The organism is Streptomyces sp. M41 (assembly GCF_043673425.1).
Lineage (GTDB): Bacteria > Actinomycetota > Actinomycetes > Streptomycetales > Streptomycetaceae > Streptomyces.
Map to the genome: position 1 here is coordinate 171,564 of NZ_JBIMKE010000004.1, position 54,279 is coordinate 225,842.

The 54,279-nt window shown below is 71.7% G+C and carries 55 protein-coding genes, 6 tRNA genes and 1 pseudogene (2 of these 62 running past the window's edge); 22 read left to right on the forward strand and 40 right to left on the reverse strand.

Annotated elements, in window-relative coordinates:
* Positions 1-458: the 5' portion of an SRPBCC family protein gene (locus ACHBTE_RS07290; RefSeq protein WP_394722643.1), read on the reverse strand. 1 nt of this gene lie to the left of the window's left edge; only the first 458 of its 459 coding nucleotides appear in the window; its start codon is at positions 456-458; its stop codon straddles the left edge of the window (only 2 of its three bases are visible, at positions 1-2).
* Between the two features lie 101 nt (positions 459-559).
* Here ACHBTE_RS07290 and ACHBTE_RS07295 point away from each other — a divergent pair, with 101 nt between their 5' ends.
* On the forward strand, positions 560-2,998 hold the full coding sequence (locus ACHBTE_RS07295) for an SCO7613 C-terminal domain-containing membrane protein (protein ID WP_394722644.1): 2,439 nt from the start codon (positions 560-562) through the stop codon (positions 2,996-2,998).
* 29 nt (positions 2,999-3,027) lie between these two features.
* On the opposite strand, the pseudogene ACHBTE_RS07300 reads toward ACHBTE_RS07295, so the two are convergent.
* The 3 genes and pseudogenes from ACHBTE_RS07300 to ACHBTE_RS07310 all read right to left on the reverse strand — a co-directional run.
* A pseudogene (locus ACHBTE_RS07300) lies at positions 3,028-3,363 on the reverse strand (extracellular solute-binding protein); the annotation flags it as partial.
* 82 nt (positions 3,364-3,445) lie between these two features.
* Positions 3,446-3,517 (reverse strand) — tRNA-Val (locus tag ACHBTE_RS07305).
* An 88-nt stretch (positions 3,518-3,605) separates the two neighbouring features.
* Positions 3,606-4,064, reverse strand: coding sequence for a TIGR02611 family protein (locus tag ACHBTE_RS07310; protein ID WP_394722645.1), 459 nt, complete (start codon positions 4,062-4,064; stop codon positions 3,606-3,608).
* Between the two features lie 191 nt (positions 4,065-4,255).
* On the opposite strand from ACHBTE_RS07310, the gene ACHBTE_RS07315 reads away from it, so the two are divergent.
* Complete coding sequence (locus ACHBTE_RS07315; protein ID WP_004002642.1) at positions 4,256-4,669, forward strand: SsgA family sporulation/cell division regulator; 414 nt, start codon at positions 4,256-4,258, stop codon at positions 4,667-4,669.
* A gap of 400 nt (positions 4,670-5,069) precedes the next feature.
* Complete coding sequence (locus tag ACHBTE_RS07320) at positions 5,070-5,630, forward strand: CGNR zinc finger domain-containing protein (RefSeq protein ID WP_394722646.1); 561 nt, start codon at positions 5,070-5,072, stop codon at positions 5,628-5,630.
* Positions 5,631-5,713: 83 nt separating this feature from the next.
* Here ACHBTE_RS07320 and ACHBTE_RS07325 read toward each other — a convergent pair whose 3' ends face one another.
* Entirely contained in the window at positions 5,714-5,866 is a 153-nt protein-coding gene (locus tag ACHBTE_RS07325; protein ID WP_004002639.1) for a hypothetical protein, read from the reverse strand.
* A 163-nt stretch (positions 5,867-6,029) separates the two neighbouring features.
* Complete coding sequence (locus ACHBTE_RS07330; RefSeq protein ID WP_394722647.1) at positions 6,030-6,470, reverse strand: hypothetical protein; 441 nt, start codon at positions 6,468-6,470, stop codon at positions 6,030-6,032.
* A 223-nt stretch (positions 6,471-6,693) separates the two neighbouring features.
* Between ACHBTE_RS07330 and ACHBTE_RS07335 the strand changes: the two genes are divergently transcribed.
* Positions 6,694-7,218 carry a DsbA family protein gene (locus tag ACHBTE_RS07335; protein WP_394722648.1) on the forward strand — a complete coding sequence of 175 codons (525 nt, stop codon included), beginning with the start codon at positions 6,694-6,696 and terminating at the stop codon, positions 7,216-7,218.
* A 90-nt stretch (positions 7,219-7,308) separates the two neighbouring features.
* Here ACHBTE_RS07335 and ACHBTE_RS07340 read toward each other — a convergent pair whose 3' ends face one another.
* The 3 genes from ACHBTE_RS07340 to ACHBTE_RS07350 form a co-directional block, all read right to left on the reverse strand.
* Entirely contained in the window at positions 7,309-8,133 is an 825-nt protein-coding gene (locus ACHBTE_RS07340) for a GNAT family N-acetyltransferase (protein WP_394722649.1), read from the reverse strand.
* Positions 8,134-8,206: 73 nt separating this feature from the next.
* Positions 8,207-9,028, reverse strand: a complete 822-nt coding sequence (locus ACHBTE_RS07345; RefSeq protein WP_394722651.1) for an aminotransferase class IV — start codon at positions 9,026-9,028, stop codon at positions 8,207-8,209.
* Positions 9,025-10,071 (reverse strand): chorismate-binding protein, encoded by a 1,047-nt coding sequence (locus tag ACHBTE_RS07350; protein WP_394722652.1) that lies wholly within the window; start codon positions 10,069-10,071, stop codon positions 9,025-9,027. The genes ACHBTE_RS07345 and ACHBTE_RS07350 overlap by 4 nt, the downstream gene beginning before the upstream one ends.
* Before the next feature lie 177 nt (positions 10,072-10,248).
* On the opposite strand from ACHBTE_RS07350, the gene ACHBTE_RS07355 reads away from it, so the two are divergent.
* The 5 genes from ACHBTE_RS07355 to ACHBTE_RS07375 all read left to right on the forward strand — a co-directional run bounded on the left by ACHBTE_RS07355 (position 10,249) and on the right by ACHBTE_RS07375 (position 10,731).
* Positions 10,249-10,321 (forward strand) — tRNA-Gly (locus tag ACHBTE_RS07355).
* Positions 10,322-10,360: 39 nt separating this feature from the next.
* Positions 10,361-10,434, forward strand: a tRNA-Cys gene (locus tag ACHBTE_RS07360).
* A gap of 1 nt (position 10,435) precedes the next feature.
* Positions 10,436-10,507: transfer RNA gene (locus tag ACHBTE_RS07365), tRNA-Val, on the forward strand.
* 34 nt (positions 10,508-10,541) lie between these two features.
* Positions 10,542-10,613: transfer RNA gene (locus ACHBTE_RS07370), tRNA-Val, on the forward strand.
* A 46-nt stretch (positions 10,614-10,659) separates the two neighbouring features.
* Positions 10,660-10,731 (forward strand) — tRNA-Val (locus tag ACHBTE_RS07375).
* Between the two features lie 68 nt (positions 10,732-10,799).
* On the opposite strand, the gene ACHBTE_RS07380 is transcribed toward ACHBTE_RS07375, so the two are convergent.
* From ACHBTE_RS07380 to ACHBTE_RS07395, 4 genes are all read right to left on the reverse strand, one after another.
* Positions 10,800-11,096 carry a zf-TFIIB domain-containing protein gene (locus ACHBTE_RS07380; protein ID WP_394722653.1) on the reverse strand — a complete coding sequence of 99 codons (297 nt, stop codon included), beginning with the start codon at positions 11,094-11,096 and terminating at the stop codon, positions 10,800-10,802.
* An 80-nt stretch (positions 11,097-11,176) separates the two neighbouring features.
* Positions 11,177-12,139 carry a phosphotransferase family protein gene (locus tag ACHBTE_RS07385; RefSeq protein WP_394722654.1) on the reverse strand — a complete coding sequence of 321 codons (963 nt, stop codon included), beginning with the start codon at positions 12,137-12,139 and terminating at the stop codon, positions 11,177-11,179.
* Between the two features lie 242 nt (positions 12,140-12,381).
* Positions 12,382-12,579 carry a hypothetical protein gene (locus ACHBTE_RS07390; protein ID WP_394722656.1) on the reverse strand — a complete coding sequence of 66 codons (198 nt, stop codon included), beginning with the start codon at positions 12,577-12,579 and terminating at the stop codon, positions 12,382-12,384.
* A gap of 250 nt (positions 12,580-12,829) precedes the next feature.
* Complete coding sequence (locus ACHBTE_RS07395) at positions 12,830-13,078, reverse strand: hypothetical protein (RefSeq protein WP_394722657.1); 249 nt, start codon at positions 13,076-13,078, stop codon at positions 12,830-12,832.
* 196 nt (positions 13,079-13,274) lie between these two features.
* On the opposite strand from ACHBTE_RS07395, the gene ACHBTE_RS07400 reads away from it, so the two are divergent.
* Positions 13,275-14,699: a protein kinase gene (locus ACHBTE_RS07400; protein ID WP_394722876.1), complete on the forward strand. Its 1,425-nt coding sequence runs from the start codon at positions 13,275-13,277 to the stop codon at positions 14,697-14,699.
* A gap of 93 nt (positions 14,700-14,792) precedes the next feature.
* Here ACHBTE_RS07400 and ACHBTE_RS07405 read toward each other — a convergent pair whose 3' ends face one another.
* The 10 genes from ACHBTE_RS07405 to ACHBTE_RS07450 all read right to left on the reverse strand — a co-directional run bounded on the left by ACHBTE_RS07405 (position 14,793) and on the right by ACHBTE_RS07450 (position 27,914).
* Entirely contained in the window at positions 14,793-15,188 is a 396-nt protein-coding gene (locus ACHBTE_RS07405) for an NUDIX domain-containing protein (RefSeq protein ID WP_394722658.1), read from the reverse strand.
* 6 nt (positions 15,189-15,194) lie between these two features.
* Positions 15,195-16,013 (reverse strand): TrmH family RNA methyltransferase, encoded by an 819-nt coding sequence (locus ACHBTE_RS07410; RefSeq protein ID WP_394722659.1) that lies wholly within the window; start codon positions 16,011-16,013, stop codon positions 15,195-15,197.
* A 64-nt stretch (positions 16,014-16,077) separates the two neighbouring features.
* Complete coding sequence (gene cobA / locus ACHBTE_RS07415) at positions 16,078-17,319, reverse strand: uroporphyrinogen-III C-methyltransferase (protein WP_394722660.1); 1,242 nt, start codon at positions 17,317-17,319, stop codon at positions 16,078-16,080.
* Positions 17,320-17,545: 226 nt separating this feature from the next.
* Positions 17,546-21,703 (reverse strand): nicotinate-nucleotide--dimethylbenzimidazole phosphoribosyltransferase, encoded by a 4,158-nt coding sequence (gene cobT, locus ACHBTE_RS07420; protein WP_394722661.1) that lies wholly within the window; start codon positions 21,701-21,703, stop codon positions 17,546-17,548.
* Between the two features lie 370 nt (positions 21,704-22,073).
* Positions 22,074-23,285 carry a precorrin-6y C5,15-methyltransferase (decarboxylating) subunit CbiE gene (gene cbiE, locus ACHBTE_RS07425; RefSeq protein WP_394722662.1) on the reverse strand — a complete coding sequence of 404 codons (1,212 nt, stop codon included), beginning with the start codon at positions 23,283-23,285 and terminating at the stop codon, positions 22,074-22,076.
* A gap of 115 nt (positions 23,286-23,400) precedes the next feature.
* The gene (locus ACHBTE_RS07430) at positions 23,401-24,039 is read right to left on the reverse strand and encodes a GNAT family N-acetyltransferase (protein ID WP_394722663.1); all 639 of its coding nucleotides are present in this window, start codon (positions 24,037-24,039) and stop codon (positions 23,401-23,403) included.
* Positions 24,040-24,202: 163 nt separating this feature from the next.
* Positions 24,203-25,030: a MetQ/NlpA family ABC transporter substrate-binding protein gene (locus ACHBTE_RS07435; RefSeq protein WP_394722664.1), complete on the reverse strand. Its 828-nt coding sequence runs from the start codon at positions 25,028-25,030 to the stop codon at positions 24,203-24,205.
* A 74-nt stretch (positions 25,031-25,104) separates the two neighbouring features.
* A complete protein-coding gene (locus ACHBTE_RS07440; RefSeq protein ID WP_394722665.1) occupies positions 25,105-25,830 on the reverse strand; it encodes a methionine ABC transporter permease in 726 nt (241 codons plus the stop codon).
* Entirely contained in the window at positions 25,827-26,879 is a 1,053-nt protein-coding gene (locus ACHBTE_RS07445) for a methionine ABC transporter ATP-binding protein (protein ID WP_394722666.1), read from the reverse strand. The genes ACHBTE_RS07440 and ACHBTE_RS07445 overlap by 4 nt, the downstream gene beginning before the upstream one ends.
* A gap of 387 nt (positions 26,880-27,266) precedes the next feature.
* Entirely contained in the window at positions 27,267-27,914 is a 648-nt protein-coding gene (locus tag ACHBTE_RS07450) for an HAD family hydrolase (protein WP_394722668.1), read from the reverse strand.
* A gap of 69 nt (positions 27,915-27,983) precedes the next feature.
* Between ACHBTE_RS07450 and ACHBTE_RS07455 the strand changes: the two genes are divergently transcribed.
* Positions 27,984-28,343 carry a hypothetical protein gene (locus ACHBTE_RS07455; protein WP_394722669.1) on the forward strand — a complete coding sequence of 120 codons (360 nt, stop codon included), beginning with the start codon at positions 27,984-27,986 and terminating at the stop codon, positions 28,341-28,343.
* Positions 28,324-28,767 (forward strand): hypothetical protein, encoded by a 444-nt coding sequence (locus ACHBTE_RS07460; protein WP_394722670.1) that lies wholly within the window; start codon positions 28,324-28,326, stop codon positions 28,765-28,767. The genes ACHBTE_RS07455 and ACHBTE_RS07460 overlap by 20 nt, the downstream gene beginning before the upstream one ends.
* Positions 28,768-28,866: 99 nt before the next feature.
* On the opposite strand, the gene ACHBTE_RS07465 is transcribed toward ACHBTE_RS07460, so the two are convergent.
* From ACHBTE_RS07465 to ACHBTE_RS07475, 3 genes are all read right to left on the reverse strand, one after another.
* Complete coding sequence (locus tag ACHBTE_RS07465; protein WP_394722671.1) at positions 28,867-29,364, reverse strand: GNAT family N-acetyltransferase; 498 nt, start codon at positions 29,362-29,364, stop codon at positions 28,867-28,869.
* A gap of 45 nt (positions 29,365-29,409) precedes the next feature.
* Positions 29,410-29,916, reverse strand: a complete 507-nt coding sequence (locus ACHBTE_RS07470; protein ID WP_394722672.1) for an RNA polymerase sigma factor — start codon at positions 29,914-29,916, stop codon at positions 29,410-29,412.
* A 74-nt stretch (positions 29,917-29,990) separates the two neighbouring features.
* Positions 29,991-31,157 (reverse strand): glycerophosphodiester phosphodiesterase, encoded by a 1,167-nt coding sequence (locus ACHBTE_RS07475; protein WP_394722673.1) that lies wholly within the window; start codon positions 31,155-31,157, stop codon positions 29,991-29,993.
* 368 nt (positions 31,158-31,525) lie between these two features.
* Here ACHBTE_RS07475 and ACHBTE_RS07480 point away from each other — a divergent pair, with 368 nt between their 5' ends.
* Positions 31,526-32,200, forward strand: coding sequence for a 1-acyl-sn-glycerol-3-phosphate acyltransferase (locus tag ACHBTE_RS07480; protein ID WP_274237642.1), 675 nt, complete (start codon positions 31,526-31,528; stop codon positions 32,198-32,200).
* A gap of 485 nt (positions 32,201-32,685) precedes the next feature.
* Here the strand turns inward: ACHBTE_RS07480 and ACHBTE_RS07485 are convergent, their stop codons facing one another.
* The 4 genes from ACHBTE_RS07485 to argH form a co-directional block, all read right to left on the reverse strand.
* Complete coding sequence (locus ACHBTE_RS07485; protein WP_394722674.1) at positions 32,686-34,209, reverse strand: MFS transporter; 1,524 nt, start codon at positions 34,207-34,209, stop codon at positions 32,686-32,688.
* Entirely contained in the window at positions 34,206-34,757 is a 552-nt protein-coding gene (locus tag ACHBTE_RS07490; RefSeq protein WP_394722676.1) for a TetR/AcrR family transcriptional regulator, read from the reverse strand. The genes ACHBTE_RS07485 and ACHBTE_RS07490 overlap by 4 nt, the downstream gene beginning before the upstream one ends.
* A 143-nt stretch (positions 34,758-34,900) precedes the next feature.
* Positions 34,901-35,872: an aldo/keto reductase gene (locus ACHBTE_RS07495; protein WP_394722677.1), complete on the reverse strand. Its 972-nt coding sequence runs from the start codon at positions 35,870-35,872 to the stop codon at positions 34,901-34,903.
* A gap of 82 nt (positions 35,873-35,954) precedes the next feature.
* The gene (gene argH / locus ACHBTE_RS07500) at positions 35,955-37,385 is read right to left on the reverse strand and encodes an argininosuccinate lyase (protein ID WP_394722679.1); all 1,431 of its coding nucleotides are present in this window, start codon (positions 37,383-37,385) and stop codon (positions 35,955-35,957) included.
* 446 nt (positions 37,386-37,831) lie between these two features.
* Here argH and ACHBTE_RS07505 point away from each other — a divergent pair, with 446 nt between their 5' ends.
* The 4 genes from ACHBTE_RS07505 to ACHBTE_RS07520 all read left to right on the forward strand — a co-directional run bounded on the left by ACHBTE_RS07505 (position 37,832) and on the right by ACHBTE_RS07520 (position 41,583).
* Positions 37,832-38,419, forward strand: a complete 588-nt coding sequence (locus tag ACHBTE_RS07505; RefSeq protein ID WP_394722680.1) for a pyridoxamine 5'-phosphate oxidase family protein — start codon at positions 37,832-37,834, stop codon at positions 38,417-38,419.
* Positions 38,420-38,550: 131 nt separating this feature from the next.
* Positions 38,551-39,933 carry a ferric reductase-like transmembrane domain-containing protein gene (locus tag ACHBTE_RS07510; RefSeq protein ID WP_394722681.1) on the forward strand — a complete coding sequence of 461 codons (1,383 nt, stop codon included), beginning with the start codon at positions 38,551-38,553 and terminating at the stop codon, positions 39,931-39,933.
* 50 nt (positions 39,934-39,983) lie between these two features.
* Complete coding sequence (locus ACHBTE_RS07515; protein ID WP_394722683.1) at positions 39,984-40,787, forward strand: FMN-binding protein; 804 nt, start codon at positions 39,984-39,986, stop codon at positions 40,785-40,787.
* Positions 40,780-41,583, forward strand: coding sequence for an FAD:protein FMN transferase (locus ACHBTE_RS07520; RefSeq protein ID WP_394722684.1), 804 nt, complete (start codon positions 40,780-40,782; stop codon positions 41,581-41,583). Before ACHBTE_RS07515 ends, ACHBTE_RS07520 begins: the two co-directional genes overlap by 8 nt.
* A gap of 105 nt (positions 41,584-41,688) precedes the next feature.
* Here ACHBTE_RS07520 and ACHBTE_RS07525 read toward each other — a convergent pair whose 3' ends face one another.
* From ACHBTE_RS07525 to argC, 5 genes are read right to left on the reverse strand one after another with little or no spacing between them, the layout of a single operon-like run.
* Positions 41,689-42,234, reverse strand: a complete 546-nt coding sequence (locus ACHBTE_RS07525; RefSeq protein WP_394722686.1) for an arginine repressor — start codon at positions 42,232-42,234, stop codon at positions 41,689-41,691.
* A gap of 19 nt (positions 42,235-42,253) precedes the next feature.
* Positions 42,254-43,459 (reverse strand): acetylornithine transaminase, encoded by a 1,206-nt coding sequence (locus ACHBTE_RS07530; protein WP_394722687.1) that lies wholly within the window; start codon positions 43,457-43,459, stop codon positions 42,254-42,256.
* On the reverse strand, positions 43,456-44,367 hold the full coding sequence (gene argB, locus ACHBTE_RS07535; RefSeq protein ID WP_394722688.1) for an acetylglutamate kinase: 912 nt from the start codon (positions 44,365-44,367) through the stop codon (positions 43,456-43,458). Before argB ends, ACHBTE_RS07530 begins: the two co-directional genes overlap by 4 nt.
* Complete coding sequence (argJ, locus tag ACHBTE_RS07540; RefSeq protein ID WP_394722689.1) at positions 44,364-45,515, reverse strand: bifunctional glutamate N-acetyltransferase/amino-acid acetyltransferase ArgJ; 1,152 nt, start codon at positions 45,513-45,515, stop codon at positions 44,364-44,366. Before argJ ends, argB begins: the two co-directional genes overlap by 4 nt.
* Positions 45,512-46,540 carry an N-acetyl-gamma-glutamyl-phosphate reductase gene (gene argC, locus ACHBTE_RS07545; RefSeq protein WP_394722690.1) on the reverse strand — a complete coding sequence of 343 codons (1,029 nt, stop codon included), beginning with the start codon at positions 46,538-46,540 and terminating at the stop codon, positions 45,512-45,514. The genes argJ and argC overlap by 4 nt, the downstream gene beginning before the upstream one ends.
* Positions 46,541-46,881: 341 nt before the next feature.
* Between argC and ACHBTE_RS07550 the strand changes: the two genes are divergently transcribed.
* Positions 46,882-47,325 (forward strand): DUF6314 family protein, encoded by a 444-nt coding sequence (locus ACHBTE_RS07550; RefSeq protein ID WP_394722692.1) that lies wholly within the window; start codon positions 46,882-46,884, stop codon positions 47,323-47,325.
* Here the strand turns inward: ACHBTE_RS07550 and ACHBTE_RS07555 are convergent.
* The 3 genes from ACHBTE_RS07555 to ACHBTE_RS07565 all read right to left on the reverse strand — a co-directional run bounded on the left by ACHBTE_RS07555 (position 47,307) and on the right by ACHBTE_RS07565 (position 49,975).
* Positions 47,307-47,900, reverse strand: coding sequence for a histidine phosphatase family protein (locus ACHBTE_RS07555; protein WP_394722693.1), 594 nt, complete (start codon positions 47,898-47,900; stop codon positions 47,307-47,309). The genes ACHBTE_RS07550 and ACHBTE_RS07555 overlap by 19 nt on opposite strands.
* A 128-nt stretch (positions 47,901-48,028) precedes the next feature.
* Positions 48,029-48,469 (reverse strand): GNAT family N-acetyltransferase, encoded by a 441-nt coding sequence (locus ACHBTE_RS07560; protein WP_394722695.1) that lies wholly within the window; start codon positions 48,467-48,469, stop codon positions 48,029-48,031.
* Between the two features lie 63 nt (positions 48,470-48,532).
* Positions 48,533-49,975, reverse strand: a complete 1,443-nt coding sequence (locus tag ACHBTE_RS07565) for a PLP-dependent aminotransferase family protein (RefSeq protein WP_394722696.1) — start codon at positions 49,973-49,975, stop codon at positions 48,533-48,535.
* On the opposite strand from ACHBTE_RS07565, the gene ACHBTE_RS07570 reads away from it, so the two are divergent.
* Both ACHBTE_RS07570 and ACHBTE_RS07575 read left to right on the forward strand, forming a co-directional pair.
* A complete protein-coding gene (locus ACHBTE_RS07570; protein WP_394722697.1) occupies positions 49,974-50,963 on the forward strand; it encodes a DMT family transporter in 990 nt (329 codons plus the stop codon). The genes ACHBTE_RS07565 and ACHBTE_RS07570 overlap by 2 nt on opposite strands.
* Before the next feature lie 93 nt (positions 50,964-51,056).
* Positions 51,057-51,254, forward strand: coding sequence for a DUF1918 domain-containing protein (locus ACHBTE_RS07575; RefSeq protein WP_394722699.1), 198 nt, complete (start codon positions 51,057-51,059; stop codon positions 51,252-51,254).
* Between the two features lie 27 nt (positions 51,255-51,281).
* On the opposite strand, the gene ACHBTE_RS07580 is transcribed toward ACHBTE_RS07575, so the two are convergent.
* A complete protein-coding gene (locus ACHBTE_RS07580) occupies positions 51,282-52,544 on the reverse strand; it encodes a glycoside hydrolase family 10 protein (protein WP_394722700.1) in 1,263 nt (420 codons plus the stop codon).
* A 193-nt stretch (positions 52,545-52,737) separates the two neighbouring features.
* Between ACHBTE_RS07580 and ACHBTE_RS07585 the strand changes: the two genes are divergently transcribed.
* Both ACHBTE_RS07585 and ACHBTE_RS07590 read left to right on the forward strand, forming a co-directional pair.
* Positions 52,738-53,610: a 3-hydroxybutyryl-CoA dehydrogenase gene (locus tag ACHBTE_RS07585; RefSeq protein WP_394722701.1), complete on the forward strand. Its 873-nt coding sequence runs from the start codon at positions 52,738-52,740 to the stop codon at positions 53,608-53,610.
* Positions 53,611-53,803: 193 nt separating this feature from the next.
* On the forward strand, positions 53,804-54,061 hold the full coding sequence (locus ACHBTE_RS07590; RefSeq protein ID WP_394722702.1) for a hypothetical protein: 258 nt from the start codon (positions 53,804-53,806) through the stop codon (positions 54,059-54,061).
* 42 nt (positions 54,062-54,103) lie between these two features.
* Here ACHBTE_RS07590 and ACHBTE_RS07595 read toward each other — a convergent pair whose 3' ends face one another.
* Positions 54,104-54,279, reverse strand: partial view of an NUDIX hydrolase gene (locus ACHBTE_RS07595; protein ID WP_394722703.1) — the 3' end only. The gene runs 379 nt beyond the window's last position; only the last 176 of its 555 coding nucleotides appear in the window; the start codon falls outside the window, past its right edge; its stop codon occupies positions 54,104-54,106.

The window sequence follows — 54,279 nt, forward strand, 5'->3', positions numbered from 1 at the left end:
CAAACCGCTTGGCACCCGCCCGCGAGGTGGGCCACAAGTCCCCGCCGCCCGGCGCGCATCATCAGCCGGTGATTGGCGCGGAAGACGGGCCGCCCGACCACCGCGAACCGCCTCAGCAGCGGCTTGTTGACGTCGACGACCTGGTCGTAGCGGGCGAGCGAGCCGGAGCCCCGCGGGGTGACCGTCCAGCACGCCCAGCCGTCGATGTCACCGGACATGGCGATCTCCAGCACACCGGCGGCACGGTCCCGCCGCACTTCACGCGCCGTGAAGGTCATGTCGTACGGCAGGACGGAGCGGATCGTGATCACACCGCTGGAGTCGTCGATCCGGTGCACCGCGCGCACCTGGGGCCACCAGCGCGGGTAGTCCTCGGCCCGGGCCAGCACGTCGTAGACGGTGGTGGGCGGTGCGGGGAGGGCCCACAGGCTGCGGAAGCGGTAGTGGCTCCAGTCCATGGGCCGAGTCTGCCCCGGGCCAGGAGGTTTCCCTCGCATCTGAGTACGTTCTGAGTACGCGCACTCATGCCGGACGACGTGATGCGAACCACACTCCTGCCATGACGCACTTTCCGCCACCGGTCGAGGAGTTGCGGCTCCTCGATGCCGAGCTGCACCAACTGGACGCCCGTCGGGCCCAGTTGCTGCGCCGCCGCGCCTGGCTGGTCACGGCCCTCCAGGCCGCGGCCGTACCGGCTCCGGCGCCTGCTCCCGCCGGGACGCCGCGCCCCGAAGCCTCCGCGCCCCGGGTCCAGAACGTCCTGCTGGTGCTCGGAGGGGTCCTGCTCACCATCGCCGCGGTGGCGTTCACGCTGGTCAGCTGGGGGCACATGGGGATCGCCGGGCGGGCCGTGGTGCTCGGCGGGGTCACCGTGGCGGTGCTGGCGGCGCCGGTGCCGCTGCTCGGGCGCGGGCTGCGGTCCACCGCCGAGTCGGTGGCGGGCCTCGGCCTCGCGCTGACCGTGCTCGACGCATACGCGCTGTACGAGGTCGCGTTGGCCGACATGGACGCCACGGGGTACGCCGCGGCGGCATCGGCGGTGCTGGCCGCTCTGTGGACGGCGTACGGTCTGCTGCCGCGTACCCGCGAGCTGCGTCTGCCCCTGCCCACCGCACTGGTCTCCGCCCAGCTTCCCTTGATGCTCTGGGCGGTCGCGTCCGACCTGGGCCTCTTCACGGTCACGGCTGCCGTGCTCGTGACGGCCGCGGTCGACGCGGGGGTGGCACTCGGGGTGTCCGCCGGGCACGTACGGATCACCGCGGTGATCGGTGCGTACGTCCTGGGCGCCTGGGGTGTGTGGGTCGCCGGCTGGTTGTCCTGGACGGCCTCCGGCCCGAGCGCCGCCGCCCGTGCGGCGGCGCTCCTCCTCTTCGCGGCGGGCATCGCGCTGACGGCCGCCTGGCAGGAGGCGGCCGGGAAGCAGGCCCACGGCCTGGCGATCACCACCGGTCTCCTCACCGTCGCCGCGCTCGGCGGCGCGGCCCGCTCCGTCCTGCCGGACGGCTGGACGGTTCCGGTCCATCTGGCGTTCGGTGTCGCTCTGTCGGCGGCCGTTCGGGCGGACCGGCTGCCGGAGTCGGTGCGCCGCGGATTCGCCCGGGCCTCCACCGCCGTACAGGGACTTGCCGTGCTGTGGACGCTGCCGCTGGTGGCGGTGACGCTGCTGGGTCCGGTCGCGTGGGCCGAGCAGGTGTGGTCCGGGGCTCCGGCGGACGCGCGTCGGGCGGTGACGGTGGGCCTGCCGTGGCCGTCGGACGCCGGGGCGGTGCCCGTTGTCCTGGCGGTCGTCGCCGTCGTGCTGCTTCTCGCGGTGCGGGACGAGGCCCGACGGCCCCGCGCCCTGACCGGTGCGCTCGTGCTGGCCTGGTCGGCGGCGCTGGTGCTTCCGGCGGTGCTCGAATTCCCGTACGCGGCGGGGCTGGTGGCCCTCGGCCTCATCGCGGCCTGCACACTCGCGGCGGCGGTCTGGACACGCCCGTCCGAGCGCCCGGCGACGGACCCAGCCACGCAGCCGGCCGCGGCCCCGGTCCTCGACCTGCTCTCCCCGGGCCCGGCGGCGACGGCCCTGGCCGTCGTCACCTCCCTCTCTCTCGCCTTCCTCTCGCTGCCCAGCGAGCCCGCGACCCTCGCCGTGCTGACCGCTCTCACGGCACTGTTCGCGGTCGCCTCCTGGAATCCGCGCCTCACTCCGGTCACAGCGCCGACCGCGCTCGCGTACGCCACCGGTCTGGCCTGCGCGACCGGTGCCGCGGCCGGCTGGCAACCGCAGTACACCGCCCTGCTGGTCCTCGTAATGCCGGTGGTGGCGGCCGTCCTCGCCGCGCGGCTGGGGACCTCCCCGGCGACAGTCCCGGTGGAGATCGCGGGCGCCGTCGCCGCCCTGCTCGCCGTCGCACTGGCGGCGGTCACCGGCAACCTTCGGATGCTCGCCCTGATCCTGGCGCTGTGCGGTGTGATCACCGCCGGCACGGCGATCCGTCCCGACCGCCGCCCGGTGGCCCTCGTCTCCGCCGGCCTCTTCGTCCTCGCCGCCTGGGTGCGCCTGGCGGCCTGGGACGTCGGCACGCCGGAGGCGTACACCCTGCCGGTCACCGTGCCGGCCCTCCTCCTCGGCGCCCTGCACAGGCGCCGTGACCCGCGGGTCCCGTCCTGGACGGCATACGGCCCCGGGCTCGCCGCCACCCTCCTGCCGAGCCTCGTCACGGCCTGGGCCGACCCGCACTGGACGCGCCCCCTGCTGCTCGGGCTCGCGGCCCTGGCGGTCACCCTGCTGGGCGCCCGGCACCACCTTCAGGCGCCCCTGCTGCTCGGCGGCACGGTGCTCGCCTTGGATGCGCTGCACGAACTCGCCCCGTTCCTGGTCCAGGTGACCGACGCACTCCCCCGCTGGGTACCCCCGGCCCTCGCCGGACTGCTGCTGCTCGCACTCGGGGCGACGTACGAGCGACGCCTCCGGGACGTCCGTCGGGTACGGGACGTCCTGACGAAGATGGGGTGAGTGCCCCGGCTCGAACTGCTCGGCCTTGTCTGCTCGCCGTCGACCTGACCGTTCGCCAGAACGCCGCCGCGGAAGTCGTACGGGCTCGGATTCCCGGCGTCCGCCTGCGACTTGAGATCCGTCGGAACACCGCGCTTGTCGTACTTGCACGGGAAGCCGACGGCATTCCGGAAAAGGTCCGGCGGATTCCGCCCCATGCCTGGGTCAGGAACTTCTCCCAGAACGCCGCCCGGTCCGTGAATTCAGGCTTGATCTTGATCTTCGGGTGGCAACTTCTCGAAGAGCGCGATCGTCTTCTTGCCGACAATGGCGCGCTGCTCGCCACCACACCACATGTAACGGAGTGTGACCGTCTCGTCTCCGGAACCAGGAGGAGGGCACGGTTCGCGCTGGATGCAAACGCCGACGGCCCGTCTGCACTGTCGCAGACGGGCCGTCGGATCCGGGTGGGCGATACTGGGTTCGAACCAGTGACCTCTTCGGTGTGAACGAAGCGCTCTCCCACTGAGCTAATCGCCCGGACGCAGGAAGAACATTACCCCATGTCAGGGGGTGCGCGTGACCAGCGCGAACGCGCACCGGACGACGATCGCACCCCCCTGGCGGATCACTGGTCCTTGATCTTCCACGGCATGACTATGCCGAACTTCCAGAGGTAGATCCCGACGAGCACACCCACGATCACCAGGCCGATCGACGTCAGGATGATGTTGCGACGGCGCACCTTGGGATCGAGGGCCCGCTGGGCCGCCTCGGTGACCTTGCGCTTGGTCCAGCGCAGGACGAGCTGGGCCCAGACGAACTCGGTCGCCCAGACCGCCATGCCGCCGAAGATCACGACCCAGCCGGGGCCGGGCAGCGGCAGCATGATGATCCCGGCGACGACGATCGCCAGGCCGATGATGAAGACGCCCACCTGCCAGCTCAGGTGCAGCACACGGCGTGCCTTGATGAACTCCGGTGCTCTGGAGCCGAGGCCCTGCTCGCTGTCGCCTTTCACACCATCCACTTCGGTCTCGTTCGACGCCACGGCAACCCCGCCCGGCTCGTTACTCCCCGTATTCATACGGCCAAACCCTACCGGACCGAAACCTGTCACCGGAATGGGCGTACCCGGCGAACAGGTTCTCGGCCGGAAGAGTTACGTAAACACACGCAAAACACTCAGAGGGGTTTACAACGGCACCGTAGGTGGCATGTCGATTTCGCCGACGTGCGAATCCCCGAGCGCACACTGAGCGAAAGGCCCTGGCGCTTATGAACACCACGGTCAGCTGCGAGCTGCACCTGCGCCTCGTTGTGTCGAGCGAGTCCTCCCTGCCTGTCCCCGCAGGCCTGCGGTACGACACGGCCGACCCCTACGCCGTGCACGCCACCTTCCACACCGGAGCCGAGGAGACCGTCGAGTGGGTGTTCGCCCGCGACCTCCTCGCGGAGGGCCTCCACCGGCCCACCGGAACCGGCGACGTCCGCGTCTGGCCGTCGCGCAGCCATGGCCAGGGCGTCGTATGCATCGCCCTGAGCTCTCCGGAGGGCGAGGCTCTGCTCGAGGCCCCGGCACGGGCTCTGGAGTCCTTCCTGAAGCGAACGGACGCCGCTGTGCCTCCCGGCACAGAACATCGCCATTTCGATCTCGATCAGGAGCTCTCGCACATCCTGGCGGAGAGCTAGGGCGAGACCACACAAGCCGCCCGGTGCCGTCGACTCGGGGAGACGGCTCGGGCCTGGACAGCCGTAACGGCACGCATCAGCGCCGCCTCCGCACTGCGGGGCGGCGCTGATGTGCGTCGAAGCGGCCATAGGGGCGCCGGAGAGGCCCGCGAGCGGGATCGTGGCCGGCGCCGCGCCTCACGCGCCCCACGCGCCTCTCACGCCCCTCTACGCCCCAGGGCCATAGGCGCCCGCGTCCGGCCGGGCCGGGCATTCGGGCCCGGCGGGAACCGTCTCCGCTCCCCCGGCGTTGTAATCGACGTCACCAGTGGGGCCTGGGCCGGTACAGCCCGAGCAGATGCGGTTACCATCGGCCACCATCGGCGGGCGCCCGCCCGACCCCCAGGCCAGGGAGCGAAACGTGCTGATCACCCATGACGCCCGGTGTGCGCTCGATGCCGTGGTGGATCTGGTGAACACCGCCCCGGAGGACGACGACGCGCCGGACCGGCTGGCGGATGTCCCAGCGCTGGCTGATTTCGTACGAAAGCACGAAATCAGCGATGTCGGGGTTCTCTCCGAGTTCGATCTGTCGGCGGTGCGCAAGGTGCGCGGACGGTTCGCAGCGATCTTCGAGGCCGCGGACGCCCGCAAGGCGGCCGGGCTGATCAACGAGCTGGTCGCCGCCGCGGGGACCACGCCGCGCCTCACGGATCACGACGGCTACGACTGGCATGTGCACTACTTCGCCCCCGGCGCCTCCGTCGCCGATCACCTGGCGGCGGACTGCGGCATGGCGCTCGCCTTCTTCGTCGTGGCCGGGGAGCAGGAGCGGCTGCGGCGCTGTGAGGCTCCGGACTGCCGTCACGCCTTCGTGGACCTCTCCCGCAACCGCTCACGGAGGTACTGCGACAGCCGTACCTGCGGAAACCGTCTGCATGTGGCCGCCTACCGGGCACGCCGCAAGGAAGCGGCCGGCTGAGCGGCAGCGGCCATCGTCCGGGAGAGACGCGTGGTCTGTCGACGCGGTCCCCGGCGGGTGGCGCCGGGGACCGCGGGTACGGCTCAGAGCAGCAGCAGGTCGTGCAGCGCAGCCATGAGCAGCAGACACCCGATCACCGCAAGGAAGATCATCAGCGGTGGCTGGGAAAGGGCGAAGAGGCACCCGCGAGGCTCGTCCTGAGGGGGCGCGGCCTCGCTTTGAGTCGTGTCCAGCATCTCGCGGCGATGATGACGCAGGTGCACCTCGTCGCGCGATCAACACGCTCGGAATGAGCGGGTGTTCGCTGTATTCCGCGATGTCCGGTTCGAGTCGTGATCACTTACGGACAGGCAGCGACCCAGTGTGAACCTTCTGCCCGCCGAGGAGTGCGGCCGAGGTTCATATGCCGTGCTTCTTGAGGATGGCCTCGATGTCGCTGAAGTCGTCGCCGGCATCGGCTCGGGGAGCGGTCGCCGGGCGGGTGGGCTGGGAGCCCGGGCCCAGCGAAGGCGCGGAAGCCGCCGGGGCCACCGCCTCGCGCTGTGCGGCGGCGCGGGCCTCCTTGCGCTCCTTGCGGGTGCCGCCGCGGCGGCGCTCCACCGCGCGGGTGCTCGCGAACAGCACCCAGGACAGGCCGAGGACTCCGAAACCCGCCCACGCCGTCGGGCTGAACGCGGTGTCCGCCAGCCAGTCGATGACGCCGGTCATCACCAGACCGAGCGGCACCAGTGAGTAGGCGGCGATCCGCGCGGCCGACAGGAACTTCTTGCGGTACGCCGTGACCGCCGCGATGCCCAGGCCGGCCGCGGCGACGGCGGAACAGACGGTCTCGGCAATCATCCGGTCCTCCCGGCAGACAGGGTCGAGGCTCGAGGTCATGGCCTTCGTTGCTTCCATCCTGCACCGTGACGCCCCCGCCCGGCCATGCCTGACGCGGACATCAGGGACATCTCCGGGTCGCCTCCTCCACAGGTGCCGGTCGGCTCCCGACGACGACGGCCGGCCGGGACCGAAGCACCAGGTCGGATTGGGGCCTCGGCCCCGGTGCTGGGAGACTGGCGCCATGAGCGACTCTCCCTCCGGCCCTCCCGCCGCCCCCGTTCTCGAAGTGTGGTGCGAGCTCCAGTGCTCCGACTGCCGCAGCGCCCTGGACGATCTCCGAGCCCTGCGCGCCCGCTACGGCGACCGGCTGGAGCTGCGGCTGCGGCACTTCCCGCTGGAGAAGCACAAGCACGCCTTCGCCGCCGCGCAGGCCGCCGAGGAGGCCCTGGAACAGGGGCAGGGATGGCCGTACGTGGAGGCCGTGCTGGGCCGGGTCGAGGAGCTGGACCGCAAGGGAGAACCCTTCCTGGTCGAGGTGGCACGGGAACTGGGCCTGGACGCCGAGGAGTTCGACACCGCGCTGATCGACGGCCGGCACATCCTGATCGTCGACGCCGACCAGGCCGAGGGCAAGGCGATCGGCGTGACCGGTACCCCGACCTATGTGATCGACGGTGAGCGCCTCGACGGCGGCAAGAGCCAGGAGGGCCTGCGCGAGCGCATCGAGGAGATCGCGGACCGTCTGCTCGCCGAGCAGACCGGCTGACCGGACACCTCCGGCCGCACGCCGGTCACATCCCGTCCCCGCCCCGAACCGACTCACCCCACCCCACCCGATTCGGCCCGGCCCGACCGGCTACAGCAACGGCTTGTACAGCTCGTACTGCTTCGTCTCATAGCCGAGAGACTCGTAGAGCCGCTCGGCCGGGGTGTTGTCCGCGAAGACGTTGAGGCCGATGACCCGGTGCCCCGCGGTGATCGCCTGGGCCTCGGCGAGCAGCATCAGGGTGCGGCCGTGTCCCTCGCCGCGGCGGGTCGCGGCCGTCTCCACGTCGAAGACGTAGGCGCGGCCTTCGAGCGAGGCCAGCCACAGCGTGCCCACCGGAGCTCCCTCGTGTTCGAGGACGCTGAGGAACGCGCCGGGGGTGCGCAGGCCGTCCGGCAGGGCGGCGGCGTGGTCCCGTTCGGACTTCGCGCGGGCCTCGGCCTCCGGCATCCCGCGCTCGACCCAGCCGCGGACGTAAGTCTCGCCGCCCTGGTCGAGCCAGGGCCCGTACTCGGCCTCCGTCATGGGGCGCGCCCGGCTGCCGGGCGGGAGTTCGGGCGGGGTGTCGCCGAGCGCCTTCTCCATGCCGCGGTTGCGCACGACGTAACCGAGGGCGGTGGCCAGTCGGAGTGCCGGTGCGGCGTCACCGGGGACCGTCACCTCGATGCGCTTGCAGCCCCAGCCGCGCGCCACCTCCTCGGCGGCGAGGGCGGCCACCGTGCCACGGCCGCGGCGGCGGTCCGGTTCCTCGATCCGCAGCCACGACATCCGTGCCACCGCGTCGCCGTGGACGGGGTGGGTGGCGAGGTGGAGGCCACCCACGGGGCGGCCGTTCACGCACACCTGATAGCGGCGCGAACGCGTGCCGTCCGCATTGCGCTGAAGCGGCTCGGTCGGCCGCAGGGTCGTGGTCATCAGAGGTGTTCTACCCGCCACGACGCCCGCGGCTCAGCCGAATGCCGAGGCTCGCGGAGGTCGCGGGCGCCCGTCAGGGGTCCAGGTCGTCCCCGGACCGCTCGTCGAAGACGCGCATGGCCTTGGCGGTCACCGGGCCCGGGGCGCCCGGCAGTTCGCGCTCGTCGACGCGGTGCACGGCCTGGACGTCGCGCAGGGTGGAGGTGAGGAACACCTCGTCGGCCCGTTCGAGGACGTCCAGCGGCAGGTCGGTCTCCTTGGCGCCGGTCCACTCGACCGTCAACTGCCGGGTGATGCCCGCGAGGCAGCCGGATGCGAGCGGCGGGGTGTGGATCTCGCCGTCGAGGACGACGAAGACGTTCGAGCCGGTGCCTTCGCAGAGTTGGCCGACGGTGTTCGCGAACAGGGCTTCCGTCGCGTCGTGTTGGCGGGCGCGGGCGAGGGCGACGACGTTCTCGGCGTACGAGGTCGTCTTCAGGCCGGTGAGCGCGCCGCGTTCGTTGCGGGTCCAGGGGACGGTGATCACGGCCGTGGAGTCGGCGCGGCGGGCCGTATCGCCGAGGGCGACGACAAGGGTCGGGCCGTGTTCGCCACGGTCCGAGCCGAGGGGGCCGTGACCGCCGGTGTAGGTGATGCGCAGCCGGCCGAGCGGCATCGGGTTGGCCTCGATGACGGCGGCGCAGGCGCGGCGGACCTCGTCGTGGTCGGGGTCGGGCAGGCCGAGCCCGCTCGCCGAGCGCGTCAGCCGGTCGAGGTGCCGGGTCAGGGCGAACGGACGGCCGTCCATCACCTTCACGGTCTCGAAGATGCCGTCGCCCACGGTCAGCCCGTGATCGAAGACGGAGACGCGGGCGGACTCGATGTCCTGGAGCCCGCCGTCGAGCCAGATCCTCACGATTGCAGTCCCTCTCCACTCACCTCGTACGCTCCCGACGCTACCGCGAGCAGCCGGGCGGCCTTCAGCTCGGTCTCCCGCCACTCCCCCTCGGGGTCGGACCCCCAGGTGATCCCGGCGCCGGTACCGAACCGCAGTACCCCCTCGGCCCGGTCGATCCAGAAGGTGCGGATCCCGACGGCCAGCTCGCCGACGCCCCGGTCGGCGTCGACCCAGCCGATGCCGCCGCAGTACGGCCCGCGGGGCGATGTCTCCAGCGCGTCGATGATCCGCAGGGCGCTGGACTTGGGAGCGCCGGTGACCGAGCCGGGCGGGAAGGCGGCGTCGAGCAGTTCGGGCCAGCCGGCACCGGCGCGCAGTTCGCCGCGGACGGTGGACACCAGGTGGACCAGCCCCGGATGCTTCTCGACGGCGCACAGGTCGGGGACGGTGACGCTGCCCGTGGCGCACACGCGGCCGATGTCGTTGCGCACGAGGTCCACGATCATCACGTTCTCGGCGTAGTCCTTGTCGAGCAGGTCCGCCTCGGTGCGCCCGGTGCCCTTGATCGGCCCGGACTCGACGATCCGTCCGGCACGCCGCAGGAACAGTTCCGGGGAGGCGGTGGCGATCTCCACACCGTGCCCCGGCAGCCGGATCGTTCCTGCGTACGGCGCCGGATTGCCGCGCGCGAGCAACGCGGTCAGGGAGTCGACGTCGGCGTCCGGGGCGATCGGCGCGCTCAGCACGCGGCAGAGATTGGCCTGATAGACCTCGCCGGCCGCTATGTGTTCACGGATGCGACGGACGCCCGCGGTGTACGACGCGTGATCGAGCGAGGACGTCCAGTCACCGGCCACCGGGCCACGCCAGCGCCCGGGCACCGGGGCGGGGACGGCTTCCTCTCGCACGTCACGGAAGCGGGCGCAGGTCAGACGGCCCTCGAAGTCGGCGCAGACGGCCCAGAAGCCGCTGGAGTCCAGGGCGGTGGGATCGTCGGTCACGTCGAGGAGACCGGTGGCGACACGGTCACCGAAGCGGGCGAGAGGAGGGAGGTCGAGCACGCATCGAGTCTATGGCGGGCGTCCCTCGGGTGACCTGGCCATGTCCGTTCCGGGGCCGTCGGCAGGTCCCTGAGCAGGTGCAGGGCAGCACGCTGCACAAACGCGTTTTTGTACTGGCCCCGGAATCCGCTAGAGTTCAACTCGTCGCCGGGCCGCGAGAGCGGAACGAAACGACAAGCGGACGTAGCTCAGTTGGTAGAGCGCAACCTTGCCAAGGTTGAGGTCGCGAGTTCGAGCCTCGTCGTCCGCTCGTAGGAACAAGGGGATCTTCCCGAACCCCTGCACTCCTGGTGGAGTGGCCGAGAGGCGAGGCAACGGCCTGCAAAGCCGTCTACACGGGTTCAAATCCCGTCTCCACCTCCAAGGACGATTAGCTCAGCGGGAGAGCGCTTCCCTGACACGGAAGAGGTCACTGGTTCAATCCCAGTATCGTCCACTGGATCTTCGACAGATCATCGAAGGTCTGACCCGCGCGATTAGCTCAGCGGGAGAGCGCTTCCCTGACACGGAAGAGGTCACTGGTTCAATCCCAGTATCGCGCACGCAGCATCCCGTGATCGTCGCTCCGACGGTCGATCACGGTCCCGAGGACGATTAGCTCAGCGGGAGAGCGCTTCCCTGACACGGAAGAGGTCACTGGTTCAATCCCAGTATCGTCCACACGCCGAAGCCCCCGGTCCTCGACCGGGGGCTTTTTGCTGCGCTCTGTGCGCTGCGCTCCGGGTGCCTCAGCTGGAGAACAGCATGTGGCCGAAGCTCTTGTGGCGCCGGTGGCCGTAGTGAGCGCCGTGGTGGCCGCCGTGCGGGGCGCCCCAGGCCGGGGCCTGCGGGGCGGCCGGGTACGCCTGGGGTGCCGGGGCGGCCGGGGGCGGCGGGGCCGGCTGGGACCACTGGGACTCCAAGCGGGTCAGGGACTCCAGCTCGCCGTAGTCGAGGAAGATCCCGCGGCAGCCGCTGCACTGCTCTATCTGTACGCCGTTGCGGTTGTAGGTGTGCATCGGCGCATGGCACTTCGGACACTGCATGGTCGGCTCAACTCCTCGCCGGTCGGTCCTGCTTCGCGTATCGCCAGGACAGACTCTGTCCGGCTGCGGTCGGTTGCACACTACTTTGCGTGGCCTTGCATCAACTCAGGGGGGACGGACGCCATTCGGTCACAGGCGTCGACGAGACACTGCTCGACCTCGTCGAGGAGCCGGCCCTCGGCCAGGGCCTTGGTGATCGCACGGGCCGCGGTCTGCACGGTGAGGGCGCGGGCGGGGACGTCCAGCGCCGGCCAGGGGTCGCCGTCGGCGGGGACGGCCGGGCCGCCGGCGGCGCGGTAGGCGGTGAGGAACCGGTCCCATTCGTCGGGCGGGAGCAGCCCGCAGGCGTACCAGGCGGCGGGCCGTCCGAGGTCCCAGGCGGGCACGCCGACGCCGAGGTCGTCGACGTCGATGAGGAGCCAGGGGCCGTGCGGGGCCGGATGCCGGACGAGTTGGCCGAGGTGGAGGTCGCCGTGGCAGAGGGTGCTGCCGTCGGGCTGGGGTGCCTGCGCGCGGGCCCAGGCGGGAAGGGTGTCCCAGGCGCGGAGTACGGCGGTGGTCCCGGCGGGCAGGTCGGTGTTCGTCGCGGCCTTCTGCGCTGCCGTGCGCAGCCGGGCCAGGGCGAGCGCCGCCTTGACCGGGCCGCGCATGGGCGGGAGGGCTGTCGGCGCGGGGGTCCGGTGCAGACGGGCCAGCAGAGTCGCCGCGGCCTCCCAGGGGGCCGCGTCCGGGTCGGCCGGGTCGACCGGGGCGCCGTACGGCCAGAAGGTCACCAGTCGGCCGTGCAGATCGACCGGCGTGGGGGTGAACGGAGAAAGGAGGAGGCCGGGAAGGCGGGTCGCGGCGGTGAGGCGGGGGGTCAGGTCGGCGGGCGTGCTGTTTGGGGCGTGGGCCTTGGCGACGGTGTCGGCGTGCCGGACGACGGTGGCGTCGGGGCGGTCGGCGAGCGTGCGGGTCGCTCCGCAGGGGCAGCCGGAGGTGCGGGAGTGGGCCACGGCCTCCGCTCGGGCGGTGAGGGCGGGCAGGAGGGGGCTGGGGGTCACGGGAGTCCCTTGGCTGCGGATGCTTTGGCGTGAGGGTACGCGCGTCGTGGCCCCCCGGTCCTGGGTGTGGGTGGGGGACTTGGCCGTGCCTGGACCGGTACCGGGACAGCGAGGCAAAAGCAATGCCGGCGCAGCTCCCCAGCTGCGCCGGCATCTGTGCCGTCCGCCGCACCCCCGTCCCCACGGGGTTTCATGGGTGGATGTCCCCGCCCGGACCGCTCTTCCGGGCCTGGGGTCGCCGCTCAGCGCCCCAGCATCACGCCCACGGACGACGCCTGTGTGGCCACTGTCTCCCAGCCGTCGAAGACGAGGAGGAGCAGGGCCGCCAGGGGAAGGGCCATGAGCGTCGCCACCAAGGGGTGGCGGCGGCCCTGGCGGCGGGGGCGCTGCGTGGTGCGCGCCGGTGTGCGGATCAGTGTCCGCGAAGCCGTCTGGGCCATGGTCCCTCTCCCGACCTGTGTCAGTTGTCCTTGGCAAGCGGCGGGTGTCTGACCTCGGGGGACGAGTGCTGCACCCGCCGCTTGACCTCAAATCTAGGCGCCCGGCAGGTCCGGCACGTCATGCCCTCGTACCTATTGCCGGGCCTCCCGGAGGATGAGCCATGACGTACGGAGTACTCCCCTGGGTGGAGACGAGCTCTCCGGTCTCGGGGTCTTCCCGGAGGGGGCGCCCGACCTGATCCGCTTTGCGCTACTTTGCCTCGAGGTTTCTCTCCGAGCCGTCCTCACGCGGCACGGGCTGCTCGACCAGGGCCAGCACCCGGTTCGCCATGAAGCGGGCGGTACGCACGACCGTTCCGCTTCGGGTGACTTCGCTCACTTCCACGACACCCCGACGCACCGCCGTCTCCACCCGGCGGCCCGCCCTGCTCGCCACCACCTCGTAGGTACGCGTCGTGTCCCCGGCGTCCACGACTATCTCCACGCGATCACCCTTCACGGGCTCAATCCCCCTTCTGCGACGGACGGTTGAGGGTGGTGCACGGCCTAAGTCGGCCTGCTCACCGGCCCCCTGACCACTCTTCAAGTCTCCCACCCACCACTGACAATCCATCGGGTCGAGAGGGCGCGGCCTCTGCGCGCCAGGGCCCGTGGAAACGTAAGCTGTGGCTCGTCAGACGGACCGGGCAGCGGGGATGAACATGGCGATGATGCGCCTCAGGCGCGAGGACCCGCGCGTCGTCGGCTCCTTCAGGCTTCACAGACGGCTCGGGGCGGGCGGCATGGGCGTCGTCTATCTGGGCTCCGACAAGAAGGGGCAGCGGGTCGCGCTGAAGGTGATCCGGCCGGACCTGGCGGAGGATCAGGAGTTCCGGTCGCGGTTCGCGCGCGAGGTCTCGGCGGCACGGCGGATTCGCGGCGGCTGTACGGCACGGCTCGTCGCCGCCGACCTCGAGGCGGAGCGCCCCTGGTTCGCCACTCAGTACGTCCCCGGCCCCTCCCTGCACGACAAGGTGGCCGACGAGGGCCCGCTCGGCGCGGCGGAGGTCGCCATCATCGGCGCGGCCCTCTCCGAGGGGCTCGTCGCCGTGCACGAGGCCGGGGTCGTCCACCGCGACCTGAAGCCCTCGAACATCCTGCTGTCCCCCAAGGGCCCGCGGATCATCGACTTCGGCATCGCCTGGGCGACGGGCGCCTCGACGCTCACGCACGTGGGCACGGCGGTCGGCTCTCCCGGCTTCCTCGCCCCGGAGCAGGTGCGCGGCGCCGCGGTCACCCCGGCCACCGACGTGTTCTCGCTCGGCGCCACGCTCGCGTACGCATCGATGGCCGACTCGCCCTTCGGGCACGGCAGTTCAGAGGTGATGCTGTACCGCGTGGTGCACGAGGAGCCACAGCTGTACGGCGTTCCCGACGCCCTGTCCCCGCTCGTGCGGGCGTGTCTGGCGAAGGATCCGGAGGACCGGCCCAGCACGCTCCAGCTCTCGCTGCGTCTGAAGGAGATCGCGGCCCGGGAGGCACAGGGCCTGTCGGACGTACGCCCGCCCGCGCCGCGCAGTGCGGAGGCCGACCGTCCGACCGGCCGGCTCGCCGACACCTACGCGGAGCAGCCGCGCGTGCAGCGCCGCACGCAGGGCACTCCCCCGCCGCGCGGCACCGGCGTGCCCCGGGGCACCGGCTCCCCGCGCGTCCCCGGGCCCGCCCGGGACGGAGCCCCGTCGCGCGGCGGCACCCATCCGCACGGCGGGACGGCGTCGTCCCGTCCCGGCCCCGGCACCCGGCCGATTCCCTCCTCACGGGGCGCCTCCCGTTCGGGCGGCGGCAACCGGCCCGCCCCACGCAGCGGCACCGGGCGCCCGGCACCGCGGAACACCGGGACCGGGCGGCGGCCCGCCAACCCGCAGTTGCTGCGGCAGCGGCTGTTCGTGTTCGTCGTCGTGACGCTGCTGGTGGCACTCGGCATCGCGGCGGCGCAGGGCTGCCAGGGCCCGCAGCGTGGACTCGACGACGACGGCAACGGCGTGCGTGAGCGGCAGGAGCGGGTGGAGCGGGACTATGCGCCGCTGGACGGGGACTTGATGTCCGAGCGGTACGAATCGACGCTGGAGATCTCGGACTAGGTCACCGGGTCGGCGGGTCATCCAGCAGCCGGTCGGGCCGTCGGGCAGCCGGTCGGGTCGCCGAGCAGCCGGGCCCTCGTCGTGGTGCCGGGCTCACAGGTCGGGCAGGACTCGCTCGAAGAACTCGCGGTCGCCTTCGAAGACCGGGTCCAGGGCCAGGAACTCCTCCGGTGTGACCCAGCGGGTGTCGGCGACCTCCCCGGGATCGGGGGTCACCTCGCCGGTGTCCGCCCGAGCCGTCCACCAGTGCAGGCGGAAACGGCCGTCGTCGGTCTCGGACTCCCAGATTTTCGCCAGGGGTACGACGGTGAGTCCGACCTCTTCGCGGACCTCGCGGACCACTGCCTCCCGCTGGGTCTCCCCCGGTTCGACCTTGCCGCTGAGCGGCTGCCAGTAGCCGGGGCGCGCGACGGCGGGGCCGCGTCGGATCGCGAGGAGTCGGTCGGCGCGCAGCAGGACCGCGACGACCGCCTCGCGCTGCGCGGACACGGTCGCCTAGACCTGCGGGCGGCCCGAGGCCACCGCGTAGAAGGCGACCGCGGCGGCGGCGCCCACGTTGAGGGAGTCGACGCCGTGGGACATCGGGATGCGGACCCACTCGTCGGCGGCGACCAGGGCCTGGGTGGACAGGCCGTCGCCCTCGGCGCCCAGCATCAGGGCGACCCGGTCCATGCGATGCGGCGCGGCCTCGTCTAGGGTCTTGGCCTTCTCGTCGGGGGTGAGGGCGAGGAGCGTGAAGCCGGCCTCGCGGACCGACTCCAGGCTCTTGGGCCAGGTGTCCAGGCGGGCGTACGGCACGGAGAAGACCGCGCCCATGGAGACCTTGACGCTGCGTCGGTAGAGCGGGTCGGCGCAGTCGGGCGACAGCAGTACCGCGTCCATGCCGAGGGCGGCGGCCGAGCGGAAGATGGCGCCGATGTTGGTGTGGTCGTTGACCGACTCCATGACCACCACGCGCCGGGCGGACCGCAGGAGTTCGGTGGCGGTGGGGAGCGGCTTGCGCTGCATGGAGGCGAGCGCGCCGCGGTGCACGTGGTAGCCGGTGACCTGCTCGGCGAGCTCGGGGCTGACCGCGTAGACCGGGGCCGGGAGTTCGTCGATGACGTCGCGCATGACGTCGACCCACTTGGCCGAGAGCAGCATGGACCGCATCTCGTAGCCGGCTTCCTTGGCCCGTCTGATGACCTTCTCGCCCTCGGCGATGAAGAGGCCCTCGGCCGGCTCGCGCTTGCGGCGCAGGTCGACGTCGGTCAGGCCCGTGTAGTCGCGCAGGCGCGGGTCGTCGGGGTCGTCGACGGTGATGAGATCGGCCACAGGGTGATACTGCCTTGTCCAGAGTGCGGTGCCAACGGCTTGGCACGGGTTGTGTTACCGGGGGTTACTCGCGGGGCGCGACGGCCGTGGGTCCGACCTTCACGACCTCGCCGATGACGATGACCGCGGGCGGCTTCACGTCCTCGGTGCGTACCGTCTCGCCGACCGTCGCCAGGGTCGCGTCGACGCGGCGCTGGGTGGCCGTCGTGCCCTCCTGGATCAGGGCGACGGGCGCGTCCGGGGACTTGCCGTGGGCGATGAGGGTCTCGGCGACCTTCCCGATCGTGCCGACGCCCATGAGGATCACCAGAGTGCCGGTCAGCCGGGCCAGGGACGGCCAGTCGACCAGGGAGCGCTCGTCGTCGGGGGCGATGTGGCCGCTGACGACCGTGAACTCGTGGGCGACGCCCCGGTGGGTGACCGGGATGCCGGCGGCACCGGGGACCGAGATCGAACTGGAGATGCCGGGCACGACCGTGCAGCTGATCCCGGCCTCGGCCAGCGCCTGGACCTCCTCCATGCCGCGCCCGTAGACGAAGGGGTCGCCGCCCTTCAGCCGTACGACCGACTTGCCCTGCTTGGCGTATTCGATCAGGGCGTTGTTGATGGCCTCCTGGGCCATGAACCTGCCGTACGGCAGCTTCGCCGCGTCGATGACCTCGACGTGCGGGGAGAGTTCCGCGAGGAGGTCGCGGGGGCCCAGGTGGTCGGTGATGACGACGTCGGCCTCGGCGAGCAGACGGCGGCCTCGCACGGTGATGAGGTCCGGGTCGCCGGGGCCGCCGCCGACGAGGGCGACTCCGGGCGTGCGGGTGCGGTGGTGCGGGGCGACGAGGGTGCCGTCGCGCAGGCCCTCGACGACCGCGTCGCGGATGGCGGCGGTGTGGCGGGGGTCGCGTCCGCTGGCCTCCGTGGTGAGGACGGCGACCGTGACACCTTCGCTGTGGCCGGTCGCCGGAGTCCAGGCCGTCGCCTCGTCGGCGTCGTCGGAGCGTACGCACCAGACGCGGTTGCGCTCGGCTTCGGCGGAGGCCCGGGTGTTCGCCTCCAGATCGCCGGTGGCGATCAGGGCGTACCAGATGTCGGCCAGGTCGCCCTCCTCGTAGCGGCGCGGCAGCCAGGTGATCTCGCCGGCGTCCGCCATCGCCTGGACCGAGGGGGTCACCTCGGGGGACACGAGGAGGACGTCGGCGCCCGCTGCGATGAGGGCCGGGAGGCGGCGCTGGGCGACCTGACCGCCGCCGAGGACGACGACCTTGCGGCCGGTGAGGCGGAGGCCTACCGGGTAGGCGGGGTTTTCGGCCATGAGGGTGCGGCTCCTCTGGTGCGCGGTGCGAGGCCCTGACGTGCGGATTTTACGGTGCGTGCGGGAGAGGCGGGACGGGTGTCCGGTGGCTGGGCGCCGTCGCCGGGTGCGGCTGGGGGGTCCGTGCCGTCCGTTCCGCCCCACGGAACGACAGGTCACGGACCCACGGGACATGTGAAAGTCCTCGTGACCGGGCTTCCGGCCGGGTGGGCGGCGCCGGCTCCCGCTACTTCTCGGTCACTCCCGCCGAGTCGAACGTCGCCACCTCGTGCATCGCCCTGGCCGTGCTCTGGACCAGCGGCAGCGCCAGGAGCGCGCCCGTGCCCTCGCCGAGGCGGAGGTCGAGGTCGACCAGGGGACGCAGGCCCAGCTTGTTCAGAGCGGCCACATGGCCCGGCTCGGCACTGCGGTGGCCGGCGATGCAGGCCGCGAGGACCTCGGGCGCGATCGCGCGGGCGACCAGGGCCGCGGCACCGGCGCTGACACCGTCCAGGATCACCGGGGTGCGCAGGGAGGCGCCGCCCAGCAGGAGGCCGACCAGCGCGGCGTGCTCGAAGCCGCCGATCGCCGCCAGGACGCCGATGGGGTCGGCGGGGTCGGGCTGGTGGAGCTCGATCGCGCGGCGGACGACGTCGGTCTTGCGGGCGAGGGTCTCGTCGTTGATGCCGGTGCCCCGGCCCGTCACATCGGCCGGGTCGGTGTCCGTGAAGACGGAGATCAGGGCCGCCGACGCGGTCGTGTTGGCGATGCCCATCTCGCCCGTCAGCAGCGCCTTGTTGCCGGCCGCCACCAGGTCACGGGCCGTCTCGATGCCGACCTCGATGGCCTGCTTGGCCTCCTCGCGGGTCATCGCGGGGCCGGTCGTCATGTCGGACGTGCCCGCGCGGACCTTGCGGGGCAGCAGGCCGGGGGTGGCCGGGAGGTCGGCCGAGACACCCACGTCGACGACGCAGACCTCGGCGCCCACCTGGCCGGCGAAGGCGTTGCAGACCGCGCCGCCGCCGAGGAAGTTGGCCACCATCTGGGCGGTGACCTCCTGCGGCCAGGGTGTGACGCCCTGGGCGTGCACCCCGTGGTCACCGGCGAAGATCGCGACGGCCGCGGGTTCCGGGATCGGCGGCGGGCACTGCCGGGACAGGCCGGACAGCTGCGCGGAGATGATCTCCAGCATGCCGAGCGCGCCGGCCGGCTTGGTCATGCGCTTCTGCCGCTCCCATGCCTCGCCGAGCGCCTTGGCGTCCAGCGGGCGGATCTGGGCGACGGTCTCGGCGAGCAGGTCGTGCGGCTCCTCACCGGGCAGGGCGCGACGGCCGTACGTCTCCTCGTGGACGACCCACGACAGCGGGCGGCGCTTGGACCACCCGGCCTGGAGCAGCTCGGGCTCGTCCGGGAACTCGTCGACGTATCCGACGCACAGGTAGGCGATGACCTCCAGGTGCTCGGGCAGGCCGAGGGCGCGGACCATCTCGCGCTCGTCGAAGAAGCTGACCCAGCCGACGCCGAGGCCCTCCGCGCGGGCGGCGAGCCAGAGGTTCTCGACCGCGAGCGCGGCGGAGTACGGCGCCATCTGCGGCTGGGTGTGCCGGCCCAGGGTGTGGCGACCGCCGCGCGTCGGGTCGGCGGTGACGACGATGTTCACCGGGGTGTCGAGGATGGCCTCGATCTTCAGTTCCTTGAACTGCTTGGCCCGGCCCTTGGGGAGGGACTTGGCGTACGCCTCGCGCTGGCGCTGGGCCAGTTCGTGCATCGTGCGGCGGGTGTCGGCGGAGCGGATGACGACGAAGTCCCAGGGCTGCGAGTGCCCCACGGAGGGCGCGGTGTGGGCGGCCTCCAGGACGCGCAGCAGCACCTCGTGCGGGATGGGGTCGCTGCGGAATCCGTTGCGGATGTCGCGGCGTTCGCGCATGACCTTCAGGACGGCCTCGCGCTCGGCGTCGTCGTACGCGGGCGCTGCCGGCCCGGTGGACTGGCGTGTTTCTTCCACCACGGCCCTGTCCTCTTCTGCGGTGTCTTCCTGATCGGCGGCCCGGGTCTCCAGGTCCTCCGCGTGCTGGACGAGTTCGGGGTCGCCCTCACGGGGTCCGGGGACCGTGAGGACGGCCGCCGGTGCCTCCTGCGTGGGCAGGACGGTCGGGTGCGGCGGGGTCGGCGCGAGATGCGGGGTGGTCGGCACGGTTCCCTCGACCGCGACGAACTGTCCCAGCGGCTGATCCGGCGCGGGGTCGAGGTGCGGCCCGGCCGGGTCCGGCACGGGCCGGAGCTGGGGCCCGGCGGGTTCGGCCACGTAGGTCTCGGGACCGTCGGCCGGCATCGACTGCGGGTCGACCGTGTCGGGGGCTGCGGCGGCGGCATCGGCCGACGGCTGCGGGAGCTCGGCCGGGTCGGCTGTGACGTCCTCGGTCTGCTGAGTCTCCGGCAGCGGGCCGACGGGGGCGACGAGGTGGGCTTCCGGCTCCGCGGCGGTCTCGCTCACCGGGAGTGCCTCGGCTCCGGCGTCCGCCGCGTCGGTCGCGGCCTCCGGCATCGGCTGGGGGGCCTGCGCGAGGTACGGATCCGCCCCGGCCTCGGGGCCTTGTGTGTCCTGAACGGGCTGACCGGCCTGGGCGGCGGGCTCGTCCTCGTGCTGGTGGACGGGCGGCTCGGCGACCGAGGGTTCCTGGACCGGTTCGGGTACGCCGGTGGAGGCGGCCTCGGCGGGGGTGGCGGGGAGGGCGTCCGTCGGCTGGGCGTCCGTCGCCAGGGGATCCATGGGCTGGGGAGCCATGGGCTGGGGAGCCATGGGCTGGGGAGCCATGGGCTCGGGGGCCGGCTCGATCTGCTCGGCGTCCGCGAGGTGGTCGGCGGGGAGCGCGTCCGGTGCCGCTGCCTGAGCGGGGGTGGGCTCCGGGCCGACCTGGGCGGGAGCCGTCGCTGTGGGCTCGGGGGCCTGAGCGGCGGACGGGACGGCTTCGGGGGCCTGAGCGGCATCGGGGAACTGCTCGGCCTCGGGCGTGTGCGCCGGTTCGGTGCCCTGGGGGGTGGCGTGGGCGTCGGCGACCTCGAGGGCGGCGGGGGCCTCGGCGGGCTGTGCCTGGCCCTCGGCTGTGGGGGCGTCGAGGGCCTGGGCCGCTTCGGGCTCGGGGGCATGCTCGGCTCCGGGAGCGACGGCGCCCGAGAGCTGCTCGGCGTCAGGGGCGACCATCTCGGGAAGCGGCCCGGACTCCTGAGCGGCACCCTCGGGGAGCCCCACGGCCTCCGGCGCGATGCCCTCGGGCGGCTGCACGGCTTCCGCGACGACACCCTCGGTCACGTGACCGGCCTCGGCAGCGGGAGTCCCTGCGACCTGTGCTGCTTCAGCGGCGCCCTCCACCACGGGGTGACCCGCAGCCGGGACGTCGACGAGCTGCGCTCCCCCGACTCCCGTGGCCTGTACGGCACTTGCGTCGGCCTCGCTCAGCGGGGCACCCACGGCATCCGTACCGGCGGCATCCGTAGCGGCGGCATCCACGGGACCCTCGGCCTCACCGTTTCCGGCATCGGCGTCGGCGGTCGCGATCTCACCGGCACCGGAGTCCACCCCGCCGGTCGCGGCCTCTTCGCCTCCCGGAGCGGGCGCGTGCACCGCGGCCTGGCCGACCTCGGGGGCCGGCGCGACTTGGGTCTCGGCGCCCGCCGGTACCGGCCCGCCGTGCTCGGCGTCCTGCTGGACGGGGACGCCGGCCTCGGCACCCTGGCCTGCGGCCGGCGCCTCGTGGGCCGCGGCCGGTGCGGCGCCGGCCTGTGTGGCCACCCGGGCCACCATCGCCTCGGCCACACCGACGGGCTCGACTGCCGGCTGACCTGCCGGGACAACCGTTTCGGCAGCCGGTGCCTCGACGCCCACCTGTACGGGGGCCAGAGTCTGGCCGGGGGCGCCCCACGGGGTGGCGGCCTGCGGGGCGGACGCCTCGTGGTGCTGGGGGGCGTCGAGGTACTCGGGGCCGGGCTGGCGGACGGGGGTGCCGACGGCGCCGCGGTCGGCGAGGGAGCGGACCGGGCTGGCGGAGGCATCCGGGATCGGCGGACCGAGATGGAGCGGGCGGCGCGGCGTGATCGGCGGAATCGGCGTCGTGGGGGCCGTCGGGGCGGACATGCGGACGGCGCTGAGGTCGACCGAGCCGCTGTCGCGGCCGGAGAGCTCGTGCGCGTCCGGCTCGTGCACGGCCTCGACGAGCGGCTCCGGCGCGGGCGGCGGGGTCTCGTTGCCCCAGGCGCCCTGGGAGCCGGGCAGCAGCAGGTCTTCGTCCTCGACGGCGGTCTCGGAGAGGTAGGGGTACGAACCGTGCGCCTCGGGGGCGCCCGGCTGCTCCACCATGCCTGCGCTCTCCGGCTGCCCGTCGCCCGGGACCTGGCCGGTGTCGGTCATGCGTACCCCTCGCCCATCGGTTAGTGCTTCCACGACCAGCTCTCACCGGGGACGGCGCACCGACCGCCCCCGCAGTGAAGAACGAGCGTGCATGCCCAGCGGCACGAACGACCCGTCCAAAAAAGGCGACAAAGCCATTCAGTGGCATTGTCGTGGCCGTTCGGCCGTCGCGACAGGTTGATCCGCGACAGGCCGCTGTGGACTGCGCCACGTTGCGCGTCCTCCGGTTCCGCCGTACCACACCCACCCCAAACGGGGCGTGTTTTTCCGGACATTGACCGACGAAGTGCCGGGCGACCGAGTGCGGTACAACGATCGGCCAGCCTACCGCGCGCGGTACGACAACCGGATCACGGGGACGGCTGTGCGGTCAGGCCGTACGGTCCGGCAGGACCCCGCTGAGCAGGAACGCCACGCTCCGCTCCCGCTCCGTCCAAGCGCGCGTGTCGAGCTCCACGGACTGCAGGAGGGCGCACTCGACGTCATAGCCGTGCTGGGCGAGATCGCGGCCGACGAGTTCGGCCTCGTCGCGGGTGGCGGCGTGGGTGACGATGCGCTGCGGGCGTCGGTCGGCGACGGCGGAGACGACGGCAGGCCCGCCCCCGCCGACGCGGACGACGTCCGGTTCGGGCAGGTTCTCCAGGGCGTGCGGGGCGGTGCCGTGCACGATCTGGAGCTGGACGCCGAAGCCGCGTGCGTTGGCCTCGGTGCGGGCGCAGGCCCGCGGGTCGCTGTCGACGGCGATGACGGCGGCTCCGGCGCGGGCGGCCTCGGTGGCGAAGGCGCCGCTGCCGCAGCCGATGTCCCACACGAGGTCGCCGACGCGCGGCCCGAGCCGGACGAGTTGGGCCGCGCGCAGCCGCTCCAGCTCGCCTTCGCCCATGAGGCCGCCGTAGGCCTGCGCGGGCAGGGTCCAGCCGCGCGGTCCGGCGCCCGGGTCGCGTCCGGCGATCCACTCCCCGGACTCCCGCGCTGCGGTCGTGCCCCCGATGACGATGACCACGTTCGGGTCCCGCCAGGTGTGGTCGGCGGCCTTGTCGGAGGTGACGACGGTGACCTGCTCGTGTTCGCTGCCCAGCGCCTCGCAGATGACGAACGTGCGGTGGACGCCCTCCAGCAGCAGTCCGAGTTCCGCGGGTCCGGCGCCGGGCGAGGTGAGCACGGCGACCTTGGTGTGGGCGCGGCACACGTTCACCGCGCGTCGCAGGGTGCGACGGTGTGCGACGACCACGTCGGCGTCGTCCCAGGGCATGCCGGCCCGGGCGAAAGCGGCGGCGACCGAGGAGACGGCGGGGACGACCTCGACCTCCAGGCCGAACTCGGGCGCCCGCAGGGTCCGTACGACTCCGAAGTAGCCGGGGTCGCCGTCGGCCAGCACGACCGCGGTGCCGCGGTGGCCGGCGATGCGGCGGGCGGCGAGGGCGACGCTGCCCAGACGGATCCGCTCGGCGGCGGGCGGCACCTCGGGGAGCGCCAGATGGTGGGCGGCGCCGGCGACGAGCGTGGCGGCACCGAGGGCGGAGCGGGCCGCCGCGGTCAGCGGCGAGCCGTCCCAGCCGATCACCGTGACGCGGTCGGCCATCGTCGTCAGTCTCCTGGATTCTGCGCAGGTCGTGGTGGGCAGCCCGCGGGGCGGGCTTGGTGAGGGTACCTGGTCGGCAGGTCGGCGCCTCGGGTGCCCGAGGGGTCGTTTCCCGTCAGTTCCAGTCGCCGAACGAGGTGAAGCCGCCGGAGTCGGCCAGTTGCTCCCCGGCGCCGTCGAGGTCCTCGGGGAGCAGGCTCCACACGATGAAGTCGGTGCGTACGTCGGTCCAGGTGCCGTCCTCGGTGCGGACGCGGGCTATGCAGGCGTTGCGCAGGACGCCCTCGCTGATACAGCCGATCTTCTGGGCGACCTGCTGGGAGGCGGTGTTGTCGGCGGCGGTGCGCAGCTCGATGCGCTCGAATTTCTGGTCGGTGAACAGCCATTGGGCGGTGGCGAGCGCCGCCTCGCAGGCATAGCCCTCGCCGCGGGCCCAGGGCGCGACGATGTACGACAGTTCGGTGGCGCGTACGTGCCAGTTGGTCTTGGTCAGCTGGACGACGCCGACCAGGCGCTGGGTGAGGAACTCGGTGACGGCGAGGTCGAGCCCGCGGCCGGCCTCCCGTTCGGCGGGGGCGTGTCCGGTGATCCAGGTGCGGGCGCCGTCCTCGGTGAAGGGCTGGGGGACGCTCGTCCAGGCGCCGACCTGTTCGTCGTTCATCATCTCGGCCAGCGCGGGCACGTCGTCCTCGTCGAGGGGGCGCAGCACCAACCGCTCCGTGCTGATGGAGATGTTGGGGAAGGTGCTAGTCATGCGCCGCTCCGTAACCTTCGAAAAAATCCTTCAGGACCTGCTGAACTGCCCAGCATGCAGCATGAAAGCACCGAAGTGCACCACGGGGCCCACCCCAGGTGATGGAGTGGACCCCGTGCGTGGCGATACGCGGTAAACGCACCGTCAGATATCGGCTGACCTCTTAGAACGCGGCGACGACGGCGCCGTCGTACTTGTCCTCGATGAACTTCTTCACCTCGGGCGAGGTGAGCAGCTTCGCGAGCTTGGCGACGCGCGGGTCGTCCTCGTCGCCCTTCTTCACGGCGAGGAAGTTGCCGTACGGGTTGTCCTCGGGCGACTCGGCGGCGATGGCGTCCTCGGCCGGGCTGAGGTCGGCCTCCAGGGCGTAGTTGCCGTTGATGACGGCGGCGTCGACGTCGCCGAGGGAGCGCGGCAGCTGGGCCGCCTCGAGCTCCTTGAACCGGAGGTTCTTCGGGTTGGCGGCGACGTCCTTGGGGGTCGCGTCGTAGCCCACGCCCGCCTTGAGCTCGATCACACCATTGGCCTCCAGCAGCTTCAGCGCGCGGGCCTCGTTGGTGGTGTCGTTCGGCAGGGCGACGGTGGCGCCCTTCTTGAGGTCCGCGAGCTTCTTGACGCCCTGGGAGTACACACCGAGCGGCTCCAGGTGCACCGTGGCCTTCGGCACGGCGACGACGTCGGTGCCGTTCTTCTTGTTGAAGTCGTCCAGGTACGGCTGGTGCTGGAAGTAGTTGGCGTCGACCTCGCCCTGCTGGAGGGCGGTGTTCGGCGTCACGTAGTCGGTGAACTCCTTGACCTCGAGCTCGAGGCCGGCCTTCTTCGCGAGCTTGTCCTTGACGTAGGTGAGGATCTCGCCCTGCGGGGTGGGGGTGGCGGCGACCTTGAGCGGGGCGTTCGCGTCGGAACCGGAGTCCGAGCCGCACGCGGTGAGCCCGAGGGTGAGGGCTCCGACGGCGAGGGCGGCGGTGGTGATCTTGGCGGTGTTACGCACGAAAAGTGCCTTTCCTGTGGTGGTGCTACCCCGACATGGGTGTGCGGGGGGTTCTGGGGGTCCGGCCGAGCGGCTCAGACGGTCTTGCTGGTGGCCGTGGCGGCCTTCAGCAGACGCAGCCTGGGTGTCGGACCGGACTGGCCGGCGCGGCGGTGCAGGGAGCGGGCCGCGTAGTCGCCGGCGAACTGGATCAGGGAGATCACCACGGCGAGGATCGCGACGGTGAGCCACATCAGTTCGGTCTCGAAGCGCTGGTAGCCGTAGCGGATGGCGATGTCGCCGAGGCCGCCCGCGCCGACCGTGCCGGCCATGGCCGAGTAGCCGATGAGGGCGACGACGGTCGTGGTGGTGCCGGCGATCAGCGAGGGGAGGGACTCGGGTACGAGGACCTTGCGGACGACGGTCCAGGTGTTGCCGCCCATCGACTGCACGGCCTCGACGAGCCCGCGGTCCACTTCGCGGACAGCCGTCTCGACGAGGCGCGCGAAGAACGGGATGGCCCCGATGGCGAGCGGCACGATGGCGGCCTCGCGGCCGATCGTCGTCCCGGTGACCCAGCGCGTGAAGCTCATCAGGGCGACCATCAGGATGATGAACGGCATCGAGCGGGCGACGTTCACGATCTGCCCGATGACCTTGTTGGCGAGGACGTTCTGGAGGAGGCCGCCGCGGTCGGTGAGGACGAGCAGGACGCCGAGCGGAAGTCCGCCGACGACGGCGACGAGGGTGGACCAGCCGACCATGTAGAGGGTGTCCCAACAGGCCTGCTCCAGCAGGGGCTGCATCTCGGACCAGGTCACTTGGCACCTTCCTTCACCAGCAGGGACGTGTGGTCCGAGGCGCCCAGGACGTCGATCTGGAGGCCCTGTTCGCGCAGGAAGCCGATCGGCACCACGTTGTCCTCGTAGCGGCCGGGCAGTTCGATGCGCATCCGGCCGACCTGGAGGCCGCCGACGGTGTCGATGGCGGCACCGAGGATCGATATGTCGATGTTGTAGGTGCGCGAGAGCTGGGAGATGACCGGCTGGGTGGCGGCCTCGCCCTGGAAGGTGACGTCGACGACGGTGCGGTCCTCGGCGGAAGCCTCGCCGCCGACCGGGAAGAGCGCGGAGGCCAGCTCGGAGCCGGGGGTCGCGAGCAGTTCGCTGACCGTGCCGGACTCCACGACACGGCCCCGCTCCATGAGCGCGGCGGAGTCGCAGATCGACTTCACCACGTCCATCTCATGGGTGATGAGCAGGACCGTCAGGCCGAGCTGCCGGTTGAGATCGCGCAGCAGCTGCAGGACGGAGCGGGTGGTATCCGGGTCCAGGGCGCTGGTGGCCTCGTCGGAGAGCAGCACCTTGGGGTCGCCGGCCAGTGCGCGGGCGATGCCGACGCGCTGCTTCTGGCCGCCGGAGAGCTGGGCGGGGTAGACGTTGGCCTTGTCGGCGAGCCCGACGAGGTCGAGGAGTTCGAGCGCCTTGCGGGAGCGCTCCTTGCCCGACTTGCCGAGGATCTCCAGCGGGAGTTCGACGTTGTCCTGGACCGTCCGGGAGGACAGCAGGTTGAAGTGCTGGAAGACCATGCCGATACGGCTGCGCGCCCGGCGGAGTGCCTTGCCGGCCCGGGGGCCGCGGCCCGCGAGGGCGGTGAGGTCCTGTCCGTCGACGGTCACCGTGCCGGCGGTGGGGCGCTCCAGCAGGTTGACGCAGCGGATGAGCGAGGACTTGCCGGCGCCGGACTGGCCGATGACGCCGAAGACCTCGCCCTCGCGGACGTGCAGATCGACGTCGTCGAGGGCGGTGACCTCGCGGCCGCCTGAGCGGTTGGCCCGGTAAATCTTCGTCAGGCCCGATGTGGTGATCACTGGGATTCCGTCACTGTCGAGTGCGCGGCACGTCGTGGGCGCCGGGCACGGGGCATTTCATGGTCGAAGGCAGCCGGAACGCAGCACGGTTCTCGCAGGCGCGGTCGAACCGGGGGAGAAGCGTGTGCGCGGGGCGTGGCTCGGTCGTCGGTTCCGTACGCGGGCGTACGGGCGGACGGGAGCGGGCTCTCGCTTCGGGGCGCGAGGCTCAGATGGTGCAGGGGCCCTCTAGAAGGCGCACATTCGACACATACAACGAGCACCGGGCGTCATGGTCGCCTCGGTCGCAGGGGTGCGGTCGCTCGTCGTGGTCATGCGATCAGTAAACCAGACGTACGGTCCTTACCGGCCGCCGCTGTCCGCATGCTGGACAGCGGCGGACAGTGGTCAGAGGCGGGCGGAGATCTCCACTCCCCCGTCGATGACCAGCGCGTTCAGGGCCGACAGGTCCGGGACGACGAGGTCGGCGTCGAGCTCGTGGGCCTGGTGGGTTGTGGTCAACGCCACGGTGGTCATGCCGGCGGCGCGACCCGCCGCGAGCCCGGCGGGAGCGTCCTCGAAGACGACGCAGTCGGCCGGGTCGACGCCGAGTTCGCGGGCGGCGAGCAGGTAGGGCTCGGGGTCGGGCTTGCCGCGGGTGATGTCGTCGGCGGTGACCATCGTCTTGGGGAGGATGCCGACGGCGTCGAGCCGGGCTTCGGCCAGGCGCCGGGTGGCCGAGGTGACGACGGCCCAGCGGTCGGCGGGCAGCGAGTCGAGGAGTGCGCGGGTGCCGGGCAGCAGGTGGACGCCGCCGTTCGGCACGTCCTCGACCTCCATGGTCTCGATCCGGGCGAGGGCCTGCGGCACGACGCCGGCGGGCAGCAGCTCGGCGACTATCTCGACGGCCGGGCGCCCGTGCAGCTCGACCCTGCCGAACTCCTCCGAGATGCCGTACTCCTCGGCCCAGCGTGCCCAGCAGCGGTCCACGGAGTCGAGAGAGGAGACGAGGGTGCCGTCGTTGTCGAACAGGAGGGCTTGTGCGCGGAACGTCATGTTCTCGACCCTACGGTGCCCGCCGGGGGTGACCGCATCGGGCCGTTCGGACCGTAATAGGCTCGCCACATGCTTGATGCCCTGACGCTGGTGACCGGCGTCGCCGCGCTGCTGCTCGCCGCCTGGTGCGGGTGGGCGGCCCACCGAGATCAGCCGACGAAGGACTGGCACTTCATCGGCATGGCCGTGGTGACGGTGCTGGCGCTGGTGCAACTGGTGGTCGGGATCGTGCAGCTGGCGCGGGGCGAGAAGCCGGAACAGGGCACGACGATCTTCGTGGCGTATCTGCTGGGCGCGTTCGCGTGCGTCCCGGCCGCCGGTTTCATGTCGCTGGCCGAGCGCAGCAAGTGGGGTTCGGTGACGGTCGCCGCGGGCGGTGTGGTGCTCGCCGTGCTTCAGGTGCGGCTCCATGACATCTGGGGAGGCTGAGGTGGCCGTGGCGGAGCAGAAGCCGACGCGGCTGATCAGCGGGCCGGGGATCCTGCTGGTCTGGCTGTACGGCGTGATGGTCGTCGGGGCCGTGTCGCGTTCGGCGTACCAGATCGCGACGGAGTTCGACCGGGCCCCGCTCGCCTATGCGCTGTCGGCGATGGCGGGACTCGTGTACGGGTTCATCACGTACACCCTGGTTCGAGGCGGGGAGCGGGCCCGCAGGGCGGCGGTGGTGTGCTGCGCCGCGGAGTTGCTGGGCGTGGTGACGGTCGGCACGTGGACGCTGATCGAGCCGTCGGCGTTCCCCGACGCGACCGTGTGGTCCGACTACGGCATGGGCTACCTCTTCATTCCGGTGCTCCTGCCGCTGTCCGCGCTGTATTGGCTGCGCAGGCGTGCGCCTCATGGGGACGCCGCCTGAGGCTTCTCAGGCGGCTGCGCCCGTCGTCGTGATCTTCGTGATCTTCGTGATCTTCGTCGTACGGTCGCGCAGTCCCCGCGCGCCCTCAGGGCGCCATGGTCACGCGGTGGTCGCGTACGCGCCCGCGGTCTTCTCCAGGACGATCATCGGTACGCCGTCCGCGCCCTGGGCCGTGCCCACCGCCTCGTAGCCGACCTTGCGGTACAGACGGAGGCTGCCCTCGCTGCGGTGGCCCGCTTCCAGGCGGAACGTCCTGGCTCCGCGCTGCTCGGCCAGGGCTCCTTCGGCCGCGCGCAGCAGCCGCGCGCCGATGCCGTGGCCCTGGAGGCGGGGGTGGACGCAGAGCTTGCCGATGGCGGCGGCGCCGTCCGCGGTGACGCTGCCGCGGACCGAGCCGACGACCTCGTCGCCGAGCCGGGCGACGAAGACGCAGTCCCCGGCGACCTCGGCGCGGACCGAGTCCAGGGTCTGGACGAGCGGGTCGATGCGGTAGTTCCCGTACAGCGCCGCTTCGCTCTGGAAGCACAGGTACTGCAACCTGAAGATCTGCTCCGCGTCCTGCTCGGTCGCCGCAGAGATGGTCACGCTCATGCCCATGTGCGCACGCCTCCCGCTCACCTGATCGCCTGTCGTCCCCCACTCCTATCCCCGCGCTCCGCGGGCCGCAACCTCCGGCGTGAGCAATCGGCGCAGACATCCCAGGCATCTGGAACGTTCCGGTCCGAGACTGCCCTGTGAGATACCCAACTCCCCCGCGATTTCCCGGTATGTCAGGTCCTCCGGGGAGAGCAGGGCCGCCACGAGGCGGGGGCAGCGGCCGGGCAGCCGGCGCACCGCCGCGCGCAGGGCCCGGTGGCGGGCGGCGGTGAGAGCGAGGTGCTCCGGGTCACCGGCGCCCGCGTCCGCGGGCTCGTTCTCGTACGGCTGCTCCCGTCGGGCCGTACGGCGGCTGCGGCGGGCCTCGGAGCGCACGGCCCGGCGCAGCCAGCCCGGCGGGTCCGTGGGCGGGCCGTGCGAGCCGAGGCGCTCCAGCAGGCGGAGCCACACCGCCTGTTCCAGGTCGCCCGGCTCGGCTCCGCAGGCTGCTGCCTCGGCAGAGGCTTCCGCGACGAGCAGCGGGCGCAGGGCGGCAACGAGGTCGTCCGTCATAAGCGGCACGACGCCGCCGCCCGGGTGCCGGGTTGCCCGGACGGCCGTCACTCACCCCAACCGGGTCGGACCGCTCAGCCGTTGACGAAGTCCTCGCGGGCCAGCAGGCCGGTGTCCGGGTGGTCGGTGAACACACCGTCGATGCCGGTCGCGAAGTACGCCCGGTAGGCGCCGAAGACGTCGCCGTAGGCGTCGGCGTCGGTGCCCTTGCGGAAGTTCGCCGGGAGGAAGGGGTTCTCGTTGCGCATCGTGTAGGGGTGCAGGAGCAGGCCGACCTTGTGCGCGTCGCTGACCAGGGTGGTGGGCGTGGTGAGGTTGCCGTTCGCGTCCTTGGGGATGACCAGGTCCAGGGTGGGGCCGATGCCCTGCGCGTAGGAGGCGATTGCCCTGAGGCCAGCCGGCTTGATCAGGTCGGCCACCGTGCGCGGGTCACCCGTCTCGACGAAGTCCCAGGGCCGGGTGCCCGCGCCGGAGAGCAGGACCACCAGCGGGTTGTCGACCAGCTTGTTCAGGCGCTGGATGCTGGTCGGCTCGAAGGACTGGAGAACGACGGGTGCGTTCCGCCGGTCCTTGCGGTGCTTGTGCAGCACCTTGGCGACCCGCTCCTCCAGGGGGAGGCCCTGCCCCCGGAAGTAGGTGGGGTGCTTGAGCTCGGGGTAGATCCACACCTGCTTGCCGCGCCTGCGGCTCTGCTCGTCCTGCCACTTCAGGACCTCTTCGAAGGTGGGGATCTCCCAGCGGCCGTCGTAGAGGGTGTTGTGCGGACGGTTGGCCGGGATGCGCTCGGTGGCGCGCAGGGTCTTCAGTTCGGCGAGTGTGAAGTCCTCGGTGAACCAGCCGGTGGTGGAGACGCCGTCGAGGAGCTTGGTCTTCCTGCGGCCGGCGAACTCGGGGTGGTCCGCTACGTCGGTCGTGCCGCCGATCTCCGGCTCGTGCCGGCAGACCAGGTGGCCGTCCTTGGTGGGCACCAGGTCGCCCGCCTCGACGATGTCGGCGCCCATGTCCAGGGCCAGCTGATAGGCGCCGAGGGTGTGCTCGGGCCGGTAGCCGCTGGCGCCGCGGTGGCCGATGATCGTCGGCCTGGGCAGACCGCGCAGCCCGCCGCCGCCACCGTGCCGGGCCTCGGCGGCTCTCGCCGTACCGGACAGGCCGAGGACCGCTCCGCCCGCGCCGAGCACGGCCGCGCCGAGAAGCATCCGCCGTCCGGTCGCGCCCGTCTGCTCGTTCTCCTGCGTTGCCATGAGGCCCTCCCTGCCGTCTTTCCGTTCGGTGCGGGCCGATCGTAGGTGCGTGTACATGACCGATGGGAGACATCCGGCGAAACTCGCCGGTGACGCTGGATGTCGTACGGGGAGGGAGTGGTGACGGGCCGTCGGATTCGGACCGGCGATACTGGGGAGTCGTCCTGTACGCCCCCGGGGCGATGTCCGTCACATCGTGACGGGCGCGTTGCGTGCCCTCGTCGGCGCGGCACCGCAGGTAAACGTGCGTCAACAGTGCGTAAGACCTCGGTGAAGTCGGCCCACCCGATGTGCGGGACCCCCGGGACCGCGAGTATCGTCCTCACCTGCACAGACTTATACAGAACCCCTTGACACCGGAGGGCCCGTTGTCCCGCTTCGCGCTCATCAAGGCAGTGCTCGGACCGATCATGCGCCTGATGTTCCGCCCACAGGTGGAGGGCGCGGAGCACATCCCGGGCGACGGTCCGGTCATCCTGGCCGGAAACCACCTCACCTTCATCGACTCGATGATCCTGCCGCTGGTCTGCGACCGTCAGGTCCTGTTCATCGGCAAGGACGAGTACGTCACCGGCAAGGGCCTCAAGGGCCGACTCATGGCCTGGTTCTTCACCGGCGTGGGCATGATCCCGGTCGACCGGGACGGAGGCCGGGGCGGGGTCGCGGCCCTGATGACCGGGCGCCGGATCCTGGAGGAGGGCAAGGTCTTCGGCATCTACCCCGAGGGCACACGGTCACCCGACGGGCGGCTGTACCGGGGCCGTACGGGCATCGCCCGTCTGACGCTGATGACGGGTGCGCCGGTCGTTCCCTTCGCCATGATCGGCACCGACAAGATCCAGCCGGGCGGGGCGGGAATGCCCCGGCCCCGCAAGGTGACGGTCCGCTTCGGCGAGGCCATGGAGTTCTCGCGGTACGAGGGGATGGACCGGGACCGCTATGTGCTGCGGGCGGTGACCGACTCGGTGATGGCGGAGGTCATGCGGCTGTCGGGGCAGGAGTACGTGGACATGTACGCGAGCAAGGCCAAGGAAGCGGCGTAGCTCCGCTGGGTTCGGCGGGTAGGAGGTCGGGGGCGCGGCGGACTGTTCTCGGCTGCGGGTCCGTCGTGGCTGGTCGCGCAGTTCCCCGCGCCCCTGGAAGGACGTCGACACCAGGCACGCCACTGACTCGGCAGCCCCGCAGCCGAGAAGGCCGTGCACTGTTCTCGGCTGCGGGTCCGTCGTAGCTGGTCGCGCAGTTCCCCGCGCCCCTGGAAGAACGTCGACACCAGGCACATCCCTGGCTCGGCAGCCCCGCAGCCGAGAAAGCCGTGCACTGTTCTCGGCTGCGGGTTCCGTCGTGGCTTGGCGCGCAGTTCCCCGCGCCCCTGCAAGGACGTCGACACCAGGCACGCCACTGGCTCGGCAGCCCCGCAGCCGAGAAGGCCGTGCACTGTTCTCGGCTGCGGGTCCGTGCCGGCTTGGCGCGCAGTTCCCCGCGCCCCTGGAGGGATCGGACGCGGTCCCGAAAGCGGTGGATCGAGGCCTCAGGCCGCGTTCTCCAGCCGTTGGCCTCGCAGCAGGAACCACGCTGCCACCGCCGCCGCGAGCAGTACGGCCGCACCCGCTCCCGCCGCCAGCGCGAGGCCGTCGACGAAGGCGCCGCGGGCCGCGTCCAGCATCGTCTGCGAAGCGTGGGCCGGCATCCCTGCCGCCGCTTCCACCGCGCCGCCCAGTGACTCATGGGCCTCGGCCGGGGTGCCCGCCGGGCCGCTGAAGTCCCGGTAGACGCCGGTCACGATCGAGCCGAGCACCGCGATGCCCAGTGCCGCGCCCAGCTCGTACGCAGTCTCGGACACCGCGGACGCCGCTCCCGCCTGTTCCTTCGGCACGGACGACAGGATCACGTCGGACGTGACCGTGAAGGAGAAGCCCGCGCCGACGCCGACCACCAGCAGGGCCGCCCCGAGCAGGGGGTAGCCGGTCGTGCGGTCGACCACCGTGAGCACGGCGAGGGCGAGGCCGATGGCCGCGAGACCGCCGGAGACGACGGCCCGCACCGAGTAGCGGCGCGCCACCCGGCCGGCGATCAGACCGGCGACGACCGCGCCGATCGCGGCGGGCAGTTCGGCCAGACCCGCCTCCAACGGACCCCGGCCCTGCACCAGTTGCAGGAACTGGGAGAGGAAGAACACCAGGCCGGACAGGCCGAGGATGGTCAGCAGGTCGGCCAGCACCGCGCCGCTGAAACCGCGGTGACGGAACAGCCGCATGTCCAGCAGCGGGGTCGGCAGGGTGAGCTGGCGGCGTACGAAGCCGTACAGCGCGGCGGCGCCCAGCAGGCCCACGGCGGTCGTGGCCCATGTGAGCCCGTGCGTGGCGGCCTCCTTGACGGCGTACACGATGCCGACCATGCCGATGAGCGACAGTGCGACGCTGATCAGGTCCCAGGGGCCGGCACTCGCGTTCCGGGATTCGGGCAGCAGCTTGCTGCCGACCAGGACCAGGACCGCCATCACGGGCAGGTTGATCAGGAAGACCGAGCCCCACCAGAAGTGTTCGAGCAGGAAGCCGCCGACGATCGGTCCGACGGCCGTACCGGCGGAGGCGGTCGCGCCCCAGATGCCGATGGCGAGGCTGCGTTCGCGCGGGTCGTGGAAGAGATTGCGGATCAGGGCGAGGGTGGCCGGCATCAGGGTCGCGCCCGCGACGCCGAGCAGCGCCCGGGCCACGATCATCATCTCCGGTGTCGTCGCATAGGCGTTGAGCACGGATATCGCACCGAACGCCGTGGCGCCGACGAGCAGGATCCGCTTGCGGCCGATGCGGTCGCCGAGGCTGCCCATCGAGACGAGCAGACCGGCGATCACGAAGGAGTAGACGTCGCCGATCCACAGGAGCTGGGTGCCGGAGGGCTTCAGGTCCTCGCTGATGTAAGGGGTCGCGAGACCGAGGACGGTCGCGTCGACGGCCACCAGCAGCACGGCGAGCACGAGGACGGACAGCGCGAGCCAGCGCCCGGGACGCTTCACCGCCTCGGTCGCGCCGGCCGGCTGCAAGGTGCTGGTCATGATTCCTCTCTCCGAAGTGCGCCGCCGAGCAGCAGCTCGACGATCATGTGTGGGAAGTCCTTGGGCGCGCCCTTGCCGCTGTGCACCAGCCAGGCGCCGGAGGCCATCAGCCCGTACAGCGCCTCGGTGAGCCACACCGGGGTGAGGTCGATACGGAACTCGCCGCTCAGCTGTCCGCGCCGGAACAGGGCGGCGATGCGGTCGTCGATCCGGGTCCAGCCCGCGTTCTGCTCCTCGCCCTCGAACAGCTGGTTCTCGGTGTAGAGGAAGGCGAGCAGTCCGGCGGCGGGCTCGACCTCGCGCACGAGACGGCGTACGGCGTCGGTCGCGGTGCCCGAGTCCAGGTCGGCCGCGTCCAGCGCGGCCTCGCACTCGGCGATGCCGAGCGACTCCAGCGCCCTCACGAGCGCGTCGCGCCCGGCGAAGTGGCGGTGCAGCGTGGCCCGGCTGATCCCGGCGCCCTTGGCGACCTCGTCCATGGTCGCGGTGGCTTTGCGGGTCAGCAGGGCCGCGGCGGTGCGCAGTACGTGATCACGGTCGACGGCCATGAGACAAGGGTAGCGCATGTGAGACATTGATGTCTCACAGTAGGCATGTGCGACTCAGATCCGGCGTACGTCGCCCCCGAGTCCCGTCGCCGATCAGCGGGGTCTGCGTCAAGTGAAGCAGCGGGGCGCCGCCCGTGCCGTGCTCAGTGCCAGGGCAGCTGCCCGCGCCGCTCCCAGTACGCGCCCGGCTCCTCGGCCAGCGAGCCGAGCCGCTCCAGCTGGGACTCGTCGAGGTCCACGGCGGCGGCGTGCAGATTGGACACGAGCTGGACGGTCGTCGCCGCACCGGAGAGGACCACACCGGCCCACGGCTCGCGCAGGATCAGGGCGAGCGAGACGGCGTCGCAGCCCAGACCCGTCTCCTGCGCGACGGCCTTCAGCGCGGCCGGCGCGTACGGGTCCGCGAGCCGCCCATTGGCCATTCCCTCCTTGACGATCACGGTGAGCCCGGCGTCGTGCGCCTCGGCGAGGGCGGGGCCGGCCGAGGTCTCCAGGGCGTTGTACGTCGACTGGACGGTACGGAAGAGGGGCTCGCCGTCGACCGTCACGGCGAGGGCGGCGCGGATCGCCGCCGCTTGGGCGGGGCCGCTGGTGGAGAAGCCGATCGTCAGGCCCTCGGCGGCGGCTTCTGCGAGCCTGGCGTGGAGGTCCTTGTCGGTGAGGGCGGGGCTGTCCGGGGTCACCGAATGGATCTGGTAGAGGTCGAGACGGGTGCCGAGGAGGGCGTCGGACTCGGCGCGCTGACGCTCGTAGGCCTGGAGGGTGTGCTCCTTGACCTCGTGCTTCTCGGCGTCGGTGGACCAGCCGGCGGTGTAGGTGTATCCCCATTTGCTGCCCACGACGATGTCGTCGAACGAGGGACGGGCGTTCAGCCACTCGGCGAGGAACTCCTCGGAGCGGCCGTAGGAGCGGGCGGCGTCGAAGTAGCGGACGCCCTGGGCGTAGGCGGCGTCGAGGAGTTCGTGGGTGCGGGTGCGCAGCGCCTCGACGCTGCGGTTCTCCCCGAGATCCTGGTCTCGGCCGAGGTTGATGTAGCCGGGGCGGCCGACCGCGGCGAGGCCGAGGCCGATGTGGCAGGTGGGAGTTGTCGCTGCGGCCAGTCGGGCGAAGGGCATCGCGGGCTCCGTTTCGGTCGGCTCCGGTACGGCTTCCGACCAACCTAACCCGCGATGACCTTGACGGCAGAGGGCGTCGCCGTCAGCCCTGCCTGGCCGCCGCCCACTCGTGCTGCACCGCCACGTCCTGCTTCACCTCGGCCAGTTGGACGGCGACCGCGCTCGGCGCCGTACCGCCACGGCCGTTCCTGGAGGCCAGCGCGCCCGGCACATTGAGCACCGTCCGCACCTCCGGCGTCAGATGGGCGCTGATCTTCGCGAACTGCTCGTCCGTCAGGTCGTCCAGCTCCTTGCCCTCGGCCTCGGCGACCTTGACGCACTCGCCGGCGACCTCGTGCGCGACGCGGAAGGGCACGCCCTGCCTGACCAGCCACTCGGCGATGTCGGTGGCCAGGGAGAAGCCGGCCGGAGCCAGTTCCTCCATGCGCTCGCGGTGGACCGTGAGCGTGGCCATCATGCCGGTGAAGGCCGGCAGCAGGACCTCCAGCTGGTCGATGGAGTCGAAGACCGGCTCCTTGTCCTCCTGGAGGTCGCGGTTGTACGCGAGCGGCAGGGCCTTGAGCGTGGCCATGAGACCCGTCAGGTTGCCGATCAGGCGGCCCGACTTGCCGCGCGCCAGCTCCGCGATGTCCGGGTTCTTCTTCTGCGGCATGATCGACGAGCCCGTCGAGAACGCGTCGTGCAGGGTCACGAAGGAGAACTCCTTCGTGTTCCAGATGATGACCTCCTCGGCGATCCGGGAGAGATTGACGCCGATCATCGCGGTGATGAAGGCGAACTCGGCGACGAAGTCACGGGAGGCCGTGCCGTCGATCGAGTTGGCGGCGGAGCCGTGTTCGAAGCCGAGGTCCTTCGCCACCGCCTCCGGGTCCAGGCCGAGGGAGGAACCGGCCAGGGCGCCCGAGCCGTACGGGGAGACGGCCGTCCGCTCGTCCCACTGGCGCAGCCGCTCGGCGTCCCGGGACAGGGACTGGACATGGGCGAGGACGTGATGGGCGAAGAGCACCGGCTGGGCGTGCTGGAGGTGGGTGCGCCCGGGCATGGCCACGTCCGGGTGGGCCTCGGCGAGGCCGATCAGCGCGTCCTGGAGGTCGGCGATCAGACCGCCGACGATCCGGGCGTGGTCGCGCAGATACATCCGGAAGAGGGTCGCGACCTGGTCGTTGCGGGACCGGCCGGCGCGCAGCTTGCCGCCGAGGTCGGGGCCGAGGCGCTCCAGCAGGCCGCGCTCCAGGGCGGTGTGGACGTCCTCGTCGGCGATGGTGCCCACGAAGGAGCCGTCGGCGACGTCCGCCTCCAGCTGGTCGAGCCCGGCGGTCATCCGGGTCAGCTCGCCCTCGGTGAGCAGCCCCGCCTTGTGCAGCACGCGCGCGTGGGCACGCGACCCGGCGATGTCGTACGGCGCCAGCCGCCAGTCGAAGTGGACGGACGCGGACAGCTTGGCCAGGGCCTCGGCGGGACCGTCGGCGAAACGGCCGCCCCAAAGCCGTACGTCACCGCTGTTGCTGCTCACTCGCTGCGCTCCTTGGGAGGTTCCGGGTGTGGCACCGCCTCCCCGTGGCGTGAACGGGGAGGCGGTCGTCAGGTTAGTGCGTCGCGGGCTCCGCGCCCTGGACGCGCGCACCCCTCTCCTGCATGAGTATGCAGTGCAATGCATGATTCGTCAAAAGGCAGGGAGGTTCCCCACCCCTTTGAACGCCGACAGCAGCCCTCCCGTACCTCTCCTCACCGAACGCAGGCATCGAGACCGCCGTCGGCCCGCGCGAGTGCCGAGCCCGCGGGACCGGAGGCGTTCGCCGCCTGCACGCCGACCGAGGGGCGTGACAGGCAGCCATGGCCGCCCCGTTGGCACGCCGGCCGGGGCGGCCATGGTGACGCGGGCCGTGGGACCGGCGAGCACACTCTCGTTTCTTCTAATTCTTTAGACAAACGAACAATCGACGTCCATACTCGGTGGACGTGGGAAAAACTTATGAACGCATAGACGGCAGGCTCCGCACGTTCATCGAGGAGCAGCCCATCTTCTTCACGGCGACCGCTCCCCTCGACGGGGACGGGACGGTCAACCTCTCCCCCAAGGGCCTCAAGGGCTCCTTCGTCGTCCTCGACGAACTCACCCTGGCCTACCTCGACTTCGCCGGGTCCAACGCCGAGACGGTGGCTCATCTGCGTGAGAACGGCCGGATCACCCTCATGTGGTGCGCCTTCCAGGGGCCGCCCAACATCGTCCGGGTGCACGGCCGCGGCGAGGCCGTCCTGCGCGACGACCCACGGTTCGCGGAGCTGCTCGGGCACTTCCCCGACATCGACCCCTCCCTGCACGGCCTGCGCGCGATCATCCTGGTGCGGGCCGAACTCGTCCGTGACTCCTGCGGGTACGCGGTGCCCCTCATGACGTACGAGGAGGACCGCGACCTGCACGCCAGGCGGTTCGCGCGCGAGGACACCGAGTCGCTGAGCGCGTACTTCGCCAAGAAGCAGCACATCGCGACCAGCCTGGACGGCCTGCCCGGCCTGCCGCTGCCCCTCCCGCCTGCGAACGTCTGAGACACGCGCCCCGATCCGCACACCACCGAGCACACGACACACCGCACAACTGAACACACGGACCGCCCCGCGCGTATCTCTGGGCCGAGGGACCACGTCGATCGCCCCTTGCTCCCGTCCCCGGAGGAACCGTGACCACCACGCTCGCAGGCGGCCGTGCCGCCCGCCGCCAGACGATGCGCCGCATCCGACCGCGCCGCTCCCCGGCCGTCCCGCTGGTGATCGCCCTATGGGCGGGCGCCGCGGCGGTGTTGTGGCTGTGGTGGGACAACACGCCCTCCCTCGCGGACAACACCGCCAAGATCCTGGCCGCCGGGCGGATCACCGGTCTGCTCGCCGGCTATCTGATGGCGCTCGTCGTGCTCCAGATGGCCCGGGTGCCCGCCCTGGAGCGACGGGTCGGCTCGGACCGGGTGGCGCGCTGGCACGCGATGAGCGGGCGGTACACCGTGTGCCTGGTCATCGCCCATGTCTTCCTCACCATGTGGGCGTACGCGCTCCAGGCGGGCAAGACGCTCGGGGACGTCGTCCAGCAGACGATCGACTCGGTCAACACGCTGCCGGACATGGGCAAGGCGGCCATCGGCACCGGGCTGCTGTTCGTCATCGCGTTCATCTCGATCGGGGGCATCCGCCGCCGTATCCCCTACGACAGCTGGTACCACGTGCACCTGCTGACGTACGCGGCGGTGTACCTGACGTTCTGGCACCAGATCACCACCGGCAACGAGTTCGCCGTCGAGCCGGCCGCGAAGACCTTCTGGTACGGGCTGTACGGAGCCGTGACCGCGCTGGTCGTCTGGTACCGGATCCTCACCCCGATCCGCCTCAACCTGCGGCACCGGATGTATGTCGAGGCGGTCATCGAGGAGACGCCGGGCATCGTGTCGGTGCTGATCGGCGGGCGCAAGCTGCACCGGATGGGGGCGGAGGCCGGGCAGTTCTTCCGGTGGCGGTTCAAGGCGCCGGGGATGCGGTTCAGTTCCCACCCCTATTCGCTGTCGGCGGCGCCCCGCCCGGACATGCTGCGGATCACGGTGAAGGCGATCGGCGACCACACCTCCCGGCTGCGCGATCTGAAGCCCGGCACCAAGGTCTGGGCCGAGGGCCCCTACGGCGCGCTGACCGCCCAGCGCCGCAGCCGCGGCAAGGTGCTGCTGGTGGCGGGCGGCGTCGGCATCACGCCGATGCGGGCCCTGTTCGAGACGCTGCCCGGCGCGTCCGGTGACATCACCCTGCTCTACCGGGCCAACAGCACCCAGGACCTGGCGCTGTGGGACGAGCTGTCGGCCATCGCCGACGAGCGCGGCGCCCGGCTGATGTACGCGGTCAACAGCCCGGACGGGGAACGGCCCGACATCTCGGCGGAGCGGTTGCAGCAGAAGCTGCCGGACATCGACAAGCACGACGTGTTCATGTGCGGGCCGCCCGGCTTCGCGCAGTCCGTGTACGAAGCCCTGCGCGGCGCGGGTGTGCCCGCCCGCCGTATCCATCACGAGTCGTTCGAGATGTGAGCGACGGGACGTCACACCACAGATTTCGGACTTCAGGAGCTGTAGGAGCGATGAGGAAGAGTCACCCCATCCGGCGGGTCGTGCTGGCCGGCGCCGCCACCGTGTCCGGCATCGTGCTGCTGCTGTCGCTGAAACCGGCGACCGACCCGGGGTCCGCGCAGGCCGCGGGCGGCGCGGCGCCCCCCGTGGCGGCGCAGTCCCCGCAGGGCGGCGCGCAGGCGGCCGGGAGCGGCACGGTCACCGGTGACGCGGCGCAGACCCAGTACGGGGCCGTGCAGGTACGGCTGACCGTGAGCAACGGCAAGATCACCCAGGCGGAGGCGGTGCAGGCTCCCAAGGGCGGCCAGAGCGACCAGATCACCGCGAACGCCGTGCCCAAGCTCAACCAGGCGGCGGTCGCCGCGCAGGGCGCCGACATCGACGCGGTGTCGGGGGCGACGTACACCAGCGCCGGCTACGAGAAGTCCCTCCAGTCGGCCGTGGACAAGGCGAAGGCGAGCGCCGGGTCCGGGTCCCAGGGCTCAGGCTCCCAGGGCTCGGGCTCTCAGGGCTCCGGTTCCCAAGGGTCGGGCGCCGCCCAGGCCCGTACCGTCACCGGCAGCGTCGCCCAGACCCAGTACGGGCCCGTCCAGGTGCGGGTCACGGTCAGCGGCGGCAAGATCACCAAGGCCGAGGCGGTCCAGGCGCCGAGCGGCGGGCAGAGCACCAGCGTCACCAACAACGCCGTGCCCAAGCTCAATCAGGCGGCCGTGGCGGCGGGCAGCGCCGACATCGACGCCGTGTCCGGGGCGACCTACACCAGCGCCGGCTACAAGGAGTCCCTCCAGTCGGCGCTGGACCAGACCGGTGGCTGACACGGTGGCCGAGCCGGCACAAGCTCCCGCCGCGGTACGTCGTGCGGAGGAGGTCATGGGGACGGTCTTCTCCTTCGACGTCCGCGGCGGGGATCCCGACGACGTGCGGTCGGCACTGGATGAGGCGGTCGCCGGGTTGCGCCGGGTCGACGAGGTGTTCAGCACGTACCGCGACCACAGCCAGGTATCGCGGCTGGCGCGCGGGGAGCTGACCGTCGGCGAGTGCGCCCCGGAGGTCGCCGAGGTGCTCGACCTGGGCGCCGTGGCGGAGCGGACCAGCGAGGGCTGGTTCAGCACGTCGTACGGGGGCCGGGTGGATCCGACCGGCATCGTCAAGGGCTGGTCGGTCGAACGGGCCGCCCGCCGCCTCGCCGCCGTCCCCGGAGTGAGCGGCGTGAGCGTCAACGGCGGCGGCGACGTCCAGCTCCTCGGCCATCCGGGTGCCCAGCGGCCCTGGCGGGTGGGTGTCACCGACCCGATCCGCCCGGGCGGCCTCGCCGCGGTGATCTCCGCCGCCGGGCTGGACGAGCTGGCGGTGGCCACCTCCGGTACGGCGGAACGCGGCACCCATATCGTCGACCCGCGCACGGGGCGCTCGGCGGTGACGGACCTGGTGGCGGTGACCGTGGTGGCCCCGCATCTGACCTGGGCCGACTGCTGGGCCACGGCCGCCTTCGCCATGGGCTCCCGGCAGGGCCTGCGCTGGCTGGAGTCGCTGCCGGACGTGGAGGCCCTGCTGATCACGGGCGGCGACGAGGTGCGGTGCACGGGGGGACTGGCGTCCCGGCTCGGATGAACGGGGACGGGGGCAAGGGCAACGCCCTCGCAGGCGCGGGGAACTGCGCGCCCGGCCGCCCACCGCTCGCGTTCGGCGGACGACCGCGACCCCTGCCGCCCCCCGTCAGTGGCCGTTCTGCGCCAGCCTCAGCATGTGATCGGCCAGCGCCTGCCCGCCCGTGGGGTTCCGGCTGATCAGCATCAAGGTGTCGTCACCGGCGATGGTCCCCAGAATGTCGTGCAGCTCGGCCTGGTCGATGGCCGAGGCCAGGAACTGCGCCGCCCCCGGAGGGGTCCGCAGGACCACGAGGTTCGCGGAGGCCTCCGCGGAGATGAGCAGCTCCTGCGACAGCCGCCGCATCCGCTCCTCCTTCGCCGACTCCCCCAGCGGCGCCCGAGGCGTACGGAACCCGCCCTCGCTGGGCACCGCGTAGATCAGGTCGCCGTCGGTGTTGCGGATCTTCACCGCGTTCAGCTCGTCGAGATCCCGGGAGAGCGTCGCCTGGGTGACGCTCAGCCCGTCGTCGGCGAGCAGCTTCGCCAGCTGGCTCTGCGAGCGCACGGGCTGCCGGTTGAGGATGTCCACGATCCGGCGGTGACGTGCGGTGCGGGTCTGGGGCACGGCAGGCCCGACGGCCCCGTTGTGCTCGTGGTCGTGTGCCTGACTCATCGTCGTCTCATTCCCCGGATCATCCGTCCCCGTCGGCCGCGCCGGCCCCGTCAAGGATGCCGGGCAGGGCCTGGAGAAGCGCGTCGACCTCGTCGTCCCCGAGGTTCAGCGGCGGCATGAGCCGTACGACATCGGGGGCGGGCGCGTTCACCAGGAATCCGGCGTCCTGAGCCACCTGCTGTGCCTTGGCGGCGAGCGGCTCGGTGAGCACGATACCCAGGAGCAGTCCCGCGCCCCGGACATGGTCGATCAGCGGGTGGCCGAGTCCCTCGATCCCGTCGCGCAACTTCTCGCTCTGCCGCTTGACGTTCTCCAGCAACCCGTCGTTCGCGATGGTGTCCACGACGGCCAGTCCCGCGGCACAGGCGACCGGGTTCCCGCCGAAGGTGGTCCCGTGCTGGCCGGGCTGAAGCAGGTCCGCGGCCCGCCCGAAGGCGACGGTCGCGCCCAGCGGCAGCCCGCCGCCGAGTTGCTTGGCGAGGGTGACGATGTCCGGCAGCACGCCCTCGTGGGCCTGGTACTCGAACCAGTGCCCGGTGCGCCCGATGCCGGTCTGCACCTCGTCGAGGACGAGCAGCGCGCCGGTGGCGGCGGTGATCGCCCGCGCCGCCTTCAGATAGTCGGCCGGCGGCACCACGACCCCGAGCTCGCCCTGGATGGGCTCGATGACGACCAGTGCGGTCTCCTCGGTGACCGCGGCGGCCAGTGCCTGCGCGTCGCCGAACGGCACATGCGTGACCTCACCGGGCAGCGGCAGGAACGGCTCCCGCTTGCCGGCCTGGCCGGTCATCGCGAGGGCGCCCATCGTGCGGCCGTGGAAGCCGCCCTCGGTGGCGACGACATGGGTCCGCCCGGTCAGCCGGCCGATCTTGAACGCGGCCTCGTTGGCCTCTGCTCCGGAGTTGCAGAAGAAGACCTTGCCGTCCCGGCCGAAGAGCTGCAGGAGCCGTTCGGCGAGGGCGACGGTCGGCTCGGCCATGAAGAAGTTGGAGATGTGGCCGAGGGACGCGATCTGGGTGCTGACCGCCTCGACGATCGCGGGGTGGGCGTGGCCCAGCGCGTTCGTCGCGATGCCGCCGACGAAGTCGAGGTACTGCTTGCCGTCGGCGTCCCAGACCTTCAGGCCCTCCCCGCGCACGAGCGGGAGCCGGGGGGTGCCGTAGTTGTTCATGAGCGAGCCCTGCCACCGCTGGGCGTACTCCGCGTTCGCCGTGGTCCCGGTCATCCGGCAGCCCCCTCAGATGCGTCCGGCACGACCATCGTGCCGATTCCTTCGTCGGTGAAGATCTCCAGCAGGATGGAGTGCTGCACCCGGCCGTCGATGACGCGCGCGGTCTGCACGCCGCCCCGCACGGCGTGGAGGCAGCCCTCCATCTTCGGGACCATCCCGGCGCTCAACTCCGGCAGCAGCTTCTCCAGTTGGGAAGCGGTGAGGCGGCTGATCACCTCGTCGGAGTTCGGCCAGTCCTCGTAGAGGCCCTCGACGTCCGTGAGGACCATGAGGGTTTCGGCGCCCAGCGCGGCAGCGAGTGCCGCAGCCGCCGTATCAGCATTGACGTTGTAGACATGGTGGTCGTCCTGGGAACGGGCGATCGACGAGACGACGGGAATCCGGCCGTCGGCCAGCAGGGCCTCGATCGCGCCCGTGTCGATGTCGGTGATCTCGCCGACCCGTCCGATGTCGACGAGCTCGCCGTCGATCTCGGGCTGGTGCCGGGTGGCGGTGATGGTGTGCGCGTCCTCGCCGGTCAGGCCGACGGCGAGCGGGCCGTGCTGGTTGAGCAGCCCGACGAGCTCGCGCTGCACCTGTCCGGCCAGCACCATCCGTACGACGTCCATGGCGTCCTCGGTGGTGACGCGCAGGCCGGCCTTGAACTCGCTGACGATGCCGTGCCTGTCGAGGGCGGCGCTGATCTGCGGGCCGCCGCCGTGCACGACGACGGGCTTGAGGCCCGCGTGGTGCAGGAACACGACGTCCTGGGCGAAGGCGGCCTTCAGGTTCTCGTCGATCATGGCGTTGCCGCCGAACTTGATGACGACGGTCTTGCCGTTGTGCCGCACGAGCCAGGGCAGCGCCTCGATGAGGGTCTGGGCCTTGGGCAGAGCGGTGTGCTTCCGCGTCGGATTGCTCATGAGGAGTAGGCGCTGTTCTCGTGGACGTAGTCGGCGGTGAGGTCGTTGGTCCAGATGGTGGCGGTCTCGGCGCCGGCGGCGAGGTCGGCGACGATGTGCACCTCGCGGTAGCGCATGTCGACCTTCTCGCGGTCCTCGCCCACGCCGCCGTTCTTGCACACCCATACGCCGTTGATGGCCACGTTCAGTCGGTCGGGCTCGAAGGCGGCGGCGGTGGTGCCGATCGCGGAGAGCACCCGGCCCCAGTTGGGGTCCTCGCCGTGGATGGCGCACTTGAGGAGGTTGTTACGGGCGATGGAGCGGCCCACCTCGACGGCGTCGTCCTCGGTCGCGGCGTTGATCACCTCGACCTTGATGTCCTTGCTGGCGCCCTCGGCGTCCCGGATCAGCTGCTGGCCGAGGTCGTCGCAGACCGCGCGGACGGCTTCGGCGAACTCCTCGTAGGCCGGGGTCACTTCGGCGGCGCCGGAGGCGAGCAGCAGCACGGTGTCGTTGGTCGACATGCAGCCGTCGGAGTCGACGCGGTCGAAGGTGACCTTGGTGGCGGCGCGCAGGGCCTTGTCCAGGACGTCATCGCCGAGGTCGGCGTCGGTGGTGAGGACGACCAGCATGGTGGCGAGTCCGGGGGCGAGCATCCCCGCGCCCTTGGCCATGCCGCCGACGGTCCAGCCGTCCTTGGTGACGACGGACGTCTTGTGGACGGTGTCGGTGGTCTTGATGGCGATGGCGGCCTTCTCACCGCCGTGCTCGGAGAGCTGGGCGGCGGCGGTCTCGACGCCGGGCAGCAGCTTGTCCATCGGCAGCAGCACGCCGATCAGGCCGGTGGAGCAGACGGCCACCTCGATGGCGCCGCGCCCGAGCACCTCGGCGGTCTTCTCCGCGGTCGCGTGGGTGTCCTGGAACCCCTTCGGCCCCGTACAGGCGTTGGCGCCGCCGGAGTTGAGGACGACAGCCGACACCTGGCCGCCCTTGAGCACCTGCTCGGACCACAGCACGGGGGCCGCCTTCACACGGTTGGAGGTGAAGACACCGGCGGCGGCGCGGCGCGGCCCGGTGTTGACCACGAGGGCCAGGTCCGGGTTGCCGTTCTCCTTGATTCCGGCGGCGATGCCCGCGGCCGTGAATCCCTTGGCTGCCGTGACGCTCAAGGCGCGACTCCGATCGTGGAGAGCCCGGTGGTCTCGTCGAGACCGAGGGCGAGGTTCATGCTCTGGACGGCACCGCCCGCGGTGCCCTTGGTCAGGTTGTCGATGGCGCTGATCGCGATGATGCGGTTCGCTGCCGCGTCGTACGCGACCTGCACCTGAACGGCGTTCGAACCGTAGACGGACGCCGTGGCGGGCCACTGCCCCTCGGGGAGCAGATGGACGAAGGGCTCGTCGGCGAACGCCTTGTCGTAGGCGGCGCGGACGGACTCGGCGGTGACGCCGTCCTTCGCGGTCGCGCTGCACGTGGCGAGGATGCCACGGGGCATGGGGGCGAGTGTCGGGGTGAACGAGACGCGGACCCGCTCCCCCGCCGCCGCGCTGAGGTTCTGGATCATCTCCGGCGTGTGCCGGTGGCCGCCGCCCACGCCGTACGGCGACATGGAGCCCATGACCTCGCTGCCCAACAGGTGCGGCTTGGGCGCCTTGCCCGCGCCGGAGGTGCCGGAGGCGGCGACGATCACGGCCTCGCGCTCGGCCAGACCGGCGGCGTAGGCCGGGAACAGGGCGAGCGAGACGGCCGTCGGGTAGCAACCGGGCACCGCGATGCGCTTGGACCCCTCCAGCGCGGCGCGGCCACCCGGCAGTTCGGGGAGCCCGTAGGGCCAGGTGCCGGCGTGCGGGGAGCCGTAGAAGGTCTCCCAGTCTGCCGCGTCCTTCAGCCGGAAGTCGGCGCCCATGTCGACGACGAGTACGTCCGGGCCGAGCTGCTCGGCGACCGCGGCGGACTGCCCGTGCGGCAGCGCGAGGAAGACGGCGTCATGTCCGGCGAGGACCTCGGCGGTGGTCTCCTGGAGTATCCGGTCGGCGAGCGGCAGCAGGTGCGGCTGGAGCGCGCCGAGACGCTGTCCGGCGTTGGAGTTGCCGGTCAGGGCGCCGATCTCGACCTCGGGGTGCGCCAGGAGCAGACGCAGCAGTTCCCCGCCCGCATATCCGCTCGCTCCGGCCACTGCCGCACGTACCGCCATGGAATCCTCCTCCTCGATGGCATGACTATACGTTTCTCCGCACGTTTATGCAATCTTGTCGACCACCGCTTGTCGACCACCGGACTGCGACGGCTATCCGGAGCGAGGCGATCCGGCTTTGTCCGGGCCATGCCCATCCACCAGTGTCCCCGGGCGCATGATCAGGAGATCACAGCAAGCGGAGGACATGGCTGAAAAAGGCGGTACGCCGGAGTGGTGCCACAACGCGTGCGGGCAGGCCCTCGCGGCCCTGGCGCTGTTCGCGGGGCTGGGCGGCGGCGAAGCGGGGGGATGTGCGTCAATGGTCGCGCGGGAACGGATACGACGGACGAGGGGGCGCGATGGGCGAGTGCCGGCCAGTGCCCGACGCACTGGACTATCTCGCCGGGGACTGGCGGGTCGAGCGGACCGTGCGGGACCTCGCGAGCGGGGAGGACGGGACCTTCTCCGGCACGACGGTTTTCAGCCCGCTGGACGGCGGCGGCCTCCTGCACCACGAGTCCGGCACGTTCGTCTGGCGGGGCGCCGCCAGAGCGGCCGAGCGGACCCTGCGCTTCCTGCCGGGCGCGGCGGACGGCACGGTGGACGTGCGCTTCGCGGACGGCCGCCCCTTCCACGACCTGGACCTGAGCACGGGGCGGCACATCGCCGACCACCCGTGCTCGGCCGACCTCTACCGGGGCGAGTTCACCGTCCGGGACGAGGACCACTGGCGCACGGTGTGGCGGGTGCGCGGCCCGGCGAAGGACCTCGTCCTGACCACCCGCTACGCGCGTGAGAGATGAGCCGGCGCTCCGTCGAGGCGGAGGTTCCAGCGGCCTGCACGGCCGGTCACGACGGTCGTCGACAGGGGCCGTACGTCGATGTTCCAGTACGTGGCGGGCGGCGCCTTCAGCGCGTACACCAGGGCGGCGCGGATCACGGATGGTTCGGCCACCGCGACGATGCGGCAGCCGTCGTCCACGGGCCGGGTGTCGAGCCAACCGCCGACCCGGGAGATGAACCCCAGCAGCGATTCACCGCCGTGCGGCGTCGCGCGCGGGTCGGCCAGCCAGGCATCCACCGCGTCGGGTTCGCGGGCCATCGCCTCGCCGAGGGTCAGTCCACGCCAGCGGCCCATGTCACAGTCGCGCAGGGCGAGTTGGACCAACGGGGCGTAACCGAGGGCGTCGCCGGTGGCACGGCTGCGCGGGGTCGGCGAGCAGTAGCGCAGCTCGGCCGCCGCCAGTGGCAGCAGCTCGCGCGCGACGCTCTGGACCTCGTCCCAGCCGGCCTGGTCCAGCGGCCGGTCGTCCTGAAAGCGCTCCGCGAGCAGCGAGGCGCTGCGCGCGGCGGCGACAAACGTGACCCGAAGTGGCATGCGTGGATGGTGTGCCGCGAAAGTGCGCAGGTCAAGAGGTGTTGTACGGGAGTCACCGAGGGTGGACGTGATCTTACTGCCGGGTCAGGACCAGGCGGACAAGTCACTGGAAAACGGCTGTTGGAGATTCAAGCACCGAAGGAGAGCGCCATCCACTGGTCCGGCTTCTCCAGCTTTGCGAACCCGAGCTTCTCGTACACCCCGTGCGCGTCGTGCGTGGCGAGCAGCACGCGCCTGACGCCGTACGGCCGCAAGCGCTCGCGCACCGCCCCGACGAGCGCCGTCCCGATGCCCTTGCCGCGCACCGACGGGTCGACGTACACATCGCACAGCCAGGCGAAGGTCGCCCGGTCGGTGACGACCCGGGCATACGCCACCTGCTCCCCCGAAACCGTCTCGTAGACACCGAAGTTCAGCGAACCGTCGATCGCCTGGTCCTGCTTCTCCCGCGCCCGTCCGATCGCCCAGTACGCGTCGGTGGACAGCCAGCGATGCACCCGCTCGCGATCCACACGGTCCGGGTCGGTGGAGATCTCGTAGCCCTCGGCGAGCGGCGGGGTGTCGGTCATACGGCGAGACTCGCAGGGCACGGGCACCGGCGTCGAGCGGTTTTGCCGGGCGGCGCCGCCCGGCTAGAGCACCTCGTCGCAGGCGGTCCGCAGTCGCCGTACCCCCTCGGTGATCTCTCCCGGCCCCGCCACCGCCGCGAAGCTCAGCCGCAGATGCCCGGCCGGTGGCTCCGCGCTGAAGTAGGGGCGGCCGGGGGTGATCGCCACCCCCGCGCGCAGGGCGGCCGAGGTCAGGGCGGCCTCGTCGGTGCCGTCGGGCAGGCGCAGCCAGAGGTGGTAGCCGCCGGACGGGATGTGCGGGAGGGCCAGTTCGGGCAGGTCGAGGCGCAGGGCGGCGGTCATGGTGTCGCGGCGGGTCTTCAGCTCCGCGGAGATGGCCCGCAGATGGCGCGGCCAGGCGGGCGAGCCGACGAGTTCCAGCGCCGCCTCCTGGAGCGGGCGCGGGACGAAGAAGGTCTCGACGACCTGGATGGCGCGCAGCCGCTCCAGCACCGGACCACGGGCGGCGAGCGCGCTCAGCCGGAAGCTCGGCGAGGTGGCCTTGGTCAGCGAGCAGACGTGGACGACGACGCCGTCGGGATCGTCGGCGGCCAGCGGAGCCGGTAGCGGCCCCGCGTCCTCGTGCACCAGCCGTCGTACGAAGTCGTCCTCGACGACGAAGGCGCCGGCCTCGCGCGCGATGCGCAGCACCTCCCCGCGCCGCTCGGGGGCGAGCACGGCGCCGGTCGGGTTCTGGAACAGCGGCTGGCAGACGAAGACGCGGGCGCCGGTCGCCCGGAAGGCGTCGGCGAGCAGGGCGGGCCGCACGCCGTCCGCGTCGACCGGGACCGGCACCGGGCGCAGGCCGGCGGCGCGGGCGATGGCCAGCATGCCCGGATACGTCGGCGACTCGACCAGCACCGGCGCACCCGGCGGGGCCAGCGCCCGCAGTGCGGTGGTCAGGGCGGACTGGCCGCCCGCGGTGATCAGCACCTCGGCGGCCGTGACGGGAGCGCCCGGACCGCCGATGCCGCGCGCGAACCACTCCCGCAGCTCCGGCAGCCCCTCCATGGGCGGCCTCCCCCACACCCCGGGCCTGCGGCCGGCTCGCGACAGCGCGGCGGCCATCGCCCGCTCCGGCTGCAACGACTGGTGCAGATAGCCACCGTTGAACTCGATCACGCCGGGTGGCGGGGCGGCCAGCGAGACCAGCACTCCGGAGGCGTCCACCGAACGCGGCACGAGCTCCGCGGCCGCGTCCGCGCTGAGCGTCACCTCCTGCCAGGAGGTGTCCCCGACGACGGTGGCCGGCGTGCGCGCCTGCGCGCGGAACGCGCCGGCGCCGGGCCGGGTGACCACCAGCCCTTCGGCAGCCAGTTGGGCGAGGGCGCGGGAGACCGTCACCGGGCTCACGCGGAATCGCTCGACGAGGGCACGGCTGGACGGGAGCTTTCCACCAGGAGAGTAGCGGTTCAGTTCCCGTCGCAGCTGATTCGCCAGTTCGTCGACGCTGCTACGCTCTTGCATGAGAGCCGAGAATAGCGCTACCAGCCCGACCGCGATAGCAGTCACCACCCCGGCCGCCGAGCACTCCGACACCGAGGCGAGCACGACGAGCACCCCGGGCAGCGCGGCCGGAGCCCTCGCCACCACCAGGCCCGCCCTGCGCGGCACCCTCCAGGCCGCTCTCGGCGTCGCGGCGTTCTCCCTGACCTTCCCCGCCACCGCATGGGGCCTGGAGGGCTTCGGCCCCTGGTCCCTGGTCGCCGTGCGCAGCGTGCTCGCCGCGCTGATCGCGGGCGGGTGTCTGCTGGCGCTGCGCGTGCCGCTCCCCGAGCGCCGGCACTGGGCCGGCCTCGCGGTGGTCGCCGCCGGGGTGGTGCTCGGCTTCCCCCTGCTCACCACGCTCGCGCTCCAGACGTCCACCACCGCCCACGCCGCCGTGGTGGTCGGCCTGCTGCCGCTGACCACCGCCCTGTTCTCCGCCCTGCGGGTCGGGTCCCGCCCCTCGCGGACCTTCTGGTTCGCTGCGCTCGTCGGCGCGGCCTCGGTGGCCGCCTTCACCGTGCAGCAGAGCGGCGGCGCCCTGACCACCGCCGACCTGTACCTCTTCGCGGCGCTGCTGGTGTGCGCGGCCGGCTACACCGAGGGCGGCCGGCTGGCCCGGGTCATGCCCGGCTGGCAGGTGGTCGGCTGGGCGGTGGTGCTGTGCCTGCCGCTGACCGTGCCGGCCGCCGCGGTGGCGCTGTCGTTCGAGCCGGTGCAGCTGACCTGGCACGGCGTCACCGGGCTGCTGTGGGTCGCGGCGGGCTCGCAGTTCCTCGGACTGGTCGTCTGGTACCGGGGCATGGCGGCCATCGGCATTCCGAAGGCCAGCCAGTTGCAGTTGGCCCAACCCCTGCTCACACTGGTGTGGTCGGTGCTGCTGCTGGGCGAGCACCTGACAGTGGCCGCCCCGTTGACGGCCACGGCGGTGCTCGTGTGCATCGCCGTGACCCAGCGGACGCGTGGCTGAGCGGGCCGTACGACCCACTTCCCACCACCGCTGCACGCCGTAGACTCAAGGCCACGGACCGCTGCTCCCGCACCGGGTGAGGAGGACCGACAGATGCGTGCAACCGTGGGCGACCAGCTTGTCCAGCACGGCAGGGTGGTCGGGCAACACGACAAGGTCGGCGAGATCGTCGAAGTCCTGGGGCAGGAGGGCAATCCTCCGTACCGCGTCCGTTTCGAGGACGGGCACGAGGGCCTGTGCTCCCCCGGGCCCGACACCGAGATCCGCCATCGGAACACGACGACCCGGTAGGTCGTCGCGCTGCTCGGCCCTGGGCCGTCAGCGTGGGAGTGTCGCCGGCTGCTGGTAGTGGTCGGCGACCACCTGCGCCATGGCCCCGATCCGGTCCGTCGCCACGTCCTTCGACGCGAAGTAGACGTGCCCGCGCGCCTCCACGTGCTTCTTGGCGAGGGTGAGGTGCCGTGACAGCTCGGCCCGGTCCTGCCATGCCGCGGGCTGCGCCGGATCGCCGGCCTTGTAGAGCGCCTCGCCGATGTAGAGCTGTGTGCGGCTGCCCCGCGCGACCTCCGCCCACCAGGGCACCAGCTTGGCGTAGTCGGCCGCCGCGAAGCCGATGTTCCAGTACAGCTGCGGGCAGATGTAGTCGATCCAGCCCTCGCGGACCCACTTGCGGGTGTCGGCGTACAGGTCGTCGTACGTCTGCACACCCGCCCTGGTGTCCGAGCCGAGCGGGTCGGTGGCCGCGTTGCGCCATACGCCGAACGGGCTGATGCCGAACCGGGTGGCGGGCCTGAGCTCGCTGATCCCGGCCGCCATCTCCCGGATCAGCTTGTCGATGTTGTCCCGGCGCCAGGCGGCCCGTGTCGGGAAGCCGCCGCCGTAGCGGTCGTAGGCGTCGGTGTCGTCGAACGCCTGGCCGGCCACCGGATACGGGTAGAAGTAGTCGTCGAAGTGGACCGCGTCGACCGGATACCGCTCGACGGCGTCCAGCATCGCCTGCCGCACGAAGGCACGGACTTCCGGCAGCCCCGGGTTGTAGTAGAGCTTGCCGCCGTACGCCACCACCCAGCCCGGGTTCCGGCGGGCGGGGTGGGTCTTCACCAGCCTGGTGGGGTCGGTGTGGTTGGCGATGCGGTACGGGTTGAACCAGGCGTGCAGCTGCATGCCCCGGGCGTGCGCCTCGGTGACGGCCGTGCCGAGCGGATCCCAGCCGGGGTCGCCGCCCTGCTTTCCGGTGAGGACCTGCGACCAGGGCTCGTACGGCGAGGGCCACAGGGCGTCGGCCGTGGGCCGTACCTGGAGCACGATGGTGTTCAGGTTGGCGTCCGCCGCGTTGTCCAGGTGGTCGATCAGTTCGGCGCGCTGCTCGGCCGCGGGCAGCCCCTGCCTGGAAGGCCAGTCCCGGTTGGCCACGGTCGCCACCCACACGCCGCGCATCTCACCGGTCGCCCGGCGCCGGTCCGGGCCGGGTCCGCCGGCGGTGGTGGCACCCGCGGGGGCCGCGCCGCCTCCCCCCACCAGTGCCGACAGAGCGGCCACCGCGAACGCCCGTCGCGACAACCGTGACTTCGGGTGCAGCATCTCTTGGTACCTCCGTTGCCGTGGTCGAGGGCCCACCCCGGGCGTCCCGTGGTCGGCCGGTCACACCCCGTGACAGTTTTTCATGAGGCACCCGAACGATCGATCACGCTGCGCCGAAGGTAACGTGCAGGTTTGGAGCAGGCGTCGAACAGCGGCGGACCTGCCGCAGTCGTGGATCAGCGAAGGGGACGATGTGACCGGCATCTCCGGAGATATTGCACGCGTCGGTGTGGTGGGCTGCGGCCAGATGGGAGCGGGCATCGCCGAGGTGTGCGCCCGCTCCGGCCTGGATGTGAAGGTCGCCGAGACCACCGGCGAGGCCCTGGAGATCGGCCGCACCCGGCTGTTCAACTCCCTGGCCAAGGCCGCCGAGCGCGGCAAGATCAGCGAGGAGGAGCGGGACGCCACGCAGGCCCGGCTCTCCTTCACCACCGACCTCGGCGAGTTCGCCGACCGCGACCTGGTGATCGAGGCCGTCGTGGAGAACGAGCAGGTGAAGACGGAGATCTTCCAGGTGCTCGACCAGGTCGTGACCCGCCCGGACGCGATCCTCGCCTCCAACACCTCCTCGATCCCGCTGGTGAAGCTGGCCGTCGCCACCTCGCGGCCCGACCAGGTCATCGGCGTCCACTTCTTCAACCCCGCCCCGGTGCAGAAGCTCGTCGAGCTGATCCCGGCGCTCACCACCTCCGAGGGCACCGTCGCCCGCGCCCAGTCCTTCGCCGAGAAGCTGCTGGGCAAGCACGCCATCCGCGCCCAGGACCGCTCCGGTTTCGTCGTCAACGCCCTGCTGATCCCGTACCTGCTCTCCGCGATCCGGATGTTCGAGACGGGCATCGCCAGCCGCGAGGACATCGACAACGGCATGGAGATGGGCTGTGCCCACCCGATGGGCCCGCTGAAGCTGTCCGACCTGATCGGCCTGGACACCGTCGCCTCGGTGGCGCAGAGCATGTACGACGAGTTCAAGGAGCCGCTGTACGCCGCTCCCCCGCTGCTCCAGCGCATGGTCGACGCGGGCCGGCTGGGCCGCAAGACCGGCTCCGGCTTCTACACCTACGGCTGATTACGGACGGTCAGATTCCGGCCAAGTACACGTGCCCGGCACCGAGATGGTGCCGGGCACGTGTCATTCGCACACCGTGTGCGCCGCGGGCTCGCATATGCCCATCGCACACTCTCCCCATGCGTCCACCAGGCGAGTTCACTTTCCCTGCGCATGCAAGGGATGACCGACGACTACGGAAAGGAGCGGACTCGTGACCGCCGATCCCGAGCATCCGGTCGTATCTGGAGAACTCGCAGAGTTACGACGTCGTCTCGACGTCGCCTACGCCCGCGTGGAGGGCGGGCTGGCTCTGCTCACGCACCGCACCGAGGAGACCGCCAAGGAGATGGACGAGCTCAACACCCGGATCAACACGCTGGAACACGCGCGCTGGCCGCTGCCCGCGGTCGCCGCCCTCACCGCCGTGGGTGCGCTCGTCGTGGCGATCTGGCAGGCGGTCGGACACTAGGGCCAGTCGTCCGGATCATGCCGGTCCGGGCGCGCGGCGTCCTCAGCGCAGGACGTCCTGGCCGTCCTGGCCCAGCCTGAGTTGGTGCAGCATCAGTAACGCGGCCGCCATGTTGGCGGCCGGGACCTCCCCGCGGGCGACCATGTCGGGGACGAGCTTGAGCGGGACCCACTCCCGGCGGTCCGACTCGAAGTCGTCCACGGGATGTCCGACGTACT

Excerpts from the sequence above, each read along its gene's own strand:
- ACHBTE_RS07450 (WP_394722668.1), bottom strand. The coding sequence starts at position 27,914 with ATGACGTTCCGCGCACAAGCCCTCCTGTTCGACAACGACGGCACCCTC.
- ACHBTE_RS07465 (WP_394722671.1), bottom strand. The coding sequence starts at position 29,364 with ATGGGCATGAGCGTGACCATCTCTGCGGCGACCGAGCAGGACGCGGAG.
- ACHBTE_RS07340 (WP_394722649.1), bottom strand. The coding sequence starts at position 8,133 with ATGACCACGACCCTGCGGCCGACCGAGCCGCTTCAGCGCAATGCGGAC.
- ACHBTE_RS07495 (WP_394722677.1), bottom strand. The coding sequence starts at position 35,872 with ATGCCCTTCGCCCGACTGGCCGCAGCGACAACTCCCACCTGCCACATC.
- ACHBTE_RS07455 (WP_394722669.1), top strand. The coding sequence starts at position 27,984 with ATGCTTGATGCCCTGACGCTGGTGACCGGCGTCGCCGCGCTGCTGCTC.
- ACHBTE_RS07295 (WP_394722644.1), top strand. The coding sequence starts at position 560 with ATGACGCACTTTCCGCCACCGGTCGAGGAGTTGCGGCTCCTCGATGCC.
- ACHBTE_RS07380 (WP_394722653.1), bottom strand. The coding sequence starts at position 11,096 with ATGCAGTGTCCGAAGTGCCATGCGCCGATGCACACCTACAACCGCAAC.
- ACHBTE_RS07325 (WP_004002639.1), bottom strand. The coding sequence starts at position 5,866 with ATGCTGGACACGACTCAAAGCGAGGCCGCGCCCCCTCAGGACGAGCCT.
- cbiE (WP_394722662.1), bottom strand. The coding sequence starts at position 23,285 with ATGGCCGACCGCGTCACGGTGATCGGCTGGGACGGCTCGCCGCTGACC.
- ACHBTE_RS07515 (WP_394722683.1), top strand. The coding sequence starts at position 39,984 with ATGAGGAAGAGTCACCCCATCCGGCGGGTCGTGCTGGCCGGCGCCGCC.
- argC (WP_394722690.1), bottom strand. The coding sequence starts at position 46,540 with ATGGCGGTACGTGCGGCAGTGGCCGGAGCGAGCGGATATGCGGGCGGG.
- argB (WP_394722688.1), bottom strand. The coding sequence starts at position 44,367 with ATGAGCAATCCGACGCGGAAGCACACCGCTCTGCCCAAGGCCCAGACC.
- ACHBTE_RS07470 (WP_394722672.1), bottom strand. The coding sequence starts at position 29,916 with ATGACGGACGACCTCGTTGCCGCCCTGCGCCCGCTGCTCGTCGCGGAA.
- ACHBTE_RS07485 (WP_394722674.1), bottom strand. The coding sequence starts at position 34,209 with ATGACCAGCACCTTGCAGCCGGCCGGCGCGACCGAGGCGGTGAAGCGT.
- ACHBTE_RS07330 (WP_394722647.1), bottom strand. The coding sequence starts at position 6,470 with ATGATTGCCGAGACCGTCTGTTCCGCCGTCGCCGCGGCCGGCCTGGGC.
- ACHBTE_RS07575 (WP_394722699.1), top strand. The coding sequence starts at position 51,057 with ATGCGTGCAACCGTGGGCGACCAGCTTGTCCAGCACGGCAGGGTGGTC.
- cobA (WP_394722660.1), bottom strand. The coding sequence starts at position 17,319 with ATGGCCGAAAACCCCGCCTACCCGGTAGGCCTCCGCCTCACCGGCCGC.
- ACHBTE_RS07565 (WP_394722696.1), bottom strand. The coding sequence starts at position 49,975 with ATGCAAGAGCGTAGCAGCGTCGACGAACTGGCGAATCAGCTGCGACGG.
- ACHBTE_RS07335 (WP_394722648.1), top strand. The coding sequence starts at position 6,694 with ATGAGCGACTCTCCCTCCGGCCCTCCCGCCGCCCCCGTTCTCGAAGTG.
- ACHBTE_RS07560 (WP_394722695.1), bottom strand. The coding sequence starts at position 48,469 with ATGACCGACACCCCGCCGCTCGCCGAGGGCTACGAGATCTCCACCGAC.
- cobT (WP_394722661.1), bottom strand. The coding sequence starts at position 21,703 with ATGACCGACACCGGCCAGGTCCCGGGCGACGGGCAGCCGGAGAGCGCA.
- ACHBTE_RS07580 (WP_394722700.1), bottom strand. The coding sequence starts at position 52,544 with ATGCTGCACCCGAAGTCACGGTTGTCGCGACGGGCGTTCGCGGTGGCC.
- ACHBTE_RS07310 (WP_394722645.1), bottom strand. The coding sequence starts at position 4,064 with ATGAATACGGGGAGTAACGAGCCGGGCGGGGTTGCCGTGGCGTCGAAC.
- ACHBTE_RS07390 (WP_394722656.1), bottom strand. The coding sequence starts at position 12,579 with ATGGCCCAGACGGCTTCGCGGACACTGATCCGCACACCGGCGCGCACC.
- ACHBTE_RS07525 (WP_394722686.1), bottom strand. The coding sequence starts at position 42,234 with ATGAGTCAGGCACACGACCACGAGCACAACGGGGCCGTCGGGCCTGCC.
- ACHBTE_RS07400 (WP_394722876.1), top strand. The coding sequence starts at position 13,275 with ATGAACATGGCGATGATGCGCCTCAGGCGCGAGGACCCGCGCGTCGTC.
- ACHBTE_RS07550 (WP_394722692.1), top strand. The coding sequence starts at position 46,882 with ATGGGCGAGTGCCGGCCAGTGCCCGACGCACTGGACTATCTCGCCGGG.
- ACHBTE_RS07555 (WP_394722693.1), bottom strand. The coding sequence starts at position 47,900 with ATGCCACTTCGGGTCACGTTTGTCGCCGCCGCGCGCAGCGCCTCGCTG.
- ACHBTE_RS07570 (WP_394722697.1), top strand. The coding sequence starts at position 49,974 with ATGAGAGCCGAGAATAGCGCTACCAGCCCGACCGCGATAGCAGTCACC.
- ACHBTE_RS07490 (WP_394722676.1), bottom strand. The coding sequence starts at position 34,757 with ATGGCCGTCGACCGTGATCACGTACTGCGCACCGCCGCGGCCCTGCTG.
- ACHBTE_RS07475 (WP_394722673.1), bottom strand. The coding sequence starts at position 31,157 with ATGGCAACGCAGGAGAACGAGCAGACGGGCGCGACCGGACGGCGGATG.
- ACHBTE_RS07460 (WP_394722670.1), top strand. The coding sequence starts at position 28,324 with ATGACATCTGGGGAGGCTGAGGTGGCCGTGGCGGAGCAGAAGCCGACG.
- ACHBTE_RS07430 (WP_394722663.1), bottom strand. The coding sequence starts at position 24,039 with ATGACTAGCACCTTCCCCAACATCTCCATCAGCACGGAGCGGTTGGTG.
- ACHBTE_RS07315 (WP_004002642.1), top strand. The coding sequence starts at position 4,256 with ATGAACACCACGGTCAGCTGCGAGCTGCACCTGCGCCTCGTTGTGTCG.
- ACHBTE_RS07530 (WP_394722687.1), bottom strand. The coding sequence starts at position 43,459 with ATGACCGGGACCACGGCGAACGCGGAGTACGCCCAGCGGTGGCAGGGC.